Annotated in this window: 55 protein-coding genes and 2 pseudogenes (2 of these 57 only partly in view); 36 read left to right on the forward strand and 21 right to left on the reverse strand. The window is 62.3% G+C overall.

Annotated features, from left to right (window positions below):
- A protein-coding gene (locus AC13CE_RS04790) for a TonB-dependent receptor (RefSeq protein WP_482971685.1) crosses the window boundary here: on the forward strand, positions 1-2,395 show its 3' portion. The gene continues 338 nt to the left of window position 1, outside the view; only the last 2,395 of its 2,733 coding nucleotides appear in the window; the start codon falls outside the window, past its left edge; the stop codon is at positions 2,393-2,395.
- 49 nt (positions 2,396-2,444) lie between these two features.
- Here AC13CE_RS04790 and AC13CE_RS04795 read toward each other — a convergent pair whose 3' ends face one another.
- The gene (locus tag AC13CE_RS04795) at positions 2,445-3,113 is read right to left on the reverse strand and encodes a YggS family pyridoxal phosphate-dependent enzyme (protein WP_482971686.1); all 669 of its coding nucleotides are present in this window, start codon (positions 3,111-3,113) and stop codon (positions 2,445-2,447) included.
- Positions 3,114-3,135: 22 nt separating this feature from the next.
- Here AC13CE_RS04795 and AC13CE_RS04800 point away from each other — a divergent pair, with 22 nt between their 5' ends.
- The 5 genes from AC13CE_RS04800 (at position 3,136) to AC13CE_RS04820 (ending at position 10,629) form a co-directional block, all read left to right on the forward strand.
- Positions 3,136-3,663 carry a thiamine phosphate synthase gene (locus AC13CE_RS04800; protein ID WP_482971687.1) on the forward strand — a complete coding sequence of 176 codons (528 nt, stop codon included), beginning with the start codon at positions 3,136-3,138 and terminating at the stop codon, positions 3,661-3,663.
- A 56-nt stretch (positions 3,664-3,719) separates the two neighbouring features.
- Entirely contained in the window at positions 3,720-6,053 is a 2,334-nt protein-coding gene (locus AC13CE_RS04805) for a DNA translocase FtsK (protein WP_482971688.1), read from the forward strand.
- Positions 6,054-6,062: 9 nt separating this feature from the next.
- Positions 6,063-7,613, forward strand: coding sequence for a DUF389 domain-containing protein (locus AC13CE_RS04810; RefSeq protein WP_482971689.1), 1,551 nt, complete (start codon positions 6,063-6,065; stop codon positions 7,611-7,613).
- 78 nt (positions 7,614-7,691) lie between these two features.
- On the forward strand, positions 7,692-8,816 hold the full coding sequence (gene ald, locus AC13CE_RS04815) for an alanine dehydrogenase (protein ID WP_221540652.1): 1,125 nt from the start codon (positions 7,692-7,694) through the stop codon (positions 8,814-8,816).
- A 91-nt stretch (positions 8,817-8,907) separates the two neighbouring features.
- Positions 8,908-10,629 carry a sensor domain-containing diguanylate cyclase gene (locus tag AC13CE_RS04820; protein ID WP_482971690.1) on the forward strand — a complete coding sequence of 574 codons (1,722 nt, stop codon included), beginning with the start codon at positions 8,908-8,910 and terminating at the stop codon, positions 10,627-10,629.
- Here the strand turns inward: AC13CE_RS04820 and AC13CE_RS04825 are convergent.
- Both AC13CE_RS04825 and AC13CE_RS04830 read right to left on the reverse strand, forming a co-directional pair.
- Positions 10,626-11,027, reverse strand: coding sequence for an acyl-CoA thioesterase (locus AC13CE_RS04825; RefSeq protein ID WP_482971691.1), 402 nt, complete (start codon positions 11,025-11,027; stop codon positions 10,626-10,628). The genes AC13CE_RS04820 and AC13CE_RS04825 overlap by 4 nt on opposite strands.
- Positions 11,024-13,171, reverse strand: a complete 2,148-nt coding sequence (locus AC13CE_RS04830) for a S9 family peptidase (RefSeq protein ID WP_482971692.1) — start codon at positions 13,169-13,171, stop codon at positions 11,024-11,026. Before AC13CE_RS04830 ends, AC13CE_RS04825 begins: the two co-directional genes overlap by 4 nt.
- Before the next feature lie 144 nt (positions 13,172-13,315).
- Here AC13CE_RS04830 and AC13CE_RS04835 point away from each other — a divergent pair, with 144 nt between their 5' ends.
- The 6 genes from AC13CE_RS04835 (at position 13,316) to AC13CE_RS04860 (ending at position 19,013) form a co-directional block, all read left to right on the forward strand.
- On the forward strand, positions 13,316-15,121 hold the full coding sequence (locus AC13CE_RS04835; RefSeq protein WP_482971693.1) for an aminopeptidase P family protein: 1,806 nt from the start codon (positions 13,316-13,318) through the stop codon (positions 15,119-15,121).
- A 60-nt stretch (positions 15,122-15,181) separates the two neighbouring features.
- Complete coding sequence (locus AC13CE_RS04840; RefSeq protein WP_221540660.1) at positions 15,182-15,577, forward strand: VOC family protein; 396 nt, start codon at positions 15,182-15,184, stop codon at positions 15,575-15,577.
- Entirely contained in the window at positions 15,577-15,975 is a 399-nt protein-coding gene (locus tag AC13CE_RS04845) for a cupin domain-containing protein (RefSeq protein ID WP_221540662.1), read from the forward strand. The genes AC13CE_RS04840 and AC13CE_RS04845 overlap by 1 nt, the downstream gene beginning before the upstream one ends.
- A gap of 177 nt (positions 15,976-16,152) precedes the next feature.
- Positions 16,153-16,806: an EF-hand domain-containing protein gene (locus tag AC13CE_RS04850; protein WP_482971694.1), complete on the forward strand. Its 654-nt coding sequence runs from the start codon at positions 16,153-16,155 to the stop codon at positions 16,804-16,806.
- Positions 16,807-16,854: 48 nt separating this feature from the next.
- Positions 16,855-17,589 carry a response regulator gene (locus AC13CE_RS04855; protein WP_482971695.1) on the forward strand — a complete coding sequence of 245 codons (735 nt, stop codon included), beginning with the start codon at positions 16,855-16,857 and terminating at the stop codon, positions 17,587-17,589.
- Positions 17,586-19,013 (forward strand): sensor histidine kinase, encoded by a 1,428-nt coding sequence (locus AC13CE_RS04860; RefSeq protein WP_482971696.1) that lies wholly within the window; start codon positions 17,586-17,588, stop codon positions 19,011-19,013. The genes AC13CE_RS04855 and AC13CE_RS04860 overlap by 4 nt, the downstream gene beginning before the upstream one ends.
- On the opposite strand, the gene AC13CE_RS04865 is transcribed toward AC13CE_RS04860, so the two are convergent.
- On the reverse strand, positions 19,010-20,536 hold the full coding sequence (locus tag AC13CE_RS04865) for a helicase HerA-like domain-containing protein (RefSeq protein ID WP_482971697.1): 1,527 nt from the start codon (positions 20,534-20,536) through the stop codon (positions 19,010-19,012). The genes AC13CE_RS04860 and AC13CE_RS04865 overlap by 4 nt on opposite strands.
- Before the next feature lie 107 nt (positions 20,537-20,643).
- On the opposite strand from AC13CE_RS04865, the gene pabB reads away from it, so the two are divergent.
- The 5 genes from pabB (at position 20,644) to AC13CE_RS04890 (ending at position 24,569) form a co-directional block, all read left to right on the forward strand.
- The gene (gene pabB / locus AC13CE_RS04870; RefSeq protein ID WP_482971741.1) at positions 20,644-22,455 is read left to right on the forward strand and encodes an aminodeoxychorismate synthase component I; all 1,812 of its coding nucleotides are present in this window, start codon (positions 20,644-20,646) and stop codon (positions 22,453-22,455) included.
- Complete coding sequence (locus AC13CE_RS04875; RefSeq protein WP_482971698.1) at positions 22,452-23,108, forward strand: RluA family pseudouridine synthase; 657 nt, start codon at positions 22,452-22,454, stop codon at positions 23,106-23,108. The genes pabB and AC13CE_RS04875 overlap by 4 nt, the downstream gene beginning before the upstream one ends.
- Positions 23,101-23,505, forward strand: coding sequence for an alternative ribosome rescue aminoacyl-tRNA hydrolase ArfB (gene arfB / locus AC13CE_RS04880; protein WP_473820937.1), 405 nt, complete (start codon positions 23,101-23,103; stop codon positions 23,503-23,505). The genes AC13CE_RS04875 and arfB overlap by 8 nt, the downstream gene beginning before the upstream one ends.
- 148 nt (positions 23,506-23,653) lie before the next feature.
- Positions 23,654-23,821 carry a 50S ribosomal protein L33 gene (gene rpmG / locus AC13CE_RS04885; protein WP_006832561.1) on the forward strand — a complete coding sequence of 56 codons (168 nt, stop codon included), beginning with the start codon at positions 23,654-23,656 and terminating at the stop codon, positions 23,819-23,821.
- An 88-nt stretch (positions 23,822-23,909) separates the two neighbouring features.
- The gene (locus AC13CE_RS04890; RefSeq protein WP_482971699.1) at positions 23,910-24,569 is read left to right on the forward strand and encodes a LolA family protein; all 660 of its coding nucleotides are present in this window, start codon (positions 23,910-23,912) and stop codon (positions 24,567-24,569) included.
- A 375-nt stretch (positions 24,570-24,944) separates the two neighbouring features.
- Here the strand turns inward: AC13CE_RS04890 and AC13CE_RS04895 are convergent, their stop codons facing one another.
- Complete coding sequence (locus AC13CE_RS04895; RefSeq protein ID WP_482971700.1) at positions 24,945-25,382, reverse strand: Rrf2 family transcriptional regulator; 438 nt, start codon at positions 25,380-25,382, stop codon at positions 24,945-24,947.
- 177 nt (positions 25,383-25,559) lie between these two features.
- Here AC13CE_RS04895 and AC13CE_RS04900 point away from each other — a divergent pair, with 177 nt between their 5' ends.
- From AC13CE_RS04900 to AC13CE_RS04920, 5 genes are all read left to right on the forward strand, one after another.
- Entirely contained in the window at positions 25,560-26,456 is an 897-nt protein-coding gene (locus AC13CE_RS04900; protein WP_482971701.1) for an NAD(P)/FAD-dependent oxidoreductase, read from the forward strand.
- A 5-nt stretch (positions 26,457-26,461) separates the two neighbouring features.
- The gene (locus AC13CE_RS04905; protein WP_482971702.1) at positions 26,462-27,142 is read left to right on the forward strand and encodes a class I SAM-dependent methyltransferase; all 681 of its coding nucleotides are present in this window, start codon (positions 26,462-26,464) and stop codon (positions 27,140-27,142) included.
- A gap of 141 nt (positions 27,143-27,283) precedes the next feature.
- Positions 27,284-28,075 carry an exodeoxyribonuclease III gene (gene xth, locus AC13CE_RS04910; protein ID WP_482971703.1) on the forward strand — a complete coding sequence of 264 codons (792 nt, stop codon included), beginning with the start codon at positions 27,284-27,286 and terminating at the stop codon, positions 28,073-28,075.
- A gap of 35 nt (positions 28,076-28,110) precedes the next feature.
- Entirely contained in the window at positions 28,111-29,133 is a 1,023-nt protein-coding gene (gene ribA, locus AC13CE_RS04915) for a GTP cyclohydrolase II (RefSeq protein WP_482971704.1), read from the forward strand.
- Positions 29,130-29,630, forward strand: a complete 501-nt coding sequence (locus AC13CE_RS04920) for a GNAT family N-acetyltransferase (RefSeq protein WP_482971705.1) — start codon at positions 29,130-29,132, stop codon at positions 29,628-29,630. The genes ribA and AC13CE_RS04920 overlap by 4 nt, the downstream gene beginning before the upstream one ends.
- On the opposite strand, the gene asd is transcribed toward AC13CE_RS04920, so the two are convergent.
- From asd to recQ, 5 genes and pseudogenes are all read right to left on the reverse strand, one after another.
- A complete protein-coding gene (gene asd / locus AC13CE_RS04925) occupies positions 29,609-30,469 on the reverse strand; it encodes an archaetidylserine decarboxylase (protein WP_482971706.1) in 861 nt (286 codons plus the stop codon). The genes AC13CE_RS04920 and asd overlap by 22 nt on opposite strands.
- 27 nt (positions 30,470-30,496) lie before the next feature.
- On the reverse strand, positions 30,497-30,760 hold the full coding sequence (locus AC13CE_RS04930; RefSeq protein ID WP_482971707.1) for a DksA/TraR family C4-type zinc finger protein: 264 nt from the start codon (positions 30,758-30,760) through the stop codon (positions 30,497-30,499).
- A gap of 105 nt (positions 30,761-30,865) precedes the next feature.
- Positions 30,866-31,066 (reverse strand): annotated as a pseudogene (locus AC13CE_RS04935) (type II toxin-antitoxin system antitoxin); the annotation flags it as partial.
- Between the two features lie 13 nt (positions 31,067-31,079).
- On the reverse strand, positions 31,080-31,991 hold the full coding sequence (locus tag AC13CE_RS04940; RefSeq protein WP_482971708.1) for an SPFH domain-containing protein: 912 nt from the start codon (positions 31,989-31,991) through the stop codon (positions 31,080-31,082).
- 72 nt (positions 31,992-32,063) lie between these two features.
- Positions 32,064-33,854: a DNA helicase RecQ gene (gene recQ / locus AC13CE_RS04945; RefSeq protein WP_482971709.1), complete on the reverse strand. Its 1,791-nt coding sequence runs from the start codon at positions 33,852-33,854 to the stop codon at positions 32,064-32,066.
- Between the two features lie 111 nt (positions 33,855-33,965).
- On the opposite strand from recQ, the gene AC13CE_RS04950 reads away from it, so the two are divergent.
- From AC13CE_RS04950 to AC13CE_RS04970, 5 genes are all read left to right on the forward strand, one after another.
- Positions 33,966-34,262, forward strand: coding sequence for a hypothetical protein (locus AC13CE_RS04950; RefSeq protein ID WP_221540695.1), 297 nt, complete (start codon positions 33,966-33,968; stop codon positions 34,260-34,262).
- 97 nt (positions 34,263-34,359) lie between these two features.
- Entirely contained in the window at positions 34,360-34,563 is a 204-nt protein-coding gene (locus tag AC13CE_RS04955) for a hypothetical protein (RefSeq protein ID WP_473822822.1), read from the forward strand.
- Positions 34,560-35,744, forward strand: coding sequence for an acyl-CoA dehydrogenase family protein (locus AC13CE_RS04960; RefSeq protein WP_482971710.1), 1,185 nt, complete (start codon positions 34,560-34,562; stop codon positions 35,742-35,744). The genes AC13CE_RS04955 and AC13CE_RS04960 overlap by 4 nt, the downstream gene beginning before the upstream one ends.
- A 126-nt stretch (positions 35,745-35,870) precedes the next feature.
- Positions 35,871-37,100 (forward strand): CoA transferase, encoded by a 1,230-nt coding sequence (locus AC13CE_RS04965; protein ID WP_482971711.1) that lies wholly within the window; start codon positions 35,871-35,873, stop codon positions 37,098-37,100.
- Positions 37,101-37,212: 112 nt separating this feature from the next.
- A complete protein-coding gene (locus AC13CE_RS04970; protein ID WP_482971712.1) occupies positions 37,213-38,445 on the forward strand; it encodes an acetyl-CoA C-acetyltransferase in 1,233 nt (410 codons plus the stop codon).
- On the opposite strand, the gene ppk2 is transcribed toward AC13CE_RS04970, so the two are convergent.
- Positions 38,442-39,212, reverse strand: a complete 771-nt coding sequence (ppk2, locus tag AC13CE_RS04975; protein WP_482971713.1) for a polyphosphate kinase 2 — start codon at positions 39,210-39,212, stop codon at positions 38,442-38,444. The two genes, AC13CE_RS04970 and ppk2, sit on opposite strands and share 4 nt — an antisense overlap.
- A 58-nt stretch (positions 39,213-39,270) precedes the next feature.
- On the opposite strand from ppk2, the gene phhA reads away from it, so the two are divergent.
- Complete coding sequence (phhA, locus tag AC13CE_RS04980; RefSeq protein WP_482971714.1) at positions 39,271-40,212, forward strand: phenylalanine 4-monooxygenase; 942 nt, start codon at positions 39,271-39,273, stop codon at positions 40,210-40,212.
- Between the two features lie 81 nt (positions 40,213-40,293).
- On the opposite strand, the gene AC13CE_RS04985 is transcribed toward phhA, so the two are convergent.
- From AC13CE_RS04985 to AC13CE_RS05005, 5 genes are all read right to left on the reverse strand, one after another.
- Positions 40,294-40,560 carry a hypothetical protein gene (locus tag AC13CE_RS04985; protein WP_482971715.1) on the reverse strand — a complete coding sequence of 89 codons (267 nt, stop codon included), beginning with the start codon at positions 40,558-40,560 and terminating at the stop codon, positions 40,294-40,296.
- Positions 40,561-40,635: 75 nt separating this feature from the next.
- Positions 40,636-40,890, reverse strand: a complete 255-nt coding sequence (locus AC13CE_RS04990; protein WP_482971716.1) for a GlsB/YeaQ/YmgE family stress response membrane protein — start codon at positions 40,888-40,890, stop codon at positions 40,636-40,638.
- 93 nt (positions 40,891-40,983) lie between these two features.
- Positions 40,984-41,793: an undecaprenyl-diphosphate phosphatase gene (locus tag AC13CE_RS04995; RefSeq protein ID WP_482971717.1), complete on the reverse strand. Its 810-nt coding sequence runs from the start codon at positions 41,791-41,793 to the stop codon at positions 40,984-40,986.
- Between the two features lie 79 nt (positions 41,794-41,872).
- Positions 41,873-44,011, reverse strand: coding sequence for a M13 family metallopeptidase (locus tag AC13CE_RS05000; RefSeq protein ID WP_482971718.1), 2,139 nt, complete (start codon positions 44,009-44,011; stop codon positions 41,873-41,875).
- A gap of 132 nt (positions 44,012-44,143) precedes the next feature.
- Positions 44,144-45,958 (reverse strand): ABC transporter transmembrane domain-containing protein, encoded by a 1,815-nt coding sequence (locus AC13CE_RS05005; protein WP_482971719.1) that lies wholly within the window; start codon positions 45,956-45,958, stop codon positions 44,144-44,146.
- 165 nt (positions 45,959-46,123) lie between these two features.
- Between AC13CE_RS05005 and AC13CE_RS05010 the strand changes: the two genes are divergently transcribed.
- Positions 46,124-47,359: a polyhydroxyalkanoate depolymerase gene (locus AC13CE_RS05010; RefSeq protein WP_482971742.1), complete on the forward strand. Its 1,236-nt coding sequence runs from the start codon at positions 46,124-46,126 to the stop codon at positions 47,357-47,359.
- 158 nt (positions 47,360-47,517) lie between these two features.
- Complete coding sequence (locus AC13CE_RS05015) at positions 47,518-48,108, forward strand: hypothetical protein (protein WP_482971720.1); 591 nt, start codon at positions 47,518-47,520, stop codon at positions 48,106-48,108.
- Positions 48,109-48,155: 47 nt separating this feature from the next.
- Here the strand turns inward: AC13CE_RS05015 and fghA are convergent, their stop codons facing one another.
- The 4 genes from fghA to AC13CE_RS05035 form a co-directional block, all read right to left on the reverse strand.
- A complete protein-coding gene (gene fghA, locus AC13CE_RS05020) occupies positions 48,156-48,998 on the reverse strand; it encodes an S-formylglutathione hydrolase (RefSeq protein WP_482971721.1) in 843 nt (280 codons plus the stop codon).
- The gene (locus AC13CE_RS05025; protein ID WP_482971722.1) at positions 48,995-49,504 is read right to left on the reverse strand and encodes a prolyl-tRNA synthetase associated domain-containing protein; all 510 of its coding nucleotides are present in this window, start codon (positions 49,502-49,504) and stop codon (positions 48,995-48,997) included. Before AC13CE_RS05025 ends, fghA begins: the two co-directional genes overlap by 4 nt.
- Positions 49,505-49,508: 4 nt before the next feature.
- On the reverse strand, positions 49,509-49,889 hold the full coding sequence (locus AC13CE_RS05030) for a VOC family protein (protein WP_482971743.1): 381 nt from the start codon (positions 49,887-49,889) through the stop codon (positions 49,509-49,511).
- A gap of 98 nt (positions 49,890-49,987) precedes the next feature.
- Positions 49,988-51,097 carry an S-(hydroxymethyl)glutathione dehydrogenase/class III alcohol dehydrogenase gene (locus AC13CE_RS05035; protein WP_221540726.1) on the reverse strand — a complete coding sequence of 370 codons (1,110 nt, stop codon included), beginning with the start codon at positions 51,095-51,097 and terminating at the stop codon, positions 49,988-49,990.
- Positions 51,098-51,190: 93 nt separating this feature from the next.
- Between AC13CE_RS05035 and AC13CE_RS05040 the strand changes: the two genes are divergently transcribed.
- The 4 genes and pseudogenes from AC13CE_RS05040 to AC13CE_RS05055 all read left to right on the forward strand — a co-directional run bounded on the left by AC13CE_RS05040 (position 51,191) and on the right by AC13CE_RS05055 (position 54,101).
- Positions 51,191-51,568, forward strand: coding sequence for a hypothetical protein (locus AC13CE_RS05040; protein WP_482971723.1), 378 nt, complete (start codon positions 51,191-51,193; stop codon positions 51,566-51,568).
- A gap of 70 nt (positions 51,569-51,638) precedes the next feature.
- Positions 51,639-52,091, forward strand: a complete 453-nt coding sequence (locus tag AC13CE_RS05045; protein ID WP_482971724.1) for a hypothetical protein — start codon at positions 51,639-51,641, stop codon at positions 52,089-52,091.
- A 78-nt stretch (positions 52,092-52,169) separates the two neighbouring features.
- Positions 52,170-52,841 (forward strand): glutathione S-transferase family protein, encoded by a 672-nt coding sequence (locus tag AC13CE_RS05050; protein ID WP_482971725.1) that lies wholly within the window; start codon positions 52,170-52,172, stop codon positions 52,839-52,841.
- A 478-nt stretch (positions 52,842-53,319) separates the two neighbouring features.
- Positions 53,320-54,101, forward strand: a pseudogene (locus AC13CE_RS05055) (IS5 family transposase).
- A 9-nt stretch (positions 54,102-54,110) separates the two neighbouring features.
- Here AC13CE_RS05055 and mutM read toward each other — a convergent pair.
- Positions 54,111-54,926, reverse strand: coding sequence for a bifunctional DNA-formamidopyrimidine glycosylase/DNA-(apurinic or apyrimidinic site) lyase (gene mutM, locus AC13CE_RS05060; RefSeq protein ID WP_482971726.1), 816 nt, complete (start codon positions 54,924-54,926; stop codon positions 54,111-54,113).
- Between the two features lie 124 nt (positions 54,927-55,050).
- Between mutM and AC13CE_RS05065 the strand changes: the two genes are divergently transcribed.
- Together AC13CE_RS05065 and ubiB are read left to right on the forward strand one after the other, a co-directional pair.
- Positions 55,051-55,782: a class I SAM-dependent methyltransferase gene (locus AC13CE_RS05065; RefSeq protein WP_482971727.1), complete on the forward strand. Its 732-nt coding sequence runs from the start codon at positions 55,051-55,053 to the stop codon at positions 55,780-55,782.
- A gap of 2 nt (positions 55,783-55,784) precedes the next feature.
- Positions 55,785-55,791, forward strand: the 5' portion of a protein-coding gene (gene ubiB, locus AC13CE_RS05070) for a 2-polyprenylphenol 6-hydroxylase (protein WP_482971728.1). 1,556 nt of this gene lie beyond the right edge of the window; 7 of the gene's 1,563 nt are visible here — the first part of the coding sequence; its start codon is at positions 55,785-55,787; its stop codon lies beyond the right edge, outside the window.

Genomic DNA, 55,791 nt, shown 5'->3' on the forward strand with positions numbered 1-55,791 from the left:
AGTGGGTGACAACCCGGGCCTCGAAAGCTCGGTCGCGGTCTTCGTCGATGGCGTCTATCGTTCGCGTTCAGGCAATGCCCTGTCCGAACTCGGACCGCTTGACCGCATCGAAATCCTGCGCGGTCCTCAGGGAACTCTGGGTGGTCGCAACGCATCTGCCGGTCTTATCTCGATTTACACCGCCGAACCCGAATTCAACTTCGGCGGCTATGCCGATTTCACCTACGGGAATTTCGACGCCATTCGTGTAGAAGGCGGGGTCAACGCTCCCCTCGGCGAGACGGTCGCCGCAAGGATCGATGGGGTATTTTTCCAGCGCGACGGTTTTTACAACGACGTGGTCAACGATACGGACGTCAACAATCGTGACCGTTATCTCGTGCGTGCGCAGGCCCTTTTCGAGCCCAGCGAGGATATCAGCTTCCGCTTGGTCGGAGACTATTCCAAGAAGGACGAGGCTTGCTGCGCCGCGACTTTCGTACAGCCCGAGGTTGCCCCGCTTGCGCGTGTTTCGCCCGGCCTGGATCCCTTCGCCCGTCCCGTGCCAGGCTCCCCGGCGCTGACGAGCACCAGCAACCCGATTACCAATATCCTGCTCGGCCTCGGGCAGAACCCGGCGGCCCTCAACCAGTCGACCTATAATCGGGATATCTATGTCACCCCGGGCCGCAGCTATGCCGGCGAAACCGAGGACTACGGCATTTCCGGCGAATTGAACTGGAGCCTGGGCAATGCCACACTCACTTCGATCACCGCCTATCGCGAATATTCCAACACGCAGGGTTCGGATACCGATTATACGCAGGTGGATATTCTCTATCGCGAGCCCGGCAACAATGCCGGCGCGCGCGAGTTCGGTACCTTCACGCAGGAACTCCGGCTCAACGGCACTGCCTTCAATGACCGCCTCGACTGGCTGATAGGCGGCTATTACGCTAACGAAGAGCTGCAGGTGCGCGACAACCTGCGCTTCGGCGACCAGTACGGCACATTCGTGAGCTGCCGTATCGCCTTGGCAATCAATCCGGCTCTTGCAAATCCGTCCGAGCAGGATTGCCTCGGCGCCTTCGGGCGTGGCGCACTGCAGGCGGCCAATGGCGGCGCAGGAGCGTTCGGCGCGGCTACGCCGGTTATCCTTCAGGGCATCACCAATTTGTCGAATGTCAACGATCTTGGCGGCACCGGAGATGTTTACAATCAAACGAGCGAAAATTTCGCGTTTTTCACGCACAATATCTTCCACATCACCGACACGCTCGATCTTACCCTTGGCCTGCGTTACACCAGCGAAACCAAGGATTTCGACGCGACATTCAGCAACGACAACGTCATCTGCCCGCAGAACCGCGCACTTCTTTCGGGCCTTTTGGCAACGCCCCTTGCGGGTCTTGCCGGCGGCCTGATCGCCCTGTCGTGCCAGGGTAACTCGACTGCCGAGCTGGATGGCGTCTCCATCGCCGACACGCGTGACGAGGACGAATTTACCGGGACCGCGGTGTTGAGCTGGAAGCCAGTCGACGACCTCATGGTCTATGGCTCCTATTCGCGCGGCTACAAGGCGGGCGGTTTCAACCTCGACCGTTCGGCGCTCGGCAACCCGGTGACCTTTAATGTCGCGAACATCGATCCTGCCTCGCTGCAGTTCGATGAAGAGACGGTCGATGCCTTTGAAATCGGCCTCAAGTATTCAGAGCGACTCTGGGGTTTCGGGCTCACCGCTTTCCGGCAGGAGTTCAGCAACTTCCAGTTGAACACGTTCAATGGGGCGTTCTACATCGTGCAGAACATCAATGGCTGTGACGACGATCTTGGCGGGCTGGATCGGGATGCAAGTCCCGCAACGGGCGCCTGCGATCCGGACAGTGTCGGGCCCGGCGTGATTTCACAGGGTGTTGAATTCGAAACGAGCCTGAGCCCGACGCGCAATGTGAATATGACGATGGGTATTACCTACGCTGACACGAGTTATGAGGATAATCTCGTCGGCAGCGATTCGGGTGCCCCTCTCGACCCGGCCCTCCGCCTGCTTCCCGGCGATAATCTGTCGAACGCTCCCGAATGGGTTGCTACCAGCTCGTTCACATGGACCCCGGATATCGGGAATTCGGGCATGAAGGGTCTGGTCTTCATCAATGGTCGCATGACCGGCGATTACAATACCGGTTCCGACCTGTTGTACGGCAAGGAACAGGACGGTTACATTGTAGTGAACGGACGCATCGGTCTGACCAACATTGCGGATCGTTTCTCGATCGAAGGCTGGGTGCAGAACATGTTCGACGAGGACTACACCCAGGTGGCCTTCAACACGCCGTTCGTTGCCCCGCAGCAGACCTATTCTGCGTTCCTTGCGGAGCCGCGGACCTATGGTGTGACGGTGCGGGCCGAATTCTAACTCGATCCCGGATCTGGAGAGGAAAGGGGCGCCCTTCGGGTGCCCCTTTTTAGTTGGCTGGCCGTTCGCCAAATAGCGCTGTTCCGACACGAATATGCGTTGCGCCGAGCATGATCGCGGTTTCGTAATCGCCGCTCATGCCCATGCTCCGCCCTTCCAGGCCGTGGTCGCGCGCCAGCTTGTCGAGCAGCGCAAAGAACGGGGCCGGTTCGATATCAGCAGGCGGCAGACACATCAAACCTGCGAGAGGAATTTCCGCATCGCGCGCCTGCGCAAGCAGGGCGGGCAGTTCGCTGACTGGGCAACCGCCTTTTTGCGGTTCATTACCGATATCTACCTGCACAAAGCATGGTACTTGCCGGCCGGTCTTGTCGAATGCTTTAGCCAGCGCCTTGACGAGGCTGGGCCGGTCCAGAGAATGGATCACATTGAATAATGCCGCAGCATCTTCCGCCTTGTTCGATTGCAGTTGGCCGACGAGGTGAAGCTGCACCCCGGGATGTCGCTCCCGCAGCGCGGGCCATTTCTCCTGCGCTTCCTGCACGCGGTTCTCGCCGAAGTGGCGATGACCTTCGAACAGAAGCGGTTCGACCGCAGAAGCAGGATGTCGCTTGCTGACCGCGATCAATGTCACCTCATCCGCGCCGCGCCGCGCCCGGCGGCAGGCCTCCCGGATTTTTTGCTGTACGCTGTGGAGCGGTGTGTCTGCCTTTTCCATCGCCCCGCGCTATAGCGTGTGCATGTCCTCGCACCAGACCCTTCCCCTGCTATGGCTGCTTTCCGATGCACGCAACGACACCGTGCTGCAGGATTCCCTCAAGGCGATGCCCCGTGGCTCCGGGTTCGTTTTTCGCCACTATCATCTGGAATCCGAAGCGCGCCGGCATCGCTTCGGTGAACTTTCGAAATGCGCTCGCGAGATGGGACACGTGGTCATTCTCTCGGGTGAGGAGGATTGGGGCGCCGACGGGACCTATGGCGATGTCAGGCGCTCAGGGCCCGGATTGCGTCTGGCGACCGCGCATAATGAGGACGAGATACGCAGGGCAGCCCAGGTGGAGGCGGATGCGATTTTCCTGTCTCCCGTCTTCGCGACTGCATCGCATCCCGGTGCGCCGATACTCGGCATAGAGGGATTTCACGCTCTGGCGCAGCAATCGCCCGTACCGGTCATTGCCCTCGGCGGCATGACGCATGAGCGGGCCCGTGAACTCCACTGGCCGCGTTGGGGTGCGATCGACGGTCTCGCCTCGGCGAAGAGCGCTTGACCTCGGACTCTTCGAGGATTCATAATGTAGTTCAGGCGGCAGAAGGGAAATTCGAGATGGCAACGCGCGCAGGCGCCAAACCCGATTGGCGCGCGGCTTTTCGCCGCTCGCTGAGGCGTGCCATACATATGGTCGGCGCAGGCGCGCTGTTTGCGCTGCTGTTGTTCCTTTCCCTGGCGCTTGTCAGCTACACGCAAACCGATCCCAGCGCTTCAACCGCTGCATCTGGCGCAGATATCGCAAACTGGATGGGGGCGAGCGGGGCCTGGACCGCAGATCAATCCTACCTGTGGTTCGGATTACCGGCACTCCTGCTCTTGCCGCTACTTTGGATTTCTGCGCGCAGGTTGTGGACCGGAGTCGAAGACCCCGACGAGGAAGAAACTCCGGGGAAATGGTGGAGCCCGTTCGCCATGCTCCTCCTCGCGATGGTCCTGCTCGGCACGGTCATCTCATTGCTCTTCAAAGGCAGCCCCGGACCATTCCCGGCGGGCGGCGGGGGGACTGCCGGCCTTCTCGGCGCGGGAAGCATCGAAGCCATTGCCACCCGGTTCGGCGGCGATTTCTCGGGCTGGATCATTGCTGCGCTCGGACTTGCTGCGCTTGGTGGCGGACTTGCGCTCGTCACCAGGGTTTTCGCCATCGACTGGGTGCAATTCTTCACCTTGCCGGAATTCCTCAAACGGCGCACGCCCTTGTCGGACATTGATCTTCCGCTAGCCCCCAAGAAGCAAAGGCGGGCGAAACAACCGCCGGCCGAACAGGCCGAGGAAGACGAGCCGGTACGCGCCCCGCGCCGCGTGCCCGAGATCGCAGACCCCATTTCAGCGCCTGCGCCTTCCGTTGCGGCCAAGCCCAGCCAGCGCGATATGTTCGCCAATTACCAATTGCCGAGCCATGAACTGCTGGCCGACCAGCCGGAGCAGAAGGTCGCAAAGCTGGACAAGATTGCGCTGGAGCGAAACGCGCGCCTGCTGGAGAACGTACTCGACGATTTCAATGTGAAAGGCGAGATTACCGCCGTTCGCGCAGGTCCGGTCGTGACCATGTACGAACTCGAACCCGCGCCGGGCATCAAGGCCAGCCGCGTGGTCGGGCTTGCGGAAGACATCGCCCGCAACATGAGTGCGATCAGCGCGCGCGTCAGTCCTATCCCCGGCAAGACGGTGATTGGGATCGAACTGCCCAATGCCGACCGTCAGATGGTCAGTTACAAGGAACTGGCGACTTCGAGCGCCTTCGTCGATCACAAGGGCAGCCTGCCGATGATCCTCGGCAAGGATATCGCGGGCGAACCGATCATCGCCGACCTTGCCGCCATGCCGCACCTGCTCGTTGCCGGTACGACAGGTTCGGGCAAATCGGTTGGGTTGAACGCAATCCTGCTGTCTTTGCTCTATCGTTTCACGCCCGACGAATGCCGCCTGATCCTGATCGATCCCAAGGTGCTGGAACTCAAGACCTACGACGACATTCCGCATCTCCTCAGCCCGGTGGTCACCGAACCGGCCAAATCGGTCCGCGCGCTCAAATGGGCGGTGGAGGAGATGGAAAAGCGCTACCGGATGATGAGTAGCGTCAATTCCCGAAATATCGCGGGCTTCAACGAGAAGGTCAAAAAGGCCATCGAGAAGGGCAGCCCGCTCGGCCGTCGCGTGCAGACGGGTTTCGATCCGGAAACGGGTGAGGAACTCTACGAAGAAGAACAGCTCGATTACGAACCGCTGCCTTTGATAGTGCTGATCGTCGACGAACTGGCCGACCTGATGGTCACCGTGGGCAAGGAAATCGAAGTTCTGATCCAGCGCCTCTCGCAGAAGAGCCGCGCAGCAGGCATCCATCTGATCATGGCAACACAGCGCCCCTCTGTCGATGTCATCACCGGCGTGATCAAGGCCAACCTGCCCACCCGCATTAGCTTCAAGGTGACCAGCCGGATCGACAGCCGCACGATCCTCGGCGAGCAGGGGGCGGAACAGCTGCTGGGCAAGGGAGACATGCTCTACAAGCCGAATACCGGGGCGGTCGTGCGAGTTCACGGTCCTTTCGTGGCCGACGACGAGGTCGAGCGTGTTGCCGATCACTGGCGAGAACAGGGCAAGCCGGACTATGTCGATGCCGTGACCGAGGAACCGGAGGATGGCGGGTTCAATTTCGAAGACGAATTCACCGCTTCCGACAATCCGGAAGAGCGCAAGTATCGCCAGGCCTGCCAGATCGTGATCGAAAACCAGAAAGCTTCGGGCAGCTGGCTCCAGCGCCAGATGGGCGTGGGTTACAACACCGCGGCCAAGTGGATCGAGCGAATGGAATCGGAAGGATTGGTCGGACCGGCAAACCATGTCGGCCGCCGCGAGATATTCCGCGACCAGGACGGAAACCCGATCTAAAGAGCGCCGATGAACGTCAACGCTGCAGATCCATCCGCCGATGAAGAGGCCGAACGTGCCGCACGCTGGGTATTTTCCCCGATCGGGCGCGCAATCGCTCCATTACGCCAGTATTGGCGCAACAGGGTGCGATCGGGAGTAGATCATCAGGACGTTGTCGCAAAGATTGCGACCGAATGCCCGGCTACGCCACGTTACATTCTGATGGTGATGATGTCGGCCGGGATAGCAATTCTCGGACTGCTGCTGTCCTCCCCGGCGGTAGTGATCGGCGCCATGCTTCTCTCGCCTCTGATGAGTCCGATTCTCGGGGTCGGATTCGCCCTGGCAACGGGCAAGCAAAAGTGGCTGAAGATCAGCGCCAGGTCGCTTGCACTTGGCAGCATTGCGGCCGTGCTGTTCGCGGCGCTCATCGTGGTGGTTTCACCTCTGCAAACCGTTACCGAGGAAATCGCGGCGCGTACGCGGCCCAACCTGTTCGATCTGATGGTGGCGCTATTTTCCTCGATCGCGGGCTCCTACGCCATGATCCGGGGACGCGAGGGGACGATCGTCGGCGTGGCGATCGCGACTGCGCTGATGCCGCCCCTTGCCGTAGTCGGGTTCGGTCTTGCGACCTTTAACTGGACGGTGTTCTTCGGGGCCCTGGGCCTGTTCTTCACGAACTTCCTCGCCATAGCTTTGACCGCAACGATCATGGCGCGTCTCTATGGCTTCCGGACCACCCTTTCCAGCAGGCAGGGCTGGTTCCAGAACTTCGGCATTTTCGCTATTCTGGTAGCTCTCGCCATCCCGCTTGGCCTGTCTCTCCGGCAAATCGCCTGGGAGGCCAATGCACAGCGTATCGTCACCAATGTCGTTCAGGCCGAATTCGGAGAGCGCGCAAGGATCAGCGAACAGTCTATCGACTGGGACAGCGATCCTCTGAACATAACTGCGACGGTCCTAACCCCCGAATTCGATACCGATGCCAATGAGGATATCGACCGCGTTCTGCGTCAGCGGCTGGGCACGAACCTGACGGTGAGGATCGAGCAATTCCGCGTCGGTGCCGATCCCGGCGCAGCGGAACAGGCAGAGCTCGCGCGTGCCCGCGCGGCAGAACAGGCCGCTGCGACCGAACGCCAGATTGCCGCAATGATCGAACGTATGGCGATGGCCGCAGGGGTCGAGCGCGGGGATGTGTTGGTCGACCGGGAGACACGCAGGGTATCGGCGGCGGCGAGGCCACTGCCCGGCCTGTCGCTTGCTGGATATCGTGAACTTGAGCAACGCGTCGCCGACAAGACTCCCGGGTGGACGGTCCATTTGCGGCCTCCTCCTCAAGGGCTCCCCGAGATCGGCCTGGACGAAGAAGGAATTACGGATCGGGGCGCAGTTGCAGAACGCACGATTTCCTGGGCCGCGAGGCGAATCGGGCTGCCCCTGGTCCTGCGCGGGCCCGAGAAGGAAACCGAAGATCTGGCGAGCCGTTTGCGGGATGCGGGGATCGAGATTTCGCAAGTCCAGAGCGTCGAAACCGACAGTATCGAAATCGAATGGGCCGCGCTGCCGCAATAAGCTTGCGAGTGGTTTTGCCGTGCTTGCAGGGCGATGGTATCACTTGTAACGGCCCGGCGCAGAGAAGGAGTATTCCCCATGCGCATCGGTTGTCCCAAGGAAATCAAGAACCACGAATATCGCGTCGGTCTGACACCGGAGAGCGCGAAGGAACTGATCGTTCAGGGCAACGAGGTCTGGATCGAGACGCAGGCCGGAAGCGGTATCGATGCGACCGACCAGCAATATATCGAAGCAGGCGCGAAAATCGTCGATACGCCCGATGAAATCTTCGCCGAATGCGAAATGGTGGTAAAGGTCAAGGAACCGCAGGCGGGCGAACGCAAGAAACTGCGCGAAGGCCAGATCCTTTACACCTATCTCCATCTTGCTCCCGATGCCGCGCAGACTAGGGACCTCGTCGAAAGCGGCGTGACCGCAATCGCCTACGAAACCGTCACCGGGCCGCGCGGCCAGCTTCCCCTCCTCAAGCCCATGAGCCAGGTCGCCGGGCGGATGAGCGTGCAGGCGGGCGCGACGGCGCTGGAAAAGGCGCATGGCGGACGCGGCGTACTGCTTGGCGGCGTACCCGGCGTGATGCCGGGTAAGGTTGTGGTAATCGGTGGCGGTGTGGTCGGTTTCAACGCGGCGCAAATGGCGGTCGGGCTGGGTGCCGATGTAACCATCCTCGACCGCGATCCCGATGTACTGGAAAAGGTCGGCACGCATTTCGAAGCGCGCGCTGCAACGCGCTTTTCGAACCAAGCGAACCTTCACGATGCCGTGTGCGGGGCAGACCTCGTCATCGGTGCCGTGCTGATTCCGGGCGCCGCCGCACCCAAGCTGATCACGCGCGAGATGCTCAAGGACATGCAGAAGGGCGCGGTCCTCGTCGATGTGGCGATCGACCAAGGCGGCTGCTTCGAGACTTCCAAGCCCACCACGCATGCCGAACCGACCTATATCGTTGACGATATCGTGCACTACTGCGTTGCAAATATGCCTGGCGCAGTGGCGCGCACCAGTACCTATGCCCTCAACAACGTCACTCTGCCCCACGCCCTTCGGATCGCGCGCATGGGCTGGAAAAATGCCATGGCCAACGACCCCCACCTAGCCGCGGGGCTGAACGTCCATAAAGGCGAAGTGACCTATGAGGCTGTCGCGCAGGAGTTGAATTACGATTACCGTCCGGTAGCCGAGGTGCTCTCCAGCAAGGGTTAACGCCCCCGCGCATTTCGGTAACCTTCCTTTAAGTGCCGCCGTGTAAACGGCAGCAATGGGCGGGGTGCTCTCCATATCTATTATACGCGCAATGCGCCTCATCTGTATCGCCTTCCTGGCGATGCAGTTGCTTGCGGCACCGCCTGTTTCAGCGCGAGAACCCTTCCCTGCCGGATCCATCTGCCATACCTCCGACAAGAGTTCCGTCGGAGTTGAGGTGCGCGCGGTCGACGCTGCAGGCTGGATTTGCGAAGGAGCGAAATTCGACTGGGAGCAGGAACGGCACTTCATCCGCTTCGATTTCGAAAAGGGACCATGGTCGAAGAAACCGCCGCACTTCATAGAGTTCGATCGTTATCCGTTTGAGAAACTCACCATTATCGCGCTGAGCAGTGACGGAGGGCATGCCACCCGTGTTTACACCTTCAGGGATACGCAATTAGGCACTTCGAGCCTGAAGTCGCTCGCCGAGCTGCCCCGGCTGGACGAACCGACCGAAGCCATGGTGATGGTCCTCGACAACGGCAACTGGCCCGAAGCTCTGGTTGAAGGCGAATTGGTTGTCGAACCCTCGGTACGCGCAACGGCCGGAGTAATCCATCTTTTCGCAGCGCTATTATGCGGCCTGCTCCTCGCTCCGATGATCTTCGATTTCGTATTCTTCAGGGCACTTCGAGAGAATTTTCCTCTGTTCCATGCCGCTTTCTGCATCATGGCTTCGTTGCAAACCGCAGCAGTCTCCGGCCTGCTTCCGCTCGTTTCGGGACTGTCTTTCAAGGCCGAGCTGATCATTACCTATCTCAGCCTCGATCTGATGGTAATCGCGACCTTCCTGTTCGCGCTGACTTTCGTCGAGCCCCTGCACCTGACCCGAAGACACAAGAAGATATTGCTGGGAATGGTGGCGCTGACGTTACTCAACGGGCTATCGACCACGCTTTTCCCCGAAGCATTCGGATTATGGATCGACCACGTCTATTTTGGCGTATTCCTGATCCTTCTTGCCGCCTATTTTGCCATCTTGGGGCAAGCGCGACGGCACGGCAGCAAGATGGCACCGTATCTTATCCTCGGCTTTGCGCCTCTCGCCTCTGTCGTCGTCCTTCAGACGATCAGTGTATATCTGCCGGCGTTAGGTCTCGAATTCGATGAAACCTGGCCGCAGAACTTCGCCCTGTTGTTCGAAGTCATCGCGACGGCTCTCGCGGTCGCCGAGCGCTTCATGACTCTGCGCCGCGAACGCGACAAGGCACTTATGGCAGCTCGCGATCTCGAAGTTCTGAGCGAATTGGACGATCTTACCGGCTTGCTCAATCGGCGTGCACTAGAGGCGCGCTATGCCGATCTGGTTCGCAAGGGATTCCATGCGATGGCTGTGGTCGATCTGGATCAATTCAAAGCGATCAACGACAAGTTGGGGCATCCCGTCGGCGACCGCGTAATCCGCAGCGCGGCCTGGGCACTCAGCCCCGGTGACGAGGAAGATCTCATCGCTTTCCGCATCGGGGGCGAAGAATTCCTCCTCCTCTTGCGCGGCAAGGATGCAGCGCAAAAGGCGGAAGGTCGCCGAAAAGCCGTCACCGCACGCATCATGGCCGAGGTGGATGAAGTCCAATTCCCCGTCACGGCAAGCATGGGCTATCTCGATTTCAAGGCCATCGCCGCAGAGCCCGAAGCGAATTTCGAGACGCTCTACGCCCAGGGCGACCGATTGCTCTATGCAGCGAAATGCGCGGGACGCAACCGGACCCATTCCGAGGTTCTGGGACAGGTAGAGGATCTCGCCGAGCACCCCCGGTCGGTCGCTGCCTAGTTATTGGGACGAAAGGGACCGAGTATCTCTGGCCTCACGCGGACCGGTCGCTGGGTCTGACGATCCAGCATGGCCCAGGTCGTGGCGGCAGAAACGATTACCTTGCCTGCCTCGTTGCAGAAGTCGACACGGCGTATCGAAGTCGCCCCGCGCGGCCCTCCCTCAATCCAGGTCTCGCCGTTGACGGTCTCCCCCTCGGATATGTTCCCGCGGTAATCGATTTCGTGCCTCGTCACGACCCAGAAGAACTGGGCGCTGTCTTCCGGTCGTGCCGCACTCTCCCAGTGCGCCACGGCAATATCCTGGATCCAGCGGACCCAGACCGTATTGTTGACGTGCCCGAGCTCGTCGATGTGCTCGGGCCTGGCCGTAAACCTTTGCTGGTACTTCAAGCTCAATCCGCTTCACCCATCTGCCAGAGAATGAAGGCATACTCCTCGGCCACTTCGTAGATCGAGGCGAAACGTCCCGATTTTCCGCCATGTCCTGCGCCCATATTGGTCTTGAGCAGCAATTCGTTATCGTCGGTCTTCAGTTCGCGCAGCTTGGCGACCCATTTGGCGGGCTCCCAATAGGTTACGCGCGGATCGTTGAGACCGGCGGTTACGAGCAGCGGCGGATAGTCCTGTGCGACCACCTGGTCGTAGGGCGAATAGCTCAGGATATAGGCGAAGGCCTGCTTGCTCTCGATCGGATTGCCCCATTCGGGCCATTCGCCCGGCGTCAGCGGCAGGTCCTTGTCGAGCATGGTGCTGAGCACATCGACGAAGGGGACATGCGCCACGACCGCACCCCAGAGCTCGGGATTGGTGTTGACCACCACGCCCATCAGTTCTCCCCCGGCAGAACCGCCGCTGGCGCTGATCTTGCCCTGCTGCGTGTACCCCTTCGCAATCAGTCCCTTTGCCACATCGACAAAATCGTTGAAGGTGTTGGTACGCTCGTTGAGCTTGCCCTGCAGATACCAGTTCCGGCCCAGATCGTCGCCCCCGCGGATATGCGCGATAGCGAAGGCATAGCCCCGATCCACCAGGCTCAGGCGCGTGGTCGAGAAGCTGGGAGGATATGCGAAACCGTAGGCGCCATAGGCATAGAGATGTAGCGGCCCGCCCTGTTCGCGATCCTTCCGGCTGACGATCGAGACGGGGATCATCGTTCCATCACGCGCGGCAATTTCTATGCGTTCGACCTCGTAAAGGTTGGGATCGTAGCCGCTCGGTATTTCCTGCTGCTTCAGCAGTTCCAGTTCGCCTGTCGCGACATGATAATCATAGACCGAGTCCGGCGTGACCATGCTGGCGTAGGACAGGCGCAGTCTGTCCTGATCGTATTCCGGATTGTTGGAAAGGCCGGTCGAAAAGCTGGCCTCGGTGAAGGCCACCGGCTTCACCAGATTGGGATCGGCGTAGCTCCGGAGCTGGATTTGGTCGAGCCCGCGCAGGCGACCTTCGGTTACGTAGAAGTCCTTGAACAGTTCGAAGCCGTCGAGATAGAATTCGTCCGAACCCGCTATCAGCGTGGTCCAATCGCCGGGGTTGTCGAGACTCGCAGTGGCGAGGCGGAAATTCACATGATCGTCGTTGGTGTGGATGTAGAGTGTGCCGTCGCGCACATCGACATCGTATTCGCGGCCCTTGATGCGCGGAGAAACGAGGATCTGCTCACCGGTCGGATCGTCCGCCCGCACGAGGCGTACCTCGCTCGTTTCGTTGTCCCCGGTTCCAATGATCAGCCAGTCTTCCTGTGCGGACAAGCCGGTGCCCACCCCGAAACTTTCGTCGGCTTCCGTGTAGATCTCGATATCTTCGGACGCCGGAGTGCCGAGGTAGTGGACCTTCGCGTTGAGCGTGCGCCAGTTTTCATTGGCTTCGCCGTAAACGAGTGCCTTGTCGTTCGCGACCCAGGTGAGATTTGTGCGGATGCCGGGGATTTCGTCGGCCAGCAATTCGCCGGTTTCGAGATCCTTGATGCGCGCAGTATAGCGTTCCGACCCGTTGGTATCCGTGGAATAGGCGAGATAACGCCCGTCCTGCGAAATCGAGAAAGCGCCGAGGCGGAAATAGTCGTGACCCTCGGCCATCCCGTTTTCGTCGAGGATCAAGACCGGATCGCCCCCGGAAACAGGCTTGCGGTAATGCTTCCGATACTCCTTGCCTTCCTCGAATTCCGACCAGTAAAGCCATTCTCCGCGGCGCTGCGGGACAGTGGAATCGTCCTCCTTCACACGCGCTTTCATTTCCTCGTACAGCTCGTCGACCAGCGCCTGTTGCGGCGCCATGCGCGTTTCGAACCAGGCGTTTTCCGCCTTCAGATGATCGAGCACATCTTCGTCGTCGATCGTCGGATAGCTCTGGTCCTTCAGCCAGTGATAGGGATCGGAGATGGTGATCCCGTGGTGCGTGTAGCTGTAGTCGCGCTTCTCGGCAGTGGGCGGAGAGGTGGGTGAGGTCACGGAGTTCCCTTCGCTATTCTGGGCATATGCAGGCGCGGCGAATGCCAGCGTTGCGGCAGATAGGCACGCAGCCAGTCGAATGAAAGTCACGGATGGTCCCTCCTCATGCGGCGCAAAGGTGGAAAGAGAGGCCGCAATTCCCTATTGATGGGGAGCGATTATGCGCGGCACCAAGCCGCGACAAGCGCCGCTTCGCCCAAATGCCGAGCGGCCCCGACGAAAGGATTCTTCCCAATGCTGATGCAGACACATGAAGCCCGCCTCGATGCGCTGCGCACCGAACTCGACAAGCGCGGCCTTCATGGCTTCGTAATTCCGATCTCCGACGAGCATATGAGCGAATATGTCGGCTCCTATGCCCAGCGCCTCCACTGGCTGACCGGCTTCGGCGGCAGCGCAGGCAGCGCCGTCGTGCTGAAAGACAGGGCGGCGATGTTCACCGATGGGCGTTACACCGTCCAGGTGCGCGAACAGGTGGACGGCAAGCTCTACGATTACGAGGATGTGCCAGCGACCTCGCCCGCCAAGTGGATCGCCGCACATGCGCCGAAAGGGGCGAAAATCGGCTACGATGCCTGGCTTCACGGCATCGAATGGGCGGAAGAAGCGCAGAAGCTCTTTGCGAAGAAGGGTATCGAACTGGTTCCGGTCGACGGCAATCCGATCGATGCGGTCTGGGCCGACCGTCCGCAGCCTTCGCTTGCAGCCGCCGTGCCGCATGACGACAAGTTCGCAGGTCGTTCCAGCGCCGACAAGCGTGCGGAGATCGCCGACTGGCTCAAGCAGGAAGGGTATGATGCCACGGTTATCACCGCGCTCGATTCGGTTGCCTGGGTGCTCAATATGCGCGGTGCCGATGTCGACAATACGCCCGTCGCGCTATCCTACGTGCTCGCCCATGCCGATGGCACGGCGGAGCTATTCATAGCCCCTGAAAAGGTGACCCCCGAACTGACCAAGCACCTCGGCAATGCCGTCAGCGTGCGGGACCGGGCCGATTTCCAGCCTGCGCTTGCAGGTCTCCAGGGCAAGACCGTCGCGGTCGATCCCAATCACGCAGTGGCGGGCATTTTCCACGCGCTCGAACAGGGCGGCGCGAAGGTGGTGCGCGATGCCGATCCGGCAGTGCTTCCCAAGGCGATCAAGAATCCCGCGGAACAGCAGGGCCACCGCGACGCGCAGGCGCGCGACGGTGCGGCGGTCGTGAAATATTTGCGCTGGATCGCGGAAAACGCGCCCTCGGGCGAGGTGGACGAACTCACCGCGGCGGCCAAGCTGCGCGAATTTCGCGGCCTGAGCCCGGATATGAAGGATACCAGCTTCGACACCATCAGCGCCGCAGCCGGCCATGCCGCGCTGCCGCACTACAAGGTGGACGAAGACAGCAATATCAAGATCCCGCCTTCGAGCATCTATCTGTGTGATTCGGGCGGCCAGTATCCCGACGGCACGACCGACATCACCCGCACCGTGTGGGTTGGTCCGGGTGAGCCCACCGCCGAAATGGTCGATCGCAATACCCGCGTCCTCAAGGGCCATATCGAGCTCGACCTTGCGCGTTTCCCGGACAAGACATCGGGCGGCGCGCTGGATGCTCTTGCGCGCATGCACCTGTGGCAGGCCGGGGTCGATTACGGCCATGGCACCGGCCACGGTGTGGGCAGCTATCTCTCCGTTCACGAGGGCCCGCAGCGTATCTCCAAGCCGGGCGGCGCATTTCCCGGCACCGAAACTCCATTGCAGGAGGGCATGATCCTTTCGAATGAGCCGGGCTACTACAAAGCAGGCGAATTCGGCATCCGGATCGAGAACCTGGTGCTTGTCATCGATGCGAAGATAGATGGCAGCGAAGGCAAGTACCTCACCTTCGAAACGCTGACGCATGTCCCGCTCGATCGCCGGCTGGTCGACAAATCGATGCTTACCGACCGTGAAATAGCGTGGTGGAACGACTATCACGCGAAAACGCGCGAGATCCTGGCGCCGCAGCTCGAGGGCGAGGATCTTGCCTGGCTCGAACGCGAATGTCAGCCCTTGTAGGACGGCATTTGTTCACGTAACGTTCCGCTGGTCGCGAGTCGTTTTCCAAGGAGTAAGCTAATGATCGGTTACGTTACGGTCGGTACCAACGATCTCGAAAGAGCAGCTAAGTTCTACGATGCCATCGCTGCGGAACTCGGGGTTGGCCGAATGATGGATTTCGAAACCTTCATCGCCTGGGGCAAATGGGATGGCGGTGCCGGTATCGCTGCGACCAAACCTTTCGATGGTGAAAAGGCGACCGTAGGGAATGGCACGATGGTGGCGCTTGAGGCGAAGGACCGTGCCCAGGTCCAACGCCTCTACGATATAGCGCTTGCCAATGGCGGCAGCGACGAGGGAGAGCCGGGTCCGCGCGGGGAGCCGGACGAGAACGGAATGCTGTTCTACGCCGCCTATTTCCGCGATCCTGACGGCAACAAGCTCAATGCCTTCCTGATGGACAAGGTCGCCTGATGACCGGCCCGCGCCGTCTCGCCGACAGCTTTGTCCATCTGGGCCTCGGCGCTACCGCCGTGCCCCAGCCTCCTTTTGACGGGATGGAGTGGTACGAGGCCTATGACGAGCGGCACGGAGCCGATGGCCGGGAAGGACGGCTGGTCAGCCAGCATACTTTCGAGGAAGGCTGGCCGAGCTGGGAAATGCATCCGGCTGGCGACGAGTTGGTGATCTGTACCGAGGGCGAGATGGTACTGCATCAGGAATTCCCCGACGGTCGCTGCGAGAGCATGACCCTCCATGCAGGCGAATATGCGATCAATCCGCCCGGTGTATGGCACATCGCCGACGTCGCGGAACGGGCGACCGCCATTTTCGTAACCGCAGGCGAAGGAACGCAGCACCGCCCGCGCTGAGGCTTGCGCGGCAATGAACGCGGACAGCTGAACGCGACACTTCGATACAATTCGGCCTGTCTTCGGGATAAAGCTGCGACAATGCCTCTCTAGAAGGGAACACGAGCTGCGGCGGGCCCTCCTGTTTCTCCCCCTCCTCCCGACGGTCGCCGCAGCTCTCCCAGTTTGGAGAGAATGATGAAAAAGACCGCAATTGGATTTTCCGCCGCCGCACTGGCATTGGCTGGAACCGCTGCTCTTTCGCAGGGGCCGATGGGCAAGGTCGATACCGATGGCGATGGCAGTGTCACCCGCGCCGAAATGGCCAGCCATGGCGCTGCCATGTTCGCCAGGATGGATGCAAATGGCGACGGCGTGATCAACGCCGAAGACCGCGCCGCCCGCCGCGCTGAAATGTTCGCCAAAGCCGATGCGAATGGCGACGGCGAACTGTCGCAAGCCGAGATGGAAGCACGGCGCGATGCGCGGATGGAACGCCGGGAAGCACGCGCCGAACGCCGCGCCGAGCGCGTGGCAGAGCGCTTCGCCAACATGGATACGGATAACTCCGGCGGCCTCACCCAGGAAGAAATGCAGGCAAATCGCGAAGCGCGTGGCAAGCGTGGCCATCACGGCAAACGCGGTGGTCGTCGCGGTGGCATGATGATGCTCCGCATGGCGGATGCCGATGGCGACAAATCGATCACGCGAGCCGAGTTCGACGCCGCACAGGCCGCCCATTTCGCCAGGGTCGATACAAATGGCGACGGGACGATTACCGCCGCCGAGCGCGAAGCCGCCCATCAGAAGATGCGCGCCGAAAGGAAGGCGAAGCGCGAAGCCGACCGGTAAGGCGCTTGCGCATCTCGCAATCCTCACGGTAGGCGCGAAAGCCGATCCATGAACGATAACGCGCCCATCACCCTCCTGCTCGTCGACGACGAGCGAACGCTACGCGAGCCCTTGGCCGAATATCTCACTGGCCAGGGTTTCGTCGTGCGGGAAGCGGATAGCGCAGCCATGGCGCGCAGCCTGCTCGGCACGGATACGCCCGACCTCGTCCTGCTCGACATCATGATGCCGGGAGAGGACGGCCTTTCGCTCTGCCGCCACCTCGCCGAGACCAAGAAAACGCCGGTCATCCTGCTGACCGCCAAGGGCGAAGCGATGGACAGAATCATCGGCCTTGAAATCGGCGCGGACGATTATGTAACCAAACCCTTCGAACCCCGGGAACTGGTAGCACGCATCCGTTCGGTTCTGAGGCGTGCCGAACGCGCGCCGGACGATCCAGCCGAGGACATGATATACGCGTTCGAGGGCTGGAAGCTCGACCCGCTGAAGCGCCGCCTGATCGATCCCGAAGGCACGCTCGTACCGATTTCAACCGCCGAATTCCGCATGCTGCGCGCCTTCTGCGATCATCCGCGCCGCGTCCTCGATCGGGACCAACTGCTCGATATGGTGCAGGGCCGCGAAGCGCACCTGTTCGACCGTGCAGTCGATAACCAGATCAGCCGGCTACGCCGAAAGATCGAAGCAGACAGCCGCAACCCGCATTTCATCCAGACCGTCCGCGGTGGCGGCTATCGCTTCGCCGCCGAAGTTACGCGGATGGCGCAGGATAGCCGGTGACGCGCTGGCTTCCGAAGAGCCTGCTCGGCCAGGTTACGCTGGCAGTCGCGCTCACGCTGTTCATCGTCCAGGGCGTGAACGGATTTCTGGCGTGGAGCATCGAAAAGGATCGCGCCGAGACCGGCCTGGTAAACACGCTGGGCCTGCGCCTCGTCGCTTCGGCCCGCATCCGGGAAGGCGATGCGGAAGAGCTTGTGGCCCGGATCGGCCCTGGCCGGGAAGTGTCCCCTCGCAGCGAACAGGACCGCCCGCGCCGGATGGGCCGCCGGTTCTCCGGCACTGATTTCACGCGGGAAACCGGCTTCCAAACCTTGCCGCAGGATCGCGCTATGCCCGAACTGCAAAAACGCCTCGCACAGACGCTGCGGGAAAACGGCCGCGAATTCACCGATATCAGGCTAGTCGAGCGGCCCGTATCGGCAGATCCGATCGCGCAGCGTTTCCTGCAGCGCCTTGCCCTTCGCCGTGGCTATACGCCGGAAGACCTGCCCGATTCCATCGCGGTCGCCGGGATTACGGACGGCAATGGGTGGGACGTGGTCCGCGCCCCGATCCGTAAGCCGCATGAAAGATACGGCCCGTTGTTTCCCTTGCTCCAGGCCGGGATACTTACCCTGCTCCTCTCCTTCGTCCTCTGGCTCGTCCTGCGTCGGATCACCGGGCCGCTCGCCCAGCTGACGACGCGAACCGAGGAATTCTCGCGGCGGCCCGGCCAGTCCGAGCCGATGGAGCCACACGGGCCGGAAGATGTCCGTCGGCTGATCGGTGCACATAATGCGATGGAGGCAAGGATCGGTGCCATGCTGGCCGAAAAGGACGTCATGCTCGGCGCGATCGGGCATGATCTCAAGACGCCGCTGGCCGCCCTGCGCGTGCGCGTCGAAAGCGTCGAGAATGCCGCGGCGCGCGAACGCATGGTCGACAGCATCGAGGACATCACGCTTACGCTCGACGAAATCCTTGCGCTTGCCCGCGTCGGCAAGTCGGACGCCGCGCCGGAAAGGACCGACCTTGCTGCACTGGCTGCCTCGGTAGTCGAGGAATTCGAGGACATGGGAGAGACGGTCGATCTGGAAACGCAGCGCATCGCCGCGACCATCCACCTTACCTGGCTCAAGCGTGGGCTGCGCAACCTCGTCTCGAATGCCCTGCGTTATGGCGGCGGCGCCCGGGTATCCGTGTTGCAAGAAGGAGATGCCGCCGTGCTGCGCGTAGAGGACAGCGGGCCGGGCATCCCCGAAGACCGCATCGCCGACATGCTGGAGCCCTTCACCCGCGGCGAGGCAAGCCGCAACCGCGCCACCGGCGGGGCGGGGTTAGGCCTGACGCTGGCGCGCGCCGTGGCCGAACAACACGGCGGAGAACTGCATTTGTCGAACCGTCACGGCGGCGGAGCGCGGGCGGAATTCCGCCTCCCGCTCTAGCGCATCAATCCGCCGATAATGTTGCGCACGAATGCCGTGGCACCGGTCCGCAGCGGATTGGCGCTCGACTTCTTTCCCAGCACCGTCGCCACCGCGATCGAGGTCAGCGATCCTGCCGCAGCCGTGGCCGCGGCCTTGCCCGCCCTGCCCCACATCGAGGTCGATTTGCGGCTACGCTTCGCCACTTCTTCCCGCCCCTTCTCCGCCACCTCTTCGGCGGTCGCGGCAGCATCGGCAGCCTTAGCGGCAAGCACTTCCTCGGCGCTCTCGCGATCGACGGCATCGTCATATTTCCCGTCCAGCTGGCTGACCGAATTGACGATCTTGCGCTCCTTTTCGGTGACGGGGCCAAGGCGAGAATGCGGCGGCTTGATCAGCGTGCGCTGAACCACCGTCGGCGCACCGTCCTCGTCGAGAGTAGAGACCAGAGCCTCGCCGACCTTGAGTTCGGTAATCGCTTCTTCGACATCGAGCTCGGGATTGATGCGGAAAGTCTCGGCGGCCGCCTTGATCGCGCGCTGGTCGCGCGGGGTGAAGGCGCGCAATGCGTGCTGGATACGGTTGCCCAGTTGCCCGGCGATCTTTTCGGGAATGTCGATCGGGTTCTGCGTCACGAAATAGACGCCGACCCCCTTCGACCGGATCAAACGCACGACCTGCTCGACCTTGTCTTCCAGCGCTTCCGGTACATCGTCGAACAGCAGGTGCGCCTCGTCGAAGAAGAACACCAGCTTCGGCTTATCGGGATCGCCAACCTCGGGTAGGGTCTCAAACAGCTCGGCGAGCAGCCACAAAAGGAAGGTTGCGTAAAGCTTGGGTCCGCGCATCAATTTGTCGGCGGCAAGCACGTTGATGATGCCGCGGCCCTGCTCGTCCACCTTCAGGAAATCGTCGATCTCCAGCGCGGGTTCGCCGAAGAACATATCCGCGCCCTGGCTTTCGAAACTGAGCAACTGCCGCTGGATTGCCCCGACACTGGCCTTGGAGACATTGCCATATGTGCCCGAAAGCTCGCTCGCATTGTCATAGGCGAAACTGAGCATCGATTGCAGGTCGCCGAGATCGAGCAGCAGGAGCTTGTTCTCGTCGGCATAGCGGAAGACGATGTTGAGCACGCCTTCCTGCGTCTCGTTCAGATCGAGCAAGCGGGCGAGAAGCAACGGCCCCATTTCCGAAATCGTCGTGCGGATCGGGAAACCCTGTTCGCCGTAGAGATCCCAGAAGACCGCGGCGTTATCGGCATAGGCATAGTCGTCCATGCCCAGTTCTTTCGCGCGGCCTTCCAGCTTGTCGGCGTGTTTGAATTGCGAGGAACCGGCCATGGATATGCCGGCCAGATCGCCTTTCACGTCAGCAACGAATACAGGCACGCCGTTGGCGGAAAAGCTCTCGGCCAGGCCTTGCAATGTCACGGTCTTTCCGGTCCCGGTTGCGCCCGCAATCAGCCCGTGGCGATTGGCCTGTTCGAGCCGCAAATACTGCTTTTCGCCATGCGCATCCAACCCGAGGAAAATCGTGCTCATATTCTTCCCGCTCTTTTTCGATGTATGTGCCGATGTGGCGCAGGCAGGGCGCCAAGGTCAAGCAATGGCTCGACTTGGAGCACGAGGGCTGTAAAGGCATTGGCACGATGGCGGGCCGGCATCCTTTCATACTGTTGGACGATGCGCGCGAGAGCGGCGCTGCCGATGCCCTGCTGTATGAGAACCCGCAGCAGGTTTTCATCGCCAATCGTCCCGGCGAGGTCGAAGCCGTGCTTCACGCTGCCGAAACCGCACGACGTGGAGGCGGGGAGCTGGCAGGCTATATCGCCTATGAGGCGGGGCTGGCGCTGGAAGAACGGCTGGCAAAGCTTGCCCAAGGCAAGACGGGCGGCGCAGGGCCGCTGGTCTGGCTTGGCCTTTTCAACGCACCGGAGCGCATTGCCGCCACCGATATGCCCGCATGGCTTGCTGCTCGTGCGCAGGGTGCGGGGAGCGTCGGCCCGCTGGAGCCGCAAATCTCGCCTGGCGGCTACGAGGTTGCATTCGAGCGGTTGCAGGAAGCGATCCGTGCAGGCGATATCTACCAGGCGAACCTGACCTTTCCGCTGGCAGGTAACTTCACCGGTGACCCGCTGGGCCTCTATGCCGCGCTGCGACCTGCGGCGCGGGCTGGCTATGGTGGGGTGATCTTCGACGGATCGCACTGGCTGCTCAGCCTGTCGCCCGAATTGTTCGTGTCCCTGAGAGGCCGCGAGGCAAAGGCCAAGCCGATGAAAGGCACGCGTCCGCGTTCCGCCGATGCCGGGCAGGACGAAGCTCTGGCCGACGAACTTGCGAATTCGGTCAAGGACAAGGCCGAAAACCTCATGATCGTCGACCTGATGCGCAACGATCTCTCCCGCGTGGCCGAGGCGGGCAGCGTGCGGGTGGACGAGCCCTTCGCGATCGAGAGCTATCCGACGGTCCACCAGATGGTGAGCGTGGTACATGCCCAACTGCGCGAGGATATGGGTGCAGTCGATCTGGTGCGGGCGCTTTTTCCCTGCGGTTCGATCACCGGTGCGCCGAAGATCCGCGCAATGGAGTTGATCGACGCGGTCGAACGCGAGCCCCGGGGGCCCTACTGCGGGGCCATCGGGCGGATCGGGGCGGACGGCGATGCCGCTTTCAACGTCGCAATCCGCACCTTGCGGCTGACCGAGATCGAGAATGCGCGCGGCAAGGCCGTGCTCGGCGTGGGCGGTGCGATCGTTGCCGACAGCGAGCCGCGCACGGAATGGCGCGAGGCGCTTCTGAAAGGCGCATTCGCCAGCAAGTCGTCGCCCGAACACAAGGCGGCGCAGTTCGACCTGATCGAGACCATGCGCTTCACCCCCGAGGAAGGCATCCCCCTGCTCGAAGCCCATCTTTCACGGATGAAGAACAGCGCCGCGGAGCTGGGCTTCATGTTCGACCGCCATGAAGCGCGCAACCAGCTTCACGCCTGCTGTTTCGTCCTCGACGAGCCGGGCCGCATCCGTCTGCTGGCCTCGCGCAGCGGCGCCATTGCTCTGGAGGTGCAGGGCATGCCCGATGCCTGGCCCAATCCCGCCGCGTGCATCATCCTCCCGCTGCCGGTGGATTCCGGTGACTGGCGGCTGCGCCACAAGACCACCGACCGCAGCTTTTATGAAGATGCGCAGGCCATCGCCCGGCGGCATGGTGCGACCGAGGCATTGTTCGTGCGCGAGGACGGCCTGCTGACCGAAGGGTGCGTCACCAATATCTTTGTCGAACGCGATGGCCTATGGCTAACCCCGCCCGCAGCACTCGGCCTCCTGCCCGGCGTGTTCCGCCAGTCGCTCCTCGACGGGGGCAAGGCGCGCGAAGCCGAACTCACCATTGCCGATCTCGAGGACGGTTTCTTCCTCGGAAATGCGCTGCGCCAGATGGTGCGCGCCGAACTGAAAGCCGTATGACCGACATCCCGATTATTTTCGAAGACGGCGAAGCGCTGGTAATCAATAAGCCTGCGGGCATTTCCGTGGACCGCCCCAAGCGCGGCGGGCCGTGTCTCGAAGATCATTTCGAACAGCTTCGCCTCGGCTTCCAGCGCGATCCCTCGCCGGTCCACCGGCTGGATACGGACACCAGCGGCTGCCTGCTGCTGGCGCGCAATCCCAAGGCGCTGAAGCGATTCGCCAAGGCCTTCGAGGACCGGCTCGTGACCAAGCGTTATGTCGGTGTCGTTGCGGGTATTCCCGAGGGCGAAGAGGGCACGATCGAGCTCTCGCTTTCCAAGATCAGCAGCGCGGAAAAAGGCTGGCGCATGATCGCCGCCAGGAAGGGTAAGCCCTCGATCACCCATTGGCGCAAGCTGATGGAAAATGATGGAAAGGCCCTCCTCGAATTCCGTCCGGAAACGGGAAGGACGCACCAGATCCGCCTTCATTGCGAGGCGGGGTTGGGCCTGCCGCTGCTCGGCGATCCGGTTTACGGGAGTGGCAAGGGCGCGCCGCGCACCATGCTGCATGCGGCAGGCCTGGTGGTCCCGCGTGAGAAGAAGCCCGCCATCGAGGCGGCCGCGCCGCTGCCGCGCGAGTTCGCGGCTCTCGGGTTTGCGGATGGGTAGAATCGTCGACCGTGCGTTGGAGATCGCCGAGGAGAAATTCATCGCTTCCTCCGGCCCGGGCGGGCAGAATGTGAACAAGGTCGCCACGGCGGTGCAGCTCCGGGTGGACGTATTCCAGCTCGGCCTGAGCCTGGAAACCTTCGAGCGAATCAAGGAAATCGCGGGCAGCAGGTTCACCAAGAACGGCGAAATCGTCCTCACCGCCAACGAGTACCGCACTCAGGAACAGAACCGCGAGGCAGCGCGGGAGCGTCTGATCCAACTTGTCAATCAAGCGCTTGATCCGCCCAGGAAACGCAAGAAGAGCAGGGTGAACCGCGTGGGCAAGGTGAAACGGCTCAAGGCAAAGAAGGTGCGGGGCGACGTGAAGGCCAAGCGCGGCAAGGTCGAATGGTAATGCCGGGTGCGCCGGGCGCTTGACTTTTCCCCGTGAATCACACAAAGGGCGCGCCGGACGGCGGTGCGACACGCGCCGCCCTTATTATTTAGGCCGTCTCTCCCTCGCGTGGGGCGGACCCTTTTCGAAAGATCTTTAGGAACACGCCATGGCGAAGCCCGCAACCGTCAAGATCAAGCTCGTCTCGACCGCCGACACGGGCTTCTACTACGTGACGAAGAAGAATCCGCGCAACCACACCGAAAAGTTCGTCTTCAAGAAGTACGATCCGGTGGCGCGCAAGCACGTTGAATTCAAGGAAGCCAAGATCAAGTGATCTTGCCGGGCCGTGCGGTCCGGAAGCTGAATGGCGGGAACGCCTTTAGTTCAGTGACAGTTCAATGCTCCGACTGTAATTCAGGAGCATGAGCACCTTGTCTATCTTCAAGAATCGTCCCGTCGCCTCCGCACTGGCGCTTGCGCTGTCCGTGGGCGTCCCCGCATCCTTCTATGCCGCACCGACCCCCGTCGAAGCGGCGGCCGGCGATCTCGATCGTGCGGTCGCGGCATTGCGCGGCATTTCCACCATGAAGGCGAACTTCGTCCAGACCGACCGCAACGGCCAGGCCGTTTCGGGCGTGATGACGCTGAAGCGCCCCGGCAAGATCCGTTTCGAATATGAAAAGGGCGTGCCGCTGCTGGTCGTCTCGAACGGCAAGTCGATGTACATGATCGATTACGAGGTGAACCAGGTCCAGCGCTGGCCGATCAGCAATTCGCCGCTTGGCGCGCTGCTCGACCCGAGCCGCGATGTGAAGAAATACGGCAAGCTGATTCCGACCACCCATAGCGATGTCGTCAGCATCGAGGTGCGCGATCCAAATCGCCCGGAATTCGGCACGATCACGCTGATCTTCGCACGCGACGGATCGGCACCCGGCGGTCTGCGTCTCACGCACTGGGTGGCGCTCGATTCGCAGAATCACCGGACCACGGTTCGCCTGAGCAACAACCGCTACGGGGTGTCGGTTGCCGACAGCGCATTCACCTTCAGGGATCCGCGCCGTTCATCCCGTCGCCCGTAAATACCATTTCGGCGACAGGCCGTTCGATTGTTGCGATTCCCCGATGTCGAATGTTCATTGAGCAGCAAGCCGGGCGGGCCTAGAACCGAGTTATCGAAGCGGTGGCAGCAATTTCCCCCCTGTTGATTGCCCGCCCTTAAAAACCGCTCGGTATCCAAGCGTGACGAACGCTCACAAGGAACCCTCGAGCCAATGCCCCCGGCTCGAGGGTTTTTGTTTGCCCCCTCAAACGCCGGGCGCGGCGCATCCGCGTCGCTTGGCTTCGCGCCAGTCGGCCGTTGACTGCCGTGACCGGGAACCCTCTTCCCTGGACAGCGATCTCACTCTCTTGATCGGGCCAGTGGAGGGTAAACGAGCGCGGCATGGCCGCGGATATTACCGGTCGGCATGTATGTTCAAAGGTACCGGCTCTCGCGGCGCAATCTTGTCGAGCGTGATCGTTTCGAAGCGCTCAGTAAACAGTGCTGCGGCCGCTTCCATGGTATCCACCATCACGGCGTTGACATTCTTTTCCACCAGGCAGCCGGAGTTCCCGCTGCGGTTGCCGATAGCAAAAAGATTGGGCCGCCCGAGCGCCTCGTAAACGTCGAGGAGCGTGATCTCGCACAGCGGACGCGCCAATTGCCATCCTCCACCATGCCCCTTCTCGGAACGCACCAGACCTGCCTCGCGCAGCCCCGCCATGGTCCGCCTGAAAACCGCCGGATTGGTTCCCATGCTCCGGCTCAGCACATCCGATGTAAGCAGTTCCTTCGTCTGATCCATGTGGAGAAGCACATGGAGGACATCGGACAGGCGGGTATCTCGATTCATCTTAAAGCCTTTGTTGCGCGTTCGGCGTCGGACACTGCCATAGTGCGTGACAATGCAAAAAGATTGTATCACTTATTGATACATGACGCCATCGCAGCTATAGTATCTTCAAATGTTACATGAGCGGATGCTCGCAGTCCACTGCGGACGGTCCGCCCCTGCACCAAGGAGATATATATGACTTTCGACGCGATCATTGTCGGCGGGAGCTTTGCGGGTTTATCGGCCGCGCTCTATCTCGCCCGGGCGCGCCGTTCGGTGCTGGTGCTCGACACAGGCACCCCCCGCAATCGCTTTGCCGCCGCCTCTCACGGCTTTTTTGCCCAGGACGGGAGCAATCCCGGGGTCATGCTCGAAGCCATGCGCGGACAGGTGGCGGCCTATCCGACAGTGCAGTTCCGCGAGCTCGCAGCCGTGGAGGCTGCCCGGCATGAAGACGGGTTCCGGGTGACGCTGGGGAATGGCGAGGCGGTGGCAGGGGCCAGGTTGCTGCTGGCCTTCGGAATCAGCGATATTCTGCCCGAGCTTCCCGGCCTCGCCGAACGCTGGGGGCAAACCGTTATCCATTGCCCCTATTGTCATGGCTATGAATTCAGCGGCAAGCGGCTTCGCGTCCTCAATACCTCGCCAAAATCGGCGCATCAGGCGGGTTTGATCCCCGAATGGGGACCAACGACCTTCTTTCTCAACGGCGGCACGATAGAACCGGACGTGGCGGCACAGCTCGACGAGCGCGGCGTCACAATCGAAGCCGAGCCCGTGGATAGTCTTGTCGGCGAAGGGGCAGCCCTGTCGGCAATCCGCCTGCGCAACGGCATCGAGCAACCGATCGACGCGCTGTTTATCGGTCCCCGCAGCCGTTTCAACAGCGATATTGCACAAGGGCTCGGGTGCGAGATCGAGGACAGCCCCCTCGGATCGGTGATAACGGTCGACGAGATGCAGGCGACCAGCATCGCCGGGGTCTATGCCGCCGGCGATATCACGCGAATGGGACATACCGTCACCTTCGCCTGTGCGGACGGCGTCACGGCCGCGCTGGCAATTCATCGTTCGCTGGTGTTCGGAGGCTAGCCGTCATGGATCGCAAGTATTCACCCTTCGACCATCCGGACGCTATCGCTTCCTATGAAGTGAATGCCGTTCGCAACGTGCCCGGGCTAGCCGACCTCCATCGCATGGTGATGCTGCTGCTTGCCGAACGGGCTGGAACAGACGCGCATATACTCGTCGTAGGTGCAGGCGGCGGAATGGAAACCAAAGCAATGGCCGAAGCGCAGCCAGACTGGCATTTCACAGGTGTCGATCCATCATCGGCAATGCTTGATCTTGCGCGCCGAAAACTGGCGCCATTTGCAAAGCGAGTCGATCTGATTGAGGGTGCCATTGATCAGGCACCAGATGGCCCTTTCGACGGTGCAACATGCCTTCTCACGTTGCATCACCTCGACCGTACTTCACGTCTGCAGACTTTGCGGGGGATTCGTCACCGACTGAGACCCGGTGCCAATCTGGTGGTGGCAGAGCATACGGCGCCCGGTCCTGATCCTAGGCGCTGGATGAGGCTTTCGATTGCCTTTAGCGGTCGCGAGGGGCCTGATCCGGCAAAATCCGCAGCCACTGCCAAGCCGATGACAGAGCGACTGCCCGTGCTTTCTCCCGCGCGAGAAGAAGAACTGCTATGCGAGGCGGGGTTTACCAATGTCGAGCTATATTACGCCGCATTCTCTTTCCGCGGCTGGGTCGGAACAGCCTGCTAATTTCAGACGATGAGCCCGAGCGTTATTCCGTATGCCAGGGGCGGTATATTCAATTGCGGATCGGGCGTGCCCGCGGATGCGGGTGCGAAAAACAGGGACTCAAACCTAGACCCCCGCGCCGCGTCCCCCTATCTCCGCGCCATGGTCTCTGTAGCTACCTGGAACATCAATTCCGTTCGCCTCCGCTTGCCGATCGTCGAGCGCTTCCTGAAGGATGCCGCGCCCGACGTTCTCTGCCTGCAGGAAATCAAGTGCCAGGAGCACCAGTTCCCCTACGAGGCGTTCAGGGCGCTGGGCTACGAGCATATCGCCGTGCACGGCCAGAAGGGCTATCACGGCGTGGCGACGGTCAGCCGGGTGCCGATCCGCGAATTTTCGCGACACGACTGGCAGGACAATGGCGAAGCGCGCCACGTGGGCGTCGAACTGCCCGAGCACGACGGCATGATCATCGAGAATGTCTATGTGCCTGCCGGGGGTGACGAGCCGGATCGCGAGATAAACCCCAAGTTCGGCCAGAAGCTCGATTTCCTCGAGCGGATGACCCGCTGGGCCGATGCGGTGGACCGGCCGACGCTGATCGTGGGCGATTTCAACATCGCGCCGCTGGAAAGCGACGTGTGGAACCACAAGCAATTGCTCAAGGTCGTCAGCCACACGCCGATCGAGGTCGAAAGCCTCCAGCGGTTCATGGATGCCCACGGCTGGGCAGACATCGGGCGCGAGCATATCAAGGCGCCCGAACGCTATTACAGCTGGTGGAGCTACCGCGCGAAGGACTGGAAGGCGAACGATCGCGGCCGCCGGCTCGATCACATGTGGGCCAGCCCCGAACTCGCCCGGCAGGCGAGCGGCCATTCGGTCCACGAATATGCGCGCGATTGGGAAAAGCCGTCCGACCACGTACCGCTGGTGACGGAGTTCAGCATCTGACTTCGCCGTCGCCTTCTCGCCGGGCGGCGCTGGCGGTGGATGCCTTGCGCCACGGCTGGCCGCTGGCGATCGAAGGTGCGCCGTTGCTGCAACCGGTCGAGACGGCATTTTCGGAAATATCGGGGGAGGCGATGCTGATCTCCGCCACCCGTGCGGCCACGCTCAAGCTGGCCAACCAGCGCGAAGCCGCGGTGCCGCGCACGCCTGTCCTGCTGCGCGGCGCGGAAAGCTTCGACCTGTCCGCCGCGCTGGCAGTCGCCGACCCGGCGCTCGATTTGCAAAGCCCACTCAAGGGGCCCTTCAAGGCCCTGCCGCTGGCGTGGGAGGAACAGGCACGGGCCGCGCTCGAACTGGCGCGGATTGCGGGCATCCTTCCAGCCTTCCTCGTCGATCCGGCGGGAGCGACAGAGCCGGCATCGCTGGAGGTCGGCGATCTGGCCGCTTTTGCCGATCCCGCCCGACTGCATATCGCCTCGCGCGCACGCCTCCCGGTCGCCGCGGCGGAGGACGCGCATATCGTGGCCTTCCGCAGCCCGGACGATACGCGCGAACATGTTGCGCTGATCATCGGCGAACAGCGCGTGGACCGGCCGCCGCTCGTCCGCCTGCATTCCGAATGCCTGACCGGCGATATCCTCGGCAGCCTGAAATGCGATTGCGGCCCGCAGCTCGACGCCGCCCTGCACGCCATGTCACAGGAAGCGGACAGGGGCGGCTGGGGCGTGCTGCTCTACATGCGGCAGGAAGGGCGCGGGATCGGCCTCGTCAACAAGTTGCGGGCCTATCGCTTGCAGGATCAGGGTTTCGACACGGTCGACGCGAACACGCGGCTGGGCCTGCCCGACGAGGCGCGCGATTTCCCCACGGCGGCGCGAATGCTTAGCCTGCTCGGCGTGAAGGAGATCCGACTGATGACGAACAATCCCGCGAAGGTCGCAGCGCTGGAGGCCGAAGGGGTGGAAGTGTCCGAGCGCGTGGCACATTCGCTGCCCGACAATCCTCACAACGCCCGCTATCTCGCCACCAAGCGTGACCGGGCGGGACACCTGCTGCCATGAGCGCGCTCACGATCCGGCCCGAGACGCGGGCCGACTGCGCGCAGATCAGCGTCGTCACCGAGGCCGCCTTTGCCGATGTCGAACATAGCGACGGGAGTGAGGTGAATATCATCGAACGCCTGCGCGCCGATGGCGATCTCGCCCTGTCGCTGGTGGCCGAGGATGGTGAGCGCATCATCGGCCATGTGGCGCTTTCGCCGGTCCGCATATCGGACGGCAGCCAAGGCTGGTTCGGGCTGGGACCGGTCAGCGTCCTGCCTGCCTGCCAGCGGGGAGGCGTGGGTTCGGCACTGATCAACCGCGGCATCGCCGATTTGCGTGAGACGGGCGCGCGCGGGATCGTCCTGCTGGGCGATCCGGCCTATTATGCGCGCTTCGGCTTCCGGCACGATCCGCGGCTGGTCTATCCCGGCCCGCCGCCCGAGTATTTTCAGCGGCTGGTCCTCGAGGGCGAACCGCCCGCGGGCACGGTGACCTACGCTCCGGCGTTCGGCTGAAGCCGCCTGCCGATCGCCTGTCCCATGCGGACGGCGTCACCGGCCTTGAGCCCCGCGTCCCATTCCACCCTGCCCGGTTCGAACAGCAGCACCACGGTCGAGCCGAGGATGAAGCGGCCCATTTCGTCACCCGCGCCGAACGCATGGGCGCCGGGTTCGAAGCTTTCGCGCACCAGCCGCGGATGGTGGGTTTCCACCAGACCGCTCCATACCGTCTCGATGCCCGCCACGATCATCGCGCCGACCATCACGCTGGCGAACACACCATCCGGGCCGGTGAAGAGGCAGGCGAGCCTTTCGTTGCGCGCGAAGAGGCCGTCGACATTCTCTGCCGTCACCTGGTTCACCGAAAAGAGGTCGCCGGGCACATAGGCAGTCGATGCGAGCGAACCCGCGGCAGGCATGTGGACGCGGTGGTAATCGCGCGGCGAGAGATAGATGGTGGCGAAGCTGCCGCCTTCGAAGCGCTTTGCCGCCCCGGCGTCGCCGCCGAGGAGCTGGGTGGCGGTGAAATGCCGCCCCTTGGCCTGGAAGATCCGGTCTTCGTCGATGCGCCCGATCTGGCTGACCGCGCCATCGGCGGGGCTGAGGATGTGGGTCCGGCTGTCGGCAAGCGGACGCGCGCCGGGCTTGAGTTCGCGGGTGAAGAAATCGTTGAAGCTCTTGAAGTCCTCCACCCGGCGGGCGGCCTCCCCCATGTCGACATCATAGGCGTCGATGAACCGGCGGATCAGGAGGTTCTTGAGCCAGACGGATTCGCTGGAGGCGATCTTGCCGGCGCCGCGCGAGACGAGATGGTGCGGAAGCGCGTGCTGCAGCCAGATGAAGGGGGATGTCATGGATTGGAGCCTTAGCGGGGCCGCGGCTCAGCGCAACTGGCTGTCCTTGCTGCCGCGCCGATTGATGACGGTCTGCCGCGAGGAGGCATCGCGGCCCGACTGGCATGCGACACAGGTACGCACGCCGGGCAGCGCGAGCCGCCGCTTCTCGGGGATTTCCTCGCCACATTCGTCGCAATATTTCGCGCTTTCGCCCTTGGGCATACGTGCGCGGGCGGCGCTCACTGCGTCGCTCACCGTATCGTCGATCTGGTCCTGAACTGCGCCGTCACGCGCCCATCCGCCTGCCATTGCAAACTCCTTCGCCCGAATAACGAACAGGAACCTGCTCTCGTTCCGTCAGAAGAACAAGGCGGCGAAGCGGATCAGGCCTGACGAGCGACACCGTAACCACGCTCAGTCCTCGGCAGGAGGACGCCCCCTGCGCGGAGGCGGGGACGGCTTCACCTCGGCCCCGCGCGCCTTCAACGCCTCGCGCAGCAGCATTTCGATCTGCGCATTGGCGCTGCGCAGTTCGTCCGCCGCCAGGCGCTCGACCGCGGCGTGAACCGCCGGATCGAGACGCAGGGCAAAGGCTTTCTTCTTGGACATGGACGCGGGCTCTTGGCCGTCAGTAGATCGAACCGGCGTTGACCACCGGGTGCACGTCTCTTTCGCCGCACAGGACGACCATCAGGTTGGAAACCATCGCGGCGCGGCGTTCGTCGTCCATCTCCACGATGCCGTCCTGGCTCAGCTTGGTCAGCGCGTCCTCGACCATGCCGACCGCGCCGAGCACGATCTTGGCGCGGGCGGCGATGATCGCGTCGGCCTGCTGGCGCTTGAGCATGGCGCTGGCGATCTCGCTGGCATAGGCGAGGTGGGTGAGGCCCGCCTCGTCGACCACGATGCCCGCGACCTTGAGCCGGTCGTTGAGTTCCTCGAGCAGCTCGCGGTTGACCACGTCCCCGCCGCTGCGCAGCGTGACTTCCTCGCCTTCGAAATCGTCATAGGGATGGCGCGAACCGACCGTGCGCAGACCCGCCTCGATCTGGATGTTCACGAAGGCCTTGTAATCGTCGACATCGAAGCTCGCCTGCGCGGTATCGGCGACGCGCCACACCACGTTGCAGGCGATCTCGATCGGGTTGCCGCGCAGATCGTTGATCTTCACGCGTTCGGAATGGATGTTGTGCGCGCGGGCGGAGATCTTGTTCCGGCCCATCCACGGCCACACCCAGCGCAGCCCCTCGGTCCGCTCGCTGCCGCGATATTCGCCGAACAGCGTGATGACGACGGCCTGGTTCGGCTGGATCATGAAAAAGCCCGCGGCGAGGATCAGCACGCCCATCAGCGATGCGATCAGCGCGCCGATGAAGGTGAGCTTGGCCCCCTTCGATGCCTCGCCTTCCGGGAAAATTCCGGGCAGGAGAAAGGCCAGCCCCGCGACGACCACCACGAGGATGATCAGCATTATATAGCCATTGTAACTGGACGCCGCCCTTTCGCGGCTGGTGTTCATCCCCTTGAGTTCTACCGACATGACGAATCGTTCCTCCGATATAATTATGATATCATATTTATATCGTCAGGTCCGTAGGTCAAGCGGAAGCGGTCAGTGGCGGGAAACTTCCTCGAGGAAGCGTGTTCCGTAGGCTTCGAGCTTCTTGCCGCCCACGCCCGTGATGCGACCCATCTGCGCCATGGTCGACGGCCGGCTGGCGGCCATCTCGCGCAGGGTCGAATCGTGGAAGATGACGTAGGGCGGAACCTGCGCTTCGGCGGCGAGTTCGCGGCGCAGTTCGCGCAGAGCGTCGAACAGCGGATCGCCCACGGGATTGGCCTCGCCGCTCCCGCCTCCCCGGCTGCGGCGCTGGCGTTTCGGCGGGACGACGATCTCGACCTCGCGCGCGCCCGTCAGGATTTCCCGTGCGCTGCCGCCCAGCGCCAGTCCGCCATGCTCTGTGGGGACAAGATCCCCGCGCGCCTGCAAGGCGCGCCCGAGCGGCTGGAGCAGCCGCGCATCCTCCCCCTCGACGATGCCGAAAACGCTGAGCCGGTCATGGCCGCGCTGGCGGATGCGCTCGTCGTTCGCACCGGTCAGCACCTTCTGGATATGGCCCAGGCCGAAGCTCTGGCCGGTGCGGTAGACGGCGGACAGCAGCTTGCGCGCCAGTTCGGTGACCTGCGTGACCGCGGGCCGGTCGAGGCAATTGTCGCAATTGCCGCAGCTCTCGGGCGGGCTTTCCCCGAAATGGCGCAGCAGAACCGCGCGCCTGCACCCCGCTGTCTCGACCAGCCCCGCCAGCGCATCGAGGCGAGCGCGTTCGGCATTGCGGCGATCCTCGTCCACTTCGGCGAGCCGCGCACGGGCCGTGGCGAAATCGCCCGCGCCCCAGAACATGGCGGCTGCCGCCGGATCCCCGTCGCGCCCGGCGCGGCCCGTTTCCTGGTAATAGGCCTCCACCGACTTGGGCACGCCGACATGGGCGACGAAGCGCACATCGGGCTTGTCGATCCCCATGCCGAAGGCGACCGTGGCAACGATCACCATGTCTTCGGAGGCGACGAAGGCGGCCTGGTTGGCGGCCCGCGTCTCAGCCGGAAGTCCGGCGTGATAGGGCAGCACCTTACGGCCCGTGGCGGCGGCGAGCTTTTCGGCCAGTTCCTCCACCTTGCGGCGGGTCTGGCCATAAACGATGCCGGGACCCGGGCGTTCGGCCATGAGGGCGGCAATCTGGCGGACCGGGTTATCACGCGGGCGGATGGCATAGCGAATGTTCGGCCTGTCGAAGCCCGCCAGCACCAGCCCCTCTTCCGGAATGCCGAGCTGGGCCATCACGTCGACGCGGGTCTGCCCGTCCGCCGTTGCCGTCAGCGCGAGCCGTGCGACATCGGGGAAGGCGTCCATCAGGGGGCGCAGCATCCGGTAATCGGGGCGGAAATCGTGCCCCCACTCGGACACGCAATGCGCTTCGTCGATGGCGAAGAGGGACAACTTGGAAGAGGAGAGAAAGTCGCGAAATGCCGGCTGGCTGGCGCGTTCGGGCGCGATGTAGAGCAGGTCCAGTTCGCCTGCGCGGAAGGCGTCCTGCGTTTCGCGCCAGTCGGCGTCGGCGCTGGTCAGCGTGGCAGCGCGGATGCCGTTGGCCCGTGCGCTGCGCAACTGGTCGTGCATCAACGCGATGAGCGGGCTGATGACCACGCAGGTCCCCTTCAGCATCACCGCGGGAAGCTGGTAGGTCAGCGATTTTCCGGCCCCCGTCGGCATGACCGCCAGGCTCGACTTGCCCGCCAGCGTGCGCTCCACCACCTCGGCCTGCCGACCGCGAAAATCGTCGAATCCGAAGGTGGCGCGCAGGGTTTCGCGGGCGTTCGGCATATCGAGGGTCGGGCTGGAGGCCATGCCCCCCTGTTGCCGCCCGCGCCGCCCTGCGCAACCGGCCAAGGCGTTTTTTCCCTTGGCCTCTTGGTGCCGGAACGATTAACCCTGCCGAAACCATCAAAGGAGAATGCCATGAAGTTCCGTATTGCCGCCGCCGCCACTGCCTCGCTCGTACTTGCCGCCTGCGGCAGCGCCGACGATGCTTCGACCGAAGCCGAAGCCGACACCGTAGAAGTCGCCGCCGACGAGGCGATGGAACCGGTAACCGACGAGCCGGTCGCCGACCCCGACGCCAATGTCGTGGCCGACGATGCGCAGGCTGAAGCTGCAGCCGAAGTCGAAGCTGCCTCGGTCGAAGCTGCAGGCGACAATGCCGCCGCGACGGCCGAAGCCGCGATGGACGCGATGGCGGAAGAATCGGCCGAGTAAGTTTCCGCGCCTGGAGGGTGGGCCGGCCATGCGCCGCGCCCGCCCCTTTTCCGTAACGGCTTTGTTTACCGCGCCCCGGGGAGATAGCATCGCCGCCATGAACCGAATCGCCCTTCCGCTCGCCGCGAGTGCCTTTGTCCTCGCAGGATGCAATTCCTCGACCGAGGGCACCGACCCCGGCCCCGTGACGCAGGAAGAGGCGGAAGCGCTCGAAGACGCTGCCTCGATGCTGGAGGAACAGCGGATGCCCGAGGAAACGCCGGACCCCGAAGCAACGCCATCGACTGGAGAGAGCGAATGAGCACTGCGGCCAATCCCGGAATGGATCAGGACACCTTCGACCAATTCCTCGAACAGCTCGAACGCTACGTCCGCGAACGGCTGATTCCGGCGGAAAAGGACGTCATCGAACAGGACAAGGTCCCCGACGATATCCTTGCCGAGATGAAGGACATGGGGCTGTTCGGCCTCACTGTTCCCGAAGAGTATGGCGGCGCGGGGCTGAACATCACCCAATATGCCAAGGTCGTGCAGACCATGGCCTATGCCGCACCTGCCTTCCGTTCGATCTTTTCGATCAACGTCGGCATGTTCAATTCGGCGATCAAGAATGGGGGGACCGAAGCGCAGAAGGCCGAATGGTGGCCGCGCATCGCCAGCGGAGAGATCGCCTGTTTCGGCCTGACCGAACCGGGCAGCGGCTCTGACAGTGCAGCCATGCAGACGATGGCTCGGCCCGATCCGGACGGGAACGGCTGGATCCTCAACGGCACCAAACGCTACATCACCAATGCGCCGCACGCCGATGTCGCGCTGATCATGGCGCGTACCGAGAAGGACGCGCTGCCGAAGAACGCGCATGTTTCCGCCTTCCTCGTTCCGATGGATACCCCCGGCGTGTCCACCGGAAGCCCGGACAAGAAGATGGGCCAGTCGGGCAGCCATATCTCCGATGTCATGCTAGACGACGTGCATGTGCCGGGTGATGCATTGCTAGGCGGCGAGACGGGGCAGGGCTTCCGCTTTGCAATGATGAGCCTCGACAATGGCCGCATCTCGGTTGGCGCGGCGAGCGCGGGCTATGCGCGCCGCGCGCTCGATTCGGCGGTGAAATACGCCAACGAGCGGCAGGCATTCGGCGAACCCATCGCCAACTTCCAGCTGATCCAGCAGATGCTCGCCGAAAGCTGGACCGAGATCTATGCCGCCGAAGCCATGATGGCGGACGTTACCGCGCGGGTCGACCGCGGCGAGGACACGGTCAAGCACGCCGCGGCGTTCAAGGTCTTCGCCTCCGAAATGTGTGGCCGCGTGGTGGACCGCGTGGTGCAGATCTATGGCGGAGCGGGCTATCTCGCGGAATATGATGCCGAACGCTTCTTCCGCGATGCGCGGATCTACCGCATCTACGAAGGCACCACGCAGATTCTACAGCTGCAGATCGCCAAGCGGATGCTGCGCGAATATCGGGACGCGCTGTGATCCTCCCCCATCGGGGGAGGGGGACCACGAAGTGGTGGAGGGGCACCGCTGGTTGCTCCGAACCTGCGACGGCGCCCCTCCACCAGCCGATGGCTGGTCCCCCTCCCCATAATGGGGAGGATTTGGGTGTATAACCTCCTGGACGATCTCTCGATCATAGAGGCGTCGAGCTTCGTCGCCTCGCCCACCGCAGGGCTCTATTGCGCGCAGATGGGTGCGGAGGTGATCCGCGTCGATCACAAGGAAGGCGGGCTCGATTACGATCGCTACATGCTGACCGAAGAGGGGCGCTCGCTGAGCTGGGAGAACCTCAACCGGGCGAAGAAGTCGGTCGCGCTCGACCTGCGCAGCGCAGAGGGGCGCGAACTGCTGGTCGAACTGTCGGCAAAAACCGGCAACCTCATCACCAACCTGCCCGAAAAGAGCTTCCTTTCGCACGATGCTGTCGCGGCTGACCGGCCCGATCTCGTCAGCGTGCGCATCATGGGCTGGCATGACGGGCGGCAGGCGATGGATTTCACCGTCAACGCCGCCAGTGGCTATCCACTCATGTGCGGCCCGGAAGACTGGGACATGGAGACCGCGCCGCCGGTCAACCAGGTGCTGCCCGCCTGGGATTTCATCACCGGCGCCTATTGCGCCTTTGCGCTGGTTTCGGCGATCCGCCACCGCGATCGTACCGGCGATGGCAGCGAACTGCGCGTGCCGCTGGGCGATGTGGCGATCGGCACGGTCGCCAATAGCGGCGCGATGGCCGAAATGCTCTATCGCGGCGGCGACCGCGAACGGCTGGGCAATGCGATCTGGGGTGCGTTCGGCCGCGACTTTCGTACGCGTGACGGCGCGCGCTTCATGGTCGCTGCGCTGACCGCCAAGCAGTGGGCAGGGCTGGTGAAAGCCTTCGCTTTGGCGGAGGAAATTGCCGCTCTGGAAGAACGGGAGGGCGTGCGTTTCGCCGATGGCGACCGGCCCCGTTTCGAGCATCGCCGCGCGCTGTTCGACCTGTTCCAGTCGCGCGCCGGTTCGATGGACTGGAGCGATCTCGAACGCCGGATGGGGGCGGAAGGCTGCACCTTCGAGCGGTACCGGACCATGCACGAAGCAGCGAACGACCCCGTTCTCGTCGCCGAAAACCCGCTTTTCACCCGGTCATCGAGCAACCCGTCGGGGTTCGAATATCCCGCCACCCGCAGCTTCGCCAACATCCTCGGCCGCGAGGCAGGCGCGCCTGCACCCGCGCCCTATCTCGGCCAACATACCGAGGAAGTGCTCGCGACAAGGCTCGGCCTGTCTTCGGGCGCAATCGGCCAGCTGGTCGACCGCGACGTGGCACGATTGTCGGACCAACGGCCATGATCACCGTTCGCCCTGAGCTTGTCGAAGGGCCGTACTTCCTTTTGGCGGTGGAACTGAAGAAAAAGGGCGAGGCTTCGACAAGCTCAGCCCGAAAGGATCGAGAGGTATTTTCGTGACTGAACTCCGCCGCGTCGCCATCTGCAAGCCGCTCCGCACCCCCGTGGGCAAGTTCCTCGGCAGCCTCGCCCCGCTGGAGGCGGGCGCTTTGGGGGCGGTCATCATCAAGGCGCTGGTCGAACGTACCGGCATCGATCCCCTGCGCGTCGACGATGTGGTGTTCAGCCAGGGCTATGGCAGCGGCGAGGCACCCGCCATCGGGCGGTGGAGCTGGCTGGCAGCAGGCTATCCCATCGAAGTGCCCGGTTTCCAGCTCGACCGGCGCTGCGGCTCCGGCCTGCAGGCAGTCGCGACCGCGGCGATGATGGTCCAGACGGGCGCTGCCGATTGCGTACTGGCGGGCGGGGTGGAGAGCATGTCCAATGTGGAGCATTACACCACCAGAGCGCGCCACGGAGCGCGGATGGGCGATATGGCGCTGTGGGACCGCCTGACGCGGGGACGGCTGATGAGCCAGCCGATCGAGCGTTTCGGCGTCATCACCGGCATGATCGAAACCGCTGAGAATCTCGCCAAGGACTATGGCATCAGCCGCGAGGCCTCGGACGAGTTTGCGGTGCGCAGCCACCAGAATGCGGCGAAGGCGTGGGTAGAGGGCAAGTTCGACGAACAGCTGGTGCCGGTCGAAATCCCCTCGCGCAGGGGCGATCCCACCATTTTTGCCAAGGATGAAGGCTTCCGCGAGGATGCGAGCATGGAGACGCTTTCCGCGCTGCGCCCGATCGACGGCAAGCGTGACCCGCAAGCCGTGGTCACCGCAGGCAATGCCAGCCAGCAGAACGATGCCGCGGCCGCCTGCCTCGTCGTGGCGGAAGACAAGGTGGAAGAACTCGGCCTCGAACCGATCCTGTGGTCCCATTCGTGGAGCGCGGCGGGCTGCGATCCCAGCCGCATGGGCATCGGCCCGGTCCCGGCAGTGGAGCGACTTTTCGCGAAGAACGGCCTTGGCTGGGACGACATCGGCCTGATCGAACTGAACGAGGCCTTCGCCCCGCAGGCGCTTGCCGTGCTCAAGGGCTGGGGCTTTGCCGATGACGACAGCCGCCGCGACATCGTCAATGTCAACGGATCGGGCATCTCGCTCGGCCATCCCATCGGCGCGACGGGCATCCGCATCCTTGCCGACATGGCGCATGAAATGCAGCGGCGCGAGGTGCGCTATGGCCTGGAGACCATGTGCATCGGCGGCGGTCAGGGCATGGCCGCGGTGTTCGAGCGCGCGGCCTAGTTCTCCGGATAATTCGCTATCGGCTGGATCGCGCCATAACTCTCAGCGAGCGGTTTGCGACCAAGATCGGGAAAATCGATGGCAGGCGGCTCCACCGCAGTGTCGGGCAGGCGGTCGAGCAGATCGCGGACCAGCGTCAGCCGTCCGCGCTTCTGGTCGTTGAAATCGACCAGCGTCCATGGCGCCCATTCGGTATGCGTATGCCGCAGCATCTCCTCACGCGCGGCGGTATAGGCATCGTATTTGTCGCGCGCGGCGAGGTCGATGGGCGAGAGCTTCCAGCGCTTGAGCGGATCCTCCAGCCGTTCACGCAGCCGTTCTTCCTGCTTTTCCTGGTCGGCCCCCAGCCAGTATTTGAACAGCAGTATTCCGTCGTCGACGAGCATCTTCTCGAATATCGGTACCTGGTCGAGGAACTGCTCCACCTGGGAATCAGTCGCGAAGCCCATCACTTTCTCGACGCCCGCCCGATTATACCAGCTACGGTCGAACAGCACGATCTCGCCTGTGGTCGGGAGATGCGCGACGTAGCGCTGGAAATACCATTGGCCCTGCTCGGCCTCGGTCGGCGTGCCCAGCGCCACGGTGCGGCACTGGCGCGGATTGAGCTTTTCCGACATTGCACGGATTGCCCCGCCCTTGCCTGCCGTGTCGCGTCCTTCGAACAGGACGACGATACGCTGGCCGGTCACCCGCACCCAGCGCGCCATCGCCACCAGCTCTTCGCGCATCGCTTCAAGCGCGGCCTTGTATTCCTTGCCTTTCATCCTCCGCCTATCTCCCGATTTGAATGGTATCGGCAAAGCTACTATCTATTAGAGCAATATGGCCACACTTGCAGAACCCGAACACGATTTCATCCGTTTGCCGGAAATGCCGGCAGATGTCTTCACCGCGCCGCTGAAGAAGCCCGGACATGTGGGCGACGACTGGCTCGAGCCCAAGCAGGCCGAGTACGACAGCGAAGAAGACGCAATCTGGGACGATCTTTTCAAGCGCCAGATGGAAATGCTGCCCGGCAGGGCGGCGACGGCCTTCATGCAGGGAACGGAGAAGCTGGACCTGGGCCGCGGCGGCGTGCCGGAGTTCGGTAAGCTTTCCGAAGAACTCGACAGGCTGACCGGTTGGAGCGTGGTCCCCGTGCCCATGCTGATCCCCGACCACGTATTCTTCTGGCACCTCGCCAATCGCCGCTTTCCGGCGGGCAATTTCATCCGCACGCGTGAGACGTTCGATTACATCCAGGAACCCGACGTGTTCCACGATGTCTTCGGCCATGTGCCGATGCTGACCGATCCGGTCTATGCCGATTACATGCAGGAATATGGCAAGGCCGGCTGGAAGGCGATGCGCTACAACCGGCTGAAGGCGCTGGGCGCGCTATACTGGTACACGGTGGAATTCGGCCTGATCGAGGAAAGGCCGGGCGATATCCGCGCCTATGGTGCGGGCATTCTTTCGGGGCCGACAGAGGTGGTCTATTCGGTCGAGGCGGAAAGCCCCAACCGGATCATGCTCAATGTCGACCGGGTGATGCGCACCGATTACGTGATCAGCGACCTGCAGCCGACCTATTTCGTGATCTCGAGCTTTGAGGATCTCTACCGCCAGACGGTGGAGCGCGATTTCGACAAGCTCTACAGGAACCTGGGGCCGGGGTTCACCTATGCCAATACGGCAGTGATCGACGTCGACTATTTGGTCAATCGCGGGACGCTGGAATACACCCTGCGCGGCGGCAGGGGATCGGGCGCCAAGCCGGTCTAGCCTTGGCGGATCCTGGACAAACGAAAACGGCCCCGGATCGCTCCGGGGCCGTTCGTCTGTAAGCTGTCAGGCTTGGCGAGATTACATCTCGTTGCCGTCCATTTCTTCGCCAACCGTGTCGGCCTGTTCTTCCATGGTGTCTTCGACGGCGTCAGCGCGGTCTTCCATGGCTTCGACTTCGGCCTCAGGAGCGCCAGCGTCTTCCATGGCTTCGGCTTCAGCGTCCAGTTCCGATTCCATCTGCTCGCCCTGGTCTTCCATGGCTTCTTCGGTCGGGCCGTCGCATGCTGCGAGACCCAGGCTCATTGCTGCTGCCGACGCGACGAGCGTAGCTTTGGTGAACTTCATTGTTACTTCCCCTTGATTACGGAACACGGGCGAGATGCCCATGCTTCCAGATTTATTGGATAATGCATTGCGAAATCAGGGCAAGACCCTTTGACGCACGAAATTGTATAGACCGATCAGCACGATAGCCCCCATGATCGCATACAGGAGAGTGCTTGCCTGGATGGTGCCCAGAAACACTCCACCCGAAGTGGCTAGTCCCAGCCCCAAGGATCCGATGACGCCGGCGACGATATTCCGGAGAATGCTTCGCCCGTCCTCGATCTGCAGGGCGATCGTCCCCATCCAGCCCAGAAGAGCGCCGGTAAGAACGAGGATAATCAAACCCATCAATGCTTCCTTGCGGTTTATACTTGAGGGTTCAAACCACAGAGAGACGGATGGTTCCGGGAATATGACGAAAAAATGGCAGGTTGCCTCTTGTCAGGCGAACCAGAGCCAGGCGATTGCACCCGTTCCAAGAGCGATGCGGTACCAGGCGAAAGGCGAGAAGCCGTGCTTGCTGACATAGGCAACGAAAAGGCGGATCACCAGTAGCGCGGTGAGGAAGGCCGCTAAGAAGCCGAGACCGATCTCGGTCCAGCTTATAAGCGCCTCTCCGCGGAGCAGGGCCGGTTCGTCGAATATCTTGACCGTGGCAGCCCCGAGCATGGTGGGCACGGCGAGAAAAAAGGAAAATTCCGCCGCGGTCTTCCGCCCGACGCCCATGGCCAGCGCGCCGAGGATGCTGGAGGCCGAACGACTCGTCCCCGGAATCATCGCCAGGCATTGCGCCAAACCGATTGCCATGCAGACTTTCCAGGAAAGCGCCGCCACCCCGGTATCTTCGCGCGCGGGGATGGTCTTTTCCAGAACGAGTATGGCGATGCCGCCGAGGACCAGCGCAACCGCAACCACCATGGGACTGCCGAGCATGGTGTCGATGGCGTCCTTGGCCAGTAACCCGATGATCGCCGCCGGTACGAATCCGAGAAAAATGTTGCGCACGAAGCGCAGGGCTTCCGGTTGCCCGGTCAGGAAGCCCGTACCCATGCGCCAGAACAGCGACCAGTAGGATACAACGACTGCGAGAATGGCACCCAGTTGAATGACAATATTGAACTGGCGCCACTGCTCGGGATCGTAGCCGAAGAATGCCTGCGCCAGGATCAGGTGCCCCGTGGAGGAAACGGGCAGAAACTCGGTGAGGCCTTCGAGTATGCCCAGCAGGATTGCGGTGATCGTATTGTCCATAGGGGCGCTCTCATGAAGAAAGGGCGGAGCAAGTCAACCGGCCTGCTCCGCCCTTCGCAATTTCCGAGCCTGAATGCTCCTACCAGATGCTGATCCGCTCTTCGGGCGGCAGGTAGAGATCGTCTTCGGGCGTCACGCCGAAGGCTTCATACCAGGCGTCCATGTTGCGCACGACGCCATTGGTGCGGAACTCTTCGGGGCTGTGGCTGTCGGTCCGCAGACGATTGCGATAGTTCTCTTCACGCTGCTGCGAACGCCAGACCTGCGCCCAGGCGAGGAAGAAACGCTGATCGCCGGTCAGGCCGTCGATCACGGGCACATCCTGTCCTTCGGTGGCGATCTTGTAGGCGCGGTAGGCAAGGCTGAGCCCGCCCAGATCGCCGATATTCTCTCCCAGGGTGAGGCGCCCGTTCACACAGGTTTCGCCATCGTCGAGCGGGCAGAACGCATTGTACTGCTCCACCAGCGCATCGCCGCGTTCGTCGAAAGCCTCCCGGTCGGCATCGGTCCACCAGTTGCGCAGTGCTCCGGCTGCATCAGATTTCGAACCCTGGTCATCGAAGCCGTGGCCGATTTCATGTCCGATCACGCCGCCGATCGCGCCATAGTTCACGGCAGGATCGGCACTGAGGCCGAAGAACGGCTGTTGCAGGATGGCTGCCGGGAAGACGATCTCGTTGAGCGTGGAGTAGTAATAGGCATTGACCGTCTGCGGCAGCATGAACCACTCGGTCCGGTCGATCGGCCCGCCGAGCTTCTCCAGATTGTCCTGCCAGCTCCACTCGGCAACCGCCATGCGATTGGCCATGGGATCGGTGGTGATTGCGAGACCCTCGTAGGTGTCGAGGTTGTCGCGATAACCGATCTTCGGCGTGAAGCTGTCGAGCTTGGCCCGCGCTTCTTCCTTGGTCGCTTCGCTCATCCACGCGATTTCATCGATGCTTTCGCCCATGGCGATGCGCAGGTTCGCAACCAGTTCGTCCATCGCCGCCTTGTTTTCGGGCGGGAAATAGCGCTCGACATAAGAGGCGCCGACAAGTTCGCCCAGCTGGCCTTCGGTGGCGGCAATCGCCCGCTTCCAGCGCGGGCGCTGTTCAGGAGTGCCACTGAGGGTGGTGCCGTAGAAGGCGAAGTTCGCTTCATCGAAACGGGTCGGCAGGATCGATGCGTTGTCGGTCAGGAACTCCTTGAGCGTCCACGCCTGCAGCACTTCGATCGGCGTATCCTGAAGCAATTCGAACATTGCCGGGGTGCCGCCGCCGATTTTGGCCAGTGTTGCCTCGTCGAGGCCAAGCTCTGCCGCACGTTCGGCGGTTGGCGGAATATCGCCGACAATGAAACGGTCGGTCGCATCGAAGCCCGAAGCGGCCAGCACCGGCGCGAGCGGGAATCCGCCGGCCAGTTCGGTCAGTTCGTCGGGCGAAAGTGCGGTGTAGGTGAGGTCGCGATTGCGGCGCGTGGCGCGATCCCAGCTCACCTTGCGGGCGATGCTGTCTTCGAAATCATAGACCGCCTGCGCCATTGCGGCCGGATCGCCGAAACCTGCCTCGGTCATCAGGAAGGTCAGGTAATCGCGATATTTGGCCTGGATATCCCGGCCCTTCTCGGTTTCGTCGAGATAGTAGTCACGGTCGGGAAGGCCGAGACCGCCCGAGCCGAAATAGACCGAATAGCGCGTCGGCTCCTTGGCATCGACACTGACTCCGCCGCCGATGGGCGAAGCATAACCCGGCGTGCCCCACAGCACGGCGAGGCTGGCGAGAGTATCGGAACCCGTGATTTCGTCGAGATAGGGCTGTGCCGGTGCGAGACCGGCCGCATTGATCGCATCCGTATCGAGATAGGCATTGTAGGCATCGACGATGCGCTTCTCGTTCGCCGTCAGCGCAGCAGGGTCTTTCGAGGTGAGCTCGTTGATCAGGGCCTGGACGTCGGCAGTCGATTTCTCACGCAGCAGGTTGAACGCGCCGAAACGGCTGAATTCGGGGGGTAGCGGGTTCGCATCGAGCCACTTCTGGTTGGCATAGGCGAAAAAGTCGTCGCCCGGATCGATATCCTGCGACAGCGAAGCCGGATCGAAGCCCCATTCGCCGAATTCCATCGTGGGCAGCGGGGTCTCTTCGGCGGCCGGTGCTGCGGCAGTGTCCTGCGCCACGGCGGGCACGGACAGCGACAGCACAAGCGCGGAAACACCCGCAGCAAAAAACGTCTTGGTCATGAAATATCTCTCCGGTTGCAGTCCGGTCGTGCCCTCATTCCCCCAGGACATGCGACCTCGTGCAGGCTGGTTAGCAGATCGAAGGCGAGGGAGTCGCCGTTCGTCGGATACCGCGAGGGTTTGGTCGAAGGTTCAGGCGGCTTCGTTGCCGAACTGGAGCCTCGCGAGCCTTGCGTAAAGCCCGCCATTGGCCGCCAGCTGGTCGTGCGTGCCCTGCTCCACCAGGCGCCCGTCCTCCATCACCACGATCCGGTCCGCCGCACGCACGGTGGCAAGGCGGTGGGCGATCACCAGCGTGGTGCGGTCCTGCATCAGGTGTTCGAGCGCATCCTGCACCAGCCGTTCGCTTTCGGCATCGAGCGCACTGGTCGCTTCGTCGAGCAAGAGGATCGGCGCATTGCGCAACAGCGCCCGGGCAATGGCGATACGCTGCCGCTGGCCGCCCGACAATTGCGTGCCGTTTTCACCGAGATAAGTATCGAGTCCATCGGGCAGGTTCTCGAGGAATTCGGTTGCATTCGCAGCCCGTGCGGCGGCCCAGATATCGTCCTCGCGGGCGTTCCAGTTGCCATAGCGCAGATTGTCGCGCGCGCTGGCCGAGAACAACACGCCTTCCTGCGGGACGAAAGCGATCCGCTTGCGTATCTCGGCGGGATCGGCCTTGGTCAGCGGAATGCCGTCGAGACGTATCGTGCCCGCCTGCGGATCGTAGAAACGCTCGGCCAGCTGGAAAATGGTCGATTTGCCTGCGCCCGAGGGGCCGACGATCGCTACCGTCTCACCCGGCTCGACTTCCAGCGTGAAATCGGTGAGGGCCGGACTTTCAAGCCGTGTCGGATAACGAAAGGTGACATTGCGAAACGACAGGCTGCCGCGCGGCGGACTGGGTAGTTCCTGAGGCTTTTCGGGCGCGCTTATGCCCGGCTCTTCGACAAGCAGTTCGGACAGCCTGCTCGCGGCCCCCGAGGCACGCAACAAGTCGCCATAAACCTCGGTCAGGGCGCCGAATGCGCCTGCGACTAGCCCGGCGGTAAGCACGAAGGCTGCAATGGTCCCGCCCGAGATCGTTCCTTCATTGACGGCTTCCGCCCCGCGCCAGATCAGCATAGTGATGCCGCCGAAAACGAACAGGATGACACTTGCGGTGAGTGCCGCCCTGATGAGGATGCGGCGCTTGGCCACGGTAAAGGTGCGCTCCACCGCTTCGGAGAACCGGGCATGCTCGCGTTTCTCCTGGTTGAAACCCTGGACGATCTTCATCGCCGACAGCACTTCGGTCACCATCGCACCGATATCCGCCACGCGGTCCTGGCTCGTCCGGCTGACCTTTCGCAGCCTTCGTCCGAACAGGGTTATCGGCATTACGACTGCCGGGATGATCAGCAGCATGCCCATGGTCAGGCTGGGTACGAGATAGAACAGATAGATCGTTCCGCCGATCGCCACGAGCGTGTTCCGCAAGGCAACCGAGACGGTGGTGCCGACCGTGGTTTCGATCAGCGCCGTATCGCTGGTCATTCTGCTCGAAATTTCCTTGGGGCTGTTTTCTTCGTAAAAGCCCGGAGCAAGCCGGAGGAGGTTTTCCTGAACCCGCATGCGCACATCGGCGATCACGCGTTCGCCCAGCCAGCTCACGAAATAGAACCTTAGCGCCGTCCCCAACGCCAGGACGCAGACGATCATCAGCAGATAGCGGAACCAGCGCCCCATCTGTTCGGGATCCCCGCTTGAACCGAAGCCGCTGTCGATCACCATCTTGAAACCGGCCGGTATCGCCAGGGTAGCAGCCGCCGTAATCACCAGCGCAACCAGCGCCATGCCAACATGGCCGGGATATTGCAGCATTGCGGCAAAAACCATGCGCAGCGGTTTAAGCGACCGTTTCTCGCCCCGCCGGCGCCGGAAGATCCTGCGCTGCGGCCTTGTCTCGGTTGAGGTCTCGTCCATCACCGCCCACCTAGTGCGCGCCTCGGGCAAAATCCACAGTGCAGGAGGCCCGTCGGCACTTTTACCCTATTTGTGCATTGCACAATGACGAACGCCGCGGCACACTCCGCCTCTTTGGACGATCCCGCACGCGACAACACAATTGGCGGGCCGCAGGGGAATACGATGCTCTATCACGCCTACGAACTACAACGCAGCTGGCTGTCGAGCGCCAGTACCTGGGCCTCGATCGGGTCCGAGATGCTTTCCAATCCGGCCCTGCCCTTCGGCTATATGGGCATGGGCCCGATGGCGGCGAGCGCGCTCGAGGTCTTTGCGCATGCGACCGCCACCTACGGCAAGCCTGCCTGGGGTATCGAAAGCGTGACCGTCGGACGCAAGGCGTTTCCCGTGGTCGAAGCAACGGTGCTCAACAAGCCGTTCGGCGATCTCAAGCGCTTTCACCGCGAAGGCCTGCCCAAGGATGCACCGCGCCTCCTGGTCGTCGCGCCGATGAGCGGGCACTATGCCACGCTACTGCGCGGTACGGTCGAGCGGATGCTGGAAAACTACGTCGTCTATGTCACCGACTGGGCCGATGCGCGCAGCGTACCCTTGCATGAAGGGCATTTCGACCTCGACGACTACATGGACTATGTGATCGAGTTTCTCGAGCATATCGGGCCCAATAAGAACGGGGGGGGCGCACATGCGATGGCGGTGTGCCAGCCTTCGGTCCCGGTCTTCGCCGCGACCGCGATCATGAACCGCGACAAGCACCCCTGCGCGCCAAGGACGCTCACCATGATGGGCGGACCGATCGACACCCGCTGTTCGCCCACCAGCGTCAACGACATGGCGATGGACCGCCCGATCGAATGGTTCCGCCAGAACGTGATCGCCACGGTGCCGATGCAATACCGCGGGCATGGGCGGCGGGTCTATCCCGGCTTTATGCAGCTGGCCGGTTTCATGAGCATGAATCTCGGCAATCACATGATGAGCCATTACGAGATGTTCAAACACCTCACCGAAGGCGACGAGGCGAGCGCGCAGGCGACCAAGGATTTCTACGACGAATATCGCAGCGTGTGCGACATGACGGCGGAATTCTACCTGCAGACGGTGCAGGAAGTGTTCCAGGACCATTCGATCCCCAACGGCACCTTCATGCACCGCGGCAAGCGCATCGACCTCGGCGACATCACCGAGACCGCCCTGCTCGCCATCGAAGGCGAGCGTGACGATATTTCAGGCCTGGGCCAGACCCGCGCCGCGCTGGAACTGACGCCTAACCTCGATGCCGGAAAAAAGCGCTACTACATGGCCGAGGGCGCAGGACATTACGGCATCTTCAACGGCAGCAAATGGCGCGGCAAGATCGCTCCGGTGGTGGAGGAATTCATCGCGGCGCATGGGTGAGGCTCGCTCCGTCAGTCCGTGAACCACTGCATCGTCGCATGAGGCGATGTCGCTTCCGGAAAGCCTAGCAAGGTAAACGGCCTGTAGCCGATTTGCGATAGTCGACGCGAAGGCGTATGTTTCCCTCCTTCGAAAGGGTCGTTCGATGGGAGGAAGCCATGAGAAAATTCGACGCTTTCGCGGCAATTGCGATACTGAGTCTGACCGGGGCGTGCGACAGTGCAAACCGCGTGGAACCCGACGCGGAGAATGGCACCGAAGGCCAAGCCACCTTTGAGGCTGAAGACCAGACACCTCTTCAAAGCGCCATTTCCGCCGGTCCTGCCGACGTGACCGACAATGCGACGGTGATCGATGCGGATGGGAATGTCGTCCGTGAGGGGACAAACGGTTGGACCTGTATAGCGGAAACGCCCGGCATGGGGCCAATGTGTAACGACGAAACCTGGATGGCGGCGCTCGGTGCCCTACAGACTGGAAAGCCTTTCCCGACTGGCAATTTCGGGGTTTCCTATATGCTCGCCGGAGAGGGCGATGCGCCCGGAGTAAGTAATCTCGACCCTGCGGCGACCGAACCCACAGCCGACAATATGTGGATCAAAGACGGCCCCCACATGATGCTGATCCTCCCTGATCCGAGCGTATATGAGGGCATGTCGAACGACGTCTCGCAGCCGGTATATGTGATGTGGAAAGGGACGCCTTACGCGCATCTCATGGTCCGTATCGCATCACCGGAAGAGGAGTAACTCTCACAGAGCTGAAAGACCTGCCAGTCTGCCGGGTGCTTGCCCGTCTATGCACACAATCGCTTCGCATGCCACGCCACATGCTCGCCCATGAAGGTCGAGATGAAGTAATAGGAATGGTCGTACCCATCCCACATGCGGATGTCGGCGCTTATGCCCGCCTTGGCGCAAGCCATCGATAGCAGGCCGGTTTTGAGCTGTTCCTCGAGGAAATTGTCTGCCGTGCCCTGATCGACCAGCAGATTGTCCAGCCGCGCACCATCCTCGATCAACGCGACCGCATCATATGCGCGCCACGCATCGCGGTCGTCCCCGAGATAGCGCGACAATGCCTTTTCGCCCCATGGCACTTTCGCGGGGGCGACGATCGGCGCGAAGGCGCTGACCGAGCGGAAGCGGTCCGGGTTGCGCAGGGCGGTGGTCAGCGCGCCGTGACCGCCCATCGAATGGCCGGTGATGCCCTGGCGCGCCATGTCGGCGGGAAAATTCGCGGCCACCAGCGCAGGCAGTTCTTCCTCGATATAGCTGCGCATCCGGTAATGCTTCGACCACGGTTCCCGGGTCGCATCGACATAGAAGCCCGCGCCCTTGCCGAAGTCGTATTCGTCCTTGGCATCGGGCACATCGTCACCGCGCGGTGAGGTGTCGGGCGCGACGAAGATCAGGCCGTGTTCGGCACAGGCCGCGCGGTATTCGCCCTTTTCGGTGACATTGGCATGCGAGCAGGTGAGACCCGAAAGATACCACAGCACCGGCAGCTTCGCTCCCTCGGCATGGGGCGGAACATAGACGGAGAAGGTCATTTCCGTCCCCGTCGCTTCCGACCGGTGCGACAGGACGAACTGGTCGCCGCCAAAGGCCTTGTTCTGGGAGAGGTATTCGAGAGTCATCCGGTTTCCTGAGCGGGTATGTCTGCAATGCGCGGCGCATGGCCCCAATGTTCGAGCAATCGCAAGGTGTCCGCGCCGGACAGGCCGATGGTCGCGGTATTGCGAAGCGGGTGGACGTTGATCCGGCCCGCCTCGGCCAGTGTTCGGTCGAGAATCACGGCGATGCTGCCCGGTTCGGCGTTGATCGCACCCAGCGGAGTGACCGATCCGGGTGTGAGGCCCAGCAACCGCTCCATGTCGGCAGGCTTGCCGAAGCTCACCCGCTTGCAGCCGATGGCGGCAGGCAGCGCCTTGAGGTCGACCCGCATTTCCGCCGGGACTGTGACCAGCCAGAAAGCACCGCCCGAATCCTTCAGGAACAGGTTCTTGGTATGCTCGCCCGGGATTGCTTCCTTCACGCCGCGGCTTTCCTCGACGGTGAAGACGGCCGCGTGCTCGTGATGCTCGAAGGGGATTGCGAGCGCCCGGAGGTCCTCCCGCAATCCCGCTTCGCCGCGATGTCCCAAGCCGTCAGCCCGGACGGTGCATCGCGCAGACCTTGTTGCCTGCAGGATCGCGCAGATAGGCGAGGTAGAGCTTCATGCCGGCGCCTTCGCGGATGCCCGGCGGGTCTTCGATCTCGGTGCCGCCATTCTCGCTGCCGGCCTTGTGCCATGCATCGGCCATTTCAGGGCTATCGGCGGCAAAGCCGATGGTCGAACCGTTGCCGCAGCTCGCCGGCTGGCCGTCGATCGGCTTGGTCAGCAGGAAGATCCCGCCATTGTGGATGTAGATCACGCGGCCCTTGGGGTCGATCTGGCCTTCGCGGCCGCCCAGCGCCTTGAAACAGGCATCGTAGAACTTCTTCGAGGCCTCGATATCATCGGCCCCCAGCATCACATGGCTGAACATAACTTCTCTCCTCATCGTCATTCCAGCAAAAGCTGGAATCTCTTTCAAATTCGCCGCGCGTTGTCGCACCGGATCCCAGCGTCCGCTGGGATGACGTATTAATCGTAAACCACCACGCTGCGGATGCTTTCGCCCGCGTGCATGAGGTCGAACCCCTTGTTGATTTCCTCGAGCTTGAGGACGTGGGTGATCATGGGGTCGATCTGGATTTTGCCGTCCATGTACCAGTCGACGATCTTGGGCACGTCGGTGCGGCCCTTGGCCCCGCCGAAGGCCGTACCGCGCCAGTTGCGGCCCGTCACCAGCTGGAACGGGCGGGTCTCGATCGTCTTGCCCGCTTCGGCTACGCCGATGATGATGCTCGTGCCCCAGCCCTTGTGGCAGCATTCGAGCGCCTGGCGCATCACGTCGGTGTTGCCGGTGCAGTCGAAGCTGTAATCCGCCCCGCCATCGAGCATCTCGACCAGCGTCGCCACCACATCGTCGACCTCTTTCGGGTTGACGAAGTCGGTCATGCCGAAATGCTCGGCATATGATTTCTTGTCGGGGTTGATGTCGACGCCCACGATCCGGTCCGCGCCTGACATCTTCGCGCCCTGAATGACATTGAGGCCGATCCCGCCCAGCCCGAACACCACCACATTGTCGCCCGGTTTCACCTGGGCCGTGTTGACCACTGCGCCCACGCCCGTCGTCACGCCGCAACCGATGTAGCAACTGGTGTGGAAAGGCGCGTCCTCGCGGATCTTGGCGACCGCGATTTCCGGCAGGACGGTGAAGTTCGAAAAGGTCGAACAGCCCATGTAATGGTAGATCGGCTTGCCGTTGTAACTGAACCGCGTCGTCCCGTCGGGCATCAGGCCCTTGCCCTGCGTTTCGCGGATCGCGCTGCATAGATTGGTCTTGCCCGAGAGGCACATTTTACACTGGCGGCATTCCGGCGTGTAGAGCGGGATCACATGGTCGCCGGGCTTTACCGAAGTCACACCCTTGCCGACCTCGCGCACGATCCCTGCGCCTTCATGCCCCAAGACGCTGGGGAACAGCCCCTCGCTGTCCAACCCGTCGAGCGTGTAGGCATCGGTGTGGCAGATACCCGTCGCCTTGATTTCCACCAGCACTTCGCCGTCTTTCGGGCCTTCGAGATCGAGTTCGACGATCTCCAGCGGTTGCTTGGCTTCGAAGGCTACGGCGGCTCTGGTTTTCATATGAAACGAATCTCCTTTGGGGCTGGGGTAGTGAAGCTCCTGCTGCCCCGCAAGTTGCTTGCGGTTCATCGGTGCGGGTCTAGGATGCCTGCCATGATCAAGTCATTGATGTCGCTCGCCGCACTGACCCTTGCAACCTCTTCTACCGCGCAGGAGGCCGAGGTGGCTCCGTCGCTGCCGGACCTTACCATGGAGCAGGAAACCGCGCTGCGTTGCGGCGTGGCCTTCGCACTGGTCCAGAACGGCAAGGTTGCAGGCGACGCCTCAGTGCAGGACTATCCCGAACCAGGCGAACGGGGCCGGGAATTCTTCGTGCGCACGACGGCCCAGCTGATGGAGCAGACCGGTGCGAATCGCGAAGCGGTCGGAATGCTGGTGATCCGTGAAGTGAAATCGCTGAAGAACGATCCGCAAGCTCTTCGCGAGATTATGCCAGCCTGCATGATGATGCTGGACGCTTCGGGGCTCTGAAGCGCGTTCAGCCCCGTGTTATTGGCGTTCGGGCATATCGTCCCGAATCGCGGAAAACCTGGGTGAAACCATGCGTAAACTTATACTCCCCGCCCTTGCCACCGTTGCCTTTGTCGCGCCGACTTCCCTGCTTGCGCAGGACGCCAGCGATGAAACTATTATCGCGCTGGAAGAGCGGGAAAGCCCGTTCTCCGAAATGGCCGAACGGATGCGGGACCCCGAGAAGCAGCGCCAGATGGCGCTGATGCTGCGCACGATGAGCGAAGTGCTGCTCGACATACCGCTCGCCCCGTTGATGAACTCGGTGGGCGAAATCGCGGGCGAGGATGCGCCCAGGGTCGATCCGGACGCGACCTTGCGATCGGTGGCTCCGGAGGCAGACCGCGTGCCTGAGGAAATCGAAAAGAACCTGCCGCGCGCTCTCGATACGATGGGCTCGATGGCCGGCGCTTTCGAACAGATGATGCCCGCGCTCGAGCAGATGGCGGAACGGTTAAAGGACGCCGCGCCGCAAGCCGACTGACTTCACGCCGAAATTTTGGCGGACAGCTGCGCGGCGATGTGGATTTTGGCGCGCGGGTGATGCATGGGGTGGGCCAGCATGTGGCAACTCCACCAATTCCCCTTGTGTCCTTTCAGCCGGAAGCTCCGCCTGCTCATGGGCGAGAAGTCGGTCGCCTATGAGCTGGTGCGCGAGAACCCCTGGGAGGCAAGTGACGCTTTCTGGCAGCTCAATCCGGCAGGTCGCACCCCGGTGCTCCATGATGCTGCACGCCGGGTCACCCTGTGCGACAGCCAGGCGATCTGCGAATTCCTGGAAGAGACTGTCGAACGCAATCCGATGATATCGGGAAGCGCAACCCAGCGCGCCGAAATCCGGCGTCTGGTCGCGCTGTTCGACGAGAATTTCTACGCCGACGTGAGCGGGCCCACCCTCAATGAGAAGATGAAGAAGCGGATTGTCCTGCGCCAGCCGCCCGACGGGCAGGTGCTGCGCCAGATGGGGCGGATGCTGCATGGCCATCTCGACTATATCGATTGGCTGGTCGACACGCGGCAATGGCTCGCCGGGCCGCAACTAAGCCTCGCCGACCTCACCTGTGCGGCACATCTCTCGGTGGTGGATTACCTCGGCGCGGTCGACTGGCGCGGTCACGAGCAGGCGCAGGGCTGGTACATGGTGATGAAAAGCCGCCCGAGCTTCCGTCCGCTACTGAGCGAGAAGATGGACGGATTACCGCCGCCACGGGAATATGCTTCGCTGGATTTGTGACAAAGCCTTCTCTGCGGCTAGTTAGGCGCATGATGGACTTTTGGACAGTATTGCTGGTTTTTCTGGCCTTTTCGCCGATTGCCGTGTGGGGAATGGTCGGGCAGCTCGACTTATATTATCCGTCGAAGGAGCAACGACTTTCAGCAAGAAAATCAAGAAACATTTTCACGAAGGTGTACATAGGGTATTGGTACCAAGCGCAAGCAATCCTGATATTACCAATTTGCTATTTCGCGGCGCGCGCATTTACGGCTAATACAGAACATACCAAAGTTTTTAATCTATCGATATGGCTCGCGTTTGTAGTTCTCTATCTCCCATTTGCGTTTGCGTTCTTTTTTCCAAATTCAAAAAGATAGAGCAAACGAACAAACCTCGGATCGCATATTGGGATCATCCTGCTTACTAGGCCGTGTTGACAAAAGGGATTCCCAATCACTCCGACTTCTGATTCAAGACTGCTTTTTGAGGAGCAGTCATGGGTCGCGGAGACTTGTCGGATGCGGAGTGGGAACTGATCGGGCCGCTGCTGCCGCCTGAGCGGGGACGCTGGGCGCGACCGGCGGGCGATAACCGACGCTTCCTCAACGGCATGCTCCACGTATTGAGGGTAGGCTGCCCCTGGCGCGACATGCACGAGCGCTACGGCAAGTGGAACTCGGTCTATGTCCGGTTCCGGCGCTGGGCCGAACAAGGCGTGTGGGATGCCCTGCTTCAAACGCTGGTCGAGCTGGGGCTGACCGACGACTGGCAGCACATGATCGACAGCACCAGCGTTCGCGGCCACGTCTCGGCAGTGGGCGGAAAAGGGGGGCTTGTGCGAACGCTCTTGGTCGATCACGCGGCGGCTTTACGAGCAAAATCCATGCCCGCTGCGACAATCAGGGACTGCCTCTCGGCTTCATCCTGACTGGTGGTGAGGCCTCCGATTACACCGCTGCTGAGCCGCTGATGGAGATCCCGGTCGCCGCACCCAAGGCGCTGCTGGCAGACAAGGGATATGATGGCGACCGCTTCCGCGAGAGCCTGCTGATCCGGGGCATACTGCCGATCATCCCGCCCCGCTCGAACCGCAAGGTGCCCGAGCATCCCGACTATCGTCGCTACCGGGACCGCAACCGCGTCGAGCGCATGTTCGGTAAGCTCAAGCAACAGCGCCGTATCGCCACCCGCTACGACAAGACCGTCCTGTCCTTCGAGAGCTTCCTAAACCTCGCCGCCACTCGCCTATGGCTGAAGTCTTTTGTCAACACGGCCTAAGAACTACGCTCATCTCTGGCAAACCGGGCAGAACCACGTGCTTCGCCCGCCCTGCACGATGCGCCTGATCGTCCCGCCGTCCTCATGGTGGCAGGCCTCTCCCTCGCGGCCGTACACGTGGAAGCGGGTCGCGAAATAGCCCAAGTTTCCGTCGGGCTGGGCGAAATCGCGCAGGGTGCTGCCGCCGTCGCGGATTGAACGCTCGAGCACGTCCTTGATTGCGGGGACTAGACGGCGCAGCTGCGGCATTGTCACCTTGCCCCCTTCCTTTCGCGGGTGGATGCTCGCATGCCACAGCGCCTCGCAGACGTAGATATTGCCAAGCCCCGCCACGATGCGCTGGTCGAGCAGCAGCAGCTTGATCGCCTGCTTGCGCCCGCGCGTAGGTTCGCGCAGGTGTTCGGGGGTGAGGCCATCTCCCAATGGCTCCGGCCCCAGAGTGGCGAAGGGCTTCCAGCTCACCAGTTCGCCGCTGGTCATGAGGTCCACCGAGCCGAAACGCCGTGGGTCGTTCAGTGCGAAACGGTGGCCTGCGGTTTCGATCACGAGATGATCGTGTTTCTCCTCATCCTCCGGATCGATCCGCCAGCGCCCGCTCATGCCGAGGTGAAAGATCATGGCATGGTCGCGGCTGGTGTGGATCAGCCCGTATTTCGCCCGGCGCGACAGGTGCGTCACGCTCGCGCCGGTCAGCGCCTGCACCAGGTCGGGCGGGAAGGGGCGACGCATATCGGGGCGGTTTACCCTGACGCGCGTGATCGTCTCCCCTTCGAGGAACCGGGCAAGACCGCGCACCGTTGTTTCGACTTCGGGAAGCTCAGGCAAATCAAGTCTCGTCACCCCAGCGAAAGCTGGGGTCTCTGTCGGATAGCGATCCCAGCTTTCGCTGGGATGACGGCTAAATTCAAGGCCTTTGCCTAAAGCTCAATTCCCCCTAAGGCTCGCCTCCATGAGTGACACCGTTTCCTTCGGCTACGAAGACATCGACGCATCCGAAAAGACCGGCCGCGTGGGCGAGGTCTTTTCCAGCGTTGCCGCCAAATACGACGTGATGAACGACGCCATGAGCGCCGGAATGCACCGGCTCTGGAAAGACCGCTTCGTCAAGCGCGTGAAGCCGCAGGCGGGCGAACAGATCCTCGACATGGCAGGCGGCACGGGCGACATCGCGTTCCGTATGGCGGACAAGGGTGCAAGCGTCACCGTGTCCGACATCAACCAGGAAATGCTCGACGTCGGCATCGAACGCGCGATGGAGCGGGGGATCGACGGGCTGGTGTGGTCTCGTCAGAATGCCGAGGAACTGGCTTTCAGCAGTCGCACTTTCGATGCCTACACCATCGTGTTCGGCATCCGCAACGTGACCTTCATCGACAAGGCCCTCAAGGAAGCGCACCGCGTTCTGAAGTTCGGTGGACGGTTCTACTGCATGGAATTCAGCCAGACCGACTGGCCCGGCTTCAAGGAAGTCTACGACCTCTATTCGCACAAAGTCATGCCGCAGATCGGCAAGGCGATTGCTGGTGACGAGGACAGCTATCGCTACCTGGCCGAGTCGATCCGCCGGTTCCCCAAGCCACCCGAGTTCGAGGCCATGATCCGCGATGCGGGCTTCGAGAACACACGTGTCGAGAAAATCCTCGGCGGCGCGGTAAACATCCACTCGGGGTGGAAAGTCTAGCGGTGACAC

The organism is Qipengyuania sp. B-5, from assembly GCF_056857815.1.

Excerpts from the sequence above, each read along its gene's own strand:
- AC13CE_RS05050 (WP_482971725.1), top strand. The coding sequence starts at position 52,170 with ATGTGGCAACTCCACCAATTCCCCTTGTGTCCTTTCAGCCGGAAGCTC.
- xth (WP_482971703.1), top strand. The coding sequence starts at position 27,284 with ATGGTCTCTGTAGCTACCTGGAACATCAATTCCGTTCGCCTCCGCTTG.
- AC13CE_RS04920 (WP_482971705.1), top strand. The coding sequence starts at position 29,130 with ATGAGCGCGCTCACGATCCGGCCCGAGACGCGGGCCGACTGCGCGCAG.
- AC13CE_RS05000 (WP_482971718.1), bottom strand. The coding sequence starts at position 44,011 with ATGACCAAGACGTTTTTTGCTGCGGGTGTTTCCGCGCTTGTGCTGTCG.
- AC13CE_RS05045 (WP_482971724.1), top strand. The coding sequence starts at position 51,639 with ATGCGTAAACTTATACTCCCCGCCCTTGCCACCGTTGCCTTTGTCGCG.
- AC13CE_RS04940 (WP_482971708.1), bottom strand. The coding sequence starts at position 31,991 with ATGTCGGTAGAACTCAAGGGGATGAACACCAGCCGCGAAAGGGCGGCG.
- AC13CE_RS05065 (WP_482971727.1), top strand. The coding sequence starts at position 55,051 with ATGAGTGACACCGTTTCCTTCGGCTACGAAGACATCGACGCATCCGAA.
- ppk2 (WP_482971713.1), bottom strand. The coding sequence starts at position 39,212 with ATGAAAGGCAAGGAATACAAGGCCGCGCTTGAAGCGATGCGCGAAGAG.
- fghA (WP_482971721.1), bottom strand. The coding sequence starts at position 48,998 with ATGACTCTCGAATACCTCTCCCAGAACAAGGCCTTTGGCGGCGACCAG.
- recQ (WP_482971709.1), bottom strand. The coding sequence starts at position 33,854 with ATGGCCTCCAGCCCGACCCTCGATATGCCGAACGCCCGCGAAACCCTG.
- AC13CE_RS05035 (WP_221540726.1), bottom strand. The coding sequence starts at position 51,097 with ATGAAAACCAGAGCCGCCGTAGCCTTCGAAGCCAAGCAACCGCTGGAG.
- AC13CE_RS04955 (WP_473822822.1), top strand. The coding sequence starts at position 34,360 with ATGAACCGAATCGCCCTTCCGCTCGCCGCGAGTGCCTTTGTCCTCGCA.
- AC13CE_RS04810 (WP_482971689.1), top strand. The coding sequence starts at position 6,063 with ATGAACGTCAACGCTGCAGATCCATCCGCCGATGAAGAGGCCGAACGT.
- AC13CE_RS04805 (WP_482971688.1), top strand. The coding sequence starts at position 3,720 with ATGGCAACGCGCGCAGGCGCCAAACCCGATTGGCGCGCGGCTTTTCGC.
- AC13CE_RS04865 (WP_482971697.1), bottom strand. The coding sequence starts at position 20,536 with ATGAGCACGATTTTCCTCGGGTTGGATGCGCATGGCGAAAAGCAGTAT.
- AC13CE_RS04855 (WP_482971695.1), top strand. The coding sequence starts at position 16,855 with ATGAACGATAACGCGCCCATCACCCTCCTGCTCGTCGACGACGAGCGA.
- AC13CE_RS04890 (WP_482971699.1), top strand. The coding sequence starts at position 23,910 with ATGAGCACCTTGTCTATCTTCAAGAATCGTCCCGTCGCCTCCGCACTG.
- AC13CE_RS04875 (WP_482971698.1), top strand. The coding sequence starts at position 22,452 with ATGACCGACATCCCGATTATTTTCGAAGACGGCGAAGCGCTGGTAATC.
- AC13CE_RS04835 (WP_482971693.1), top strand. The coding sequence starts at position 13,316 with ATGCTGATGCAGACACATGAAGCCCGCCTCGATGCGCTGCGCACCGAA.
- AC13CE_RS04950 (WP_221540695.1), top strand. The coding sequence starts at position 33,966 with ATGAAGTTCCGTATTGCCGCCGCCGCCACTGCCTCGCTCGTACTTGCC.
- AC13CE_RS04995 (WP_482971717.1), bottom strand. The coding sequence starts at position 41,793 with ATGGACAATACGATCACCGCAATCCTGCTGGGCATACTCGAAGGCCTC.
- AC13CE_RS04795 (WP_482971686.1), bottom strand. The coding sequence starts at position 3,113 with ATGGAAAAGGCAGACACACCGCTCCACAGCGTACAGCAAAAAATCCGG.
- AC13CE_RS04895 (WP_482971700.1), bottom strand. The coding sequence starts at position 25,382 with ATGAATCGAGATACCCGCCTGTCCGATGTCCTCCATGTGCTTCTCCAC.
- AC13CE_RS05005 (WP_482971719.1), bottom strand. The coding sequence starts at position 45,958 with ATGGACGAGACCTCAACCGAGACAAGGCCGCAGCGCAGGATCTTCCGG.
- AC13CE_RS04900 (WP_482971701.1), top strand. The coding sequence starts at position 25,560 with ATGACTTTCGACGCGATCATTGTCGGCGGGAGCTTTGCGGGTTTATCG.
- AC13CE_RS04960 (WP_482971710.1), top strand. The coding sequence starts at position 34,560 with ATGAGCACTGCGGCCAATCCCGGAATGGATCAGGACACCTTCGACCAA.
- AC13CE_RS04990 (WP_482971716.1), bottom strand. The coding sequence starts at position 40,890 with ATGGGTTTGATTATCCTCGTTCTTACCGGCGCTCTTCTGGGCTGGATG.
- AC13CE_RS04820 (WP_482971690.1), top strand. The coding sequence starts at position 8,908 with ATGCGCCTCATCTGTATCGCCTTCCTGGCGATGCAGTTGCTTGCGGCA.
- arfB (WP_473820937.1), top strand. The coding sequence starts at position 23,101 with ATGGGTAGAATCGTCGACCGTGCGTTGGAGATCGCCGAGGAGAAATTC.
- AC13CE_RS04840 (WP_221540660.1), top strand. The coding sequence starts at position 15,182 with ATGATCGGTTACGTTACGGTCGGTACCAACGATCTCGAAAGAGCAGCT.
- pabB (WP_482971741.1), top strand. The coding sequence starts at position 20,644 with ATGGCGGGCCGGCATCCTTTCATACTGTTGGACGATGCGCGCGAGAGC.
- AC13CE_RS04905 (WP_482971702.1), top strand. The coding sequence starts at position 26,462 with ATGGATCGCAAGTATTCACCCTTCGACCATCCGGACGCTATCGCTTCC.
- AC13CE_RS04800 (WP_482971687.1), top strand. The coding sequence starts at position 3,136 with ATGTCCTCGCACCAGACCCTTCCCCTGCTATGGCTGCTTTCCGATGCA.
- AC13CE_RS04985 (WP_482971715.1), bottom strand. The coding sequence starts at position 40,560 with ATGAAGTTCACCAAAGCTACGCTCGTCGCGTCGGCAGCAGCAATGAGC.
- AC13CE_RS05030 (WP_482971743.1), bottom strand. The coding sequence starts at position 49,889 with ATGTTCAGCCATGTGATGCTGGGGGCCGATGATATCGAGGCCTCGAAG.
- AC13CE_RS05040 (WP_482971723.1), top strand. The coding sequence starts at position 51,191 with ATGATCAAGTCATTGATGTCGCTCGCCGCACTGACCCTTGCAACCTCT.
- AC13CE_RS04930 (WP_482971707.1), bottom strand. The coding sequence starts at position 30,760 with ATGGCAGGCGGATGGGCGCGTGACGGCGCAGTTCAGGACCAGATCGAC.
- AC13CE_RS04850 (WP_482971694.1), top strand. The coding sequence starts at position 16,153 with ATGAAAAAGACCGCAATTGGATTTTCCGCCGCCGCACTGGCATTGGCT.
- ald (WP_221540652.1), top strand. The coding sequence starts at position 7,692 with ATGCGCATCGGTTGTCCCAAGGAAATCAAGAACCACGAATATCGCGTC.
- AC13CE_RS05010 (WP_482971742.1), top strand. The coding sequence starts at position 46,124 with ATGCTCTATCACGCCTACGAACTACAACGCAGCTGGCTGTCGAGCGCC.
- asd (WP_482971706.1), bottom strand. The coding sequence starts at position 30,469 with ATGACATCCCCCTTCATCTGGCTGCAGCACGCGCTTCCGCACCATCTC.
- rpmG (WP_006832561.1), top strand. The coding sequence starts at position 23,654 with ATGGCGAAGCCCGCAACCGTCAAGATCAAGCTCGTCTCGACCGCCGAC.
- AC13CE_RS05015 (WP_482971720.1), top strand. The coding sequence starts at position 47,518 with ATGAGAAAATTCGACGCTTTCGCGGCAATTGCGATACTGAGTCTGACC.
- phhA (WP_482971714.1), top strand. The coding sequence starts at position 39,271 with ATGGCCACACTTGCAGAACCCGAACACGATTTCATCCGTTTGCCGGAA.
- AC13CE_RS04845 (WP_221540662.1), top strand. The coding sequence starts at position 15,577 with ATGACCGGCCCGCGCCGTCTCGCCGACAGCTTTGTCCATCTGGGCCTC.